This is a genomic window from Isoptericola sp. Y581, assembly GCF_059445475.1.
In genome coordinates this window covers 230,687-286,516 of record NZ_JCAIUK010000006.1, presented here as the reverse complement: position 1 = coordinate 286,516, position 55,830 = coordinate 230,687, and the positions used below count along the sequence as shown (strand labels likewise).

Sequence of the window (55,830 nt, the reverse complement as noted above, 5' to 3'; positions counted from 1 at the left end):
GGCCTCGCGCGTGTGTGCGCGCACCTGCGTGCCGCCCGGTACCCGGCGTACCTCGACGCCGACGCCCGCCTCGACGCCGTCGAGGTGTTGGCCGCGGATCGTCACCGCGACGGCGTCGCGCCGCATCGTCGGGTCCGACAGCGCCACGGACGTGCCGCCGTCGTCGTCCTCGCGCACGAGGACCGACGCGGGGCCGTCGATCGCCAGGTTCCGCACCTGGGCCCCGCGGTCTTCGAACACGTTCGCGGCCGTGAGCCCGAGGCCGGAGTGCCGCACGGCCTGCACGCGCTCGTCGTTCGCGAGCACGATGAGCGGGCCGCGGCGCCCGTAGGCCGCGAGCTGCTCCTGGGTGGCGCCGGGCACGATGGCGTAGGCGAGCTCGGCGCGGCGGCGCCCGTGCTCGACCGCGGCCGTGAACACCCGCTTCGTCGCCGCTGTGTCGGGGTTCGACGTGCGGATCACGCGGCGGCTGCGCGTCACGTCCCCGAGTGTCACGCGCACCGGCGCGGAATCGAGCAGGGCGTAACCGACGGCCACCCCCTGCCCCGGGTTGTGCCACCGCAGCCACTCGAGCCGTACCGGGCCGTCGTGCGGCGACCCCTCGTTCAGCGACCCTTCGTTCGGTGACCAGGGGCGACCGTCGCGGCGGCCGCCGGTCACGACGACGCCGTCGTCGGGCGCGGCGATGCGGGAGTCCAGCGTCGTGACGACGTCGCGGCCGTGCGGGTCCCCGATCCCGGCCGCCAGCACGACGACCTCGTCGTCGAGCAGGAACCATGACTTCACCGCGCGGGCGTTCGCGTAGACGACGAAGTCGGCGGGCAGGACGCCGGCCTGAGCGTCGACGTACGGGACGTCGTCGGACAGCACCATGCCCGCGGCGCCGAGCGTGCCGAGCGTCACGCCGCCGGAGAACGAGTTGGTGCCGCGCGGGAAGTAGACATACGTGTTCTGCGACTCGGACGACGACGTGAACCCGAGCGGGTGGCCGGGGTTCTCGTACCAGGGCTGCCCGTACATCTCGGGGACGGTGCGCCGCTCCTCGACCGGCACGGTGGTGCCGGGCAGGCGGTAGGGCGAGACGGTGGTGAAGAAGTCGACGCCGAAGGCCTGGGTGTGGTCCTGGCCGGCGAGGTAGAGGGAGAACGCCCCGTCGCCCTGGAACCACGGCATGAGGTTCTCGCCGCTCATGTACTCGTACCTGCTGATCCGGTCCGAGCTGCGCGCCAGCGCGAACGTGTACCCGGGACGGCGGTGCACGGTGCGGTCCATCGCGTTGAAGGCGACCGAGCGCTCGGGCGGGTTCAGGTCCGCCGCGGGCGCGCTTGTGTCCGCGAGGAGGTCGGCGTAGCGGACGACGCTGATCGGCGAGACGAACCGGGCGGGGTCGGGCGGCGTGGGGGACGCCGTCGCCAGGTGGCGGACGTACCCGCCCAGGGCGGTCGCGTTGGCGCCGCTCGTGTAGGCGGTGAGGTCGACGGCGGCCTCGAGGACCGTGGCGACGTCGGCGTACCCGGTGCCGGTCCGCGACACGGCGCGGCCCTTGACGATCTCCATCATCCAGCCGTCGACGATGACGGGCGCGAACCCGTCGCGGACCCAGCCGTGGACGACGTCGGGCAGCTCGGTCCCGGGGGCCGCGGCGGTGCCGTCGAGCAGCTTGACGGTCTGGACGACGCGGGTCAGCAGGGTGCGCCCGTACGAGCCGGTGTAGGCCACCGAGTCGTGCTGGATGAACGAGCCGTCGGCGTAATAGCCGTCGGTGTTGCCGTGCCGGATGTCGTACGGGTCGATCGTCGTGAACACGGTGGACTGGTCGGCGATCGCCTTGGACACGCGGGCGTCGTCGCCGGTGAGCGCGCCCTGCAGCACGCGGTTGGTCGTGATGTCGGCGAGGTTCGCGCCGGTGTGGAAGCGGGAGTCGAGGTCGACGTCGCCGTCCTTCCCGTTGCGCAGGTACGCGTCCATCGAGGCGACGTACGTCGGCACGAGGTCCGGCCGTTCCGCCGCGGCCAGGTCGGCCAGGAGCGCGAACGTCTTGCTGACGCTCGCGGGGATGCCGATCTCCCAGTGGAACCAGTTGCCGTAGTAGCCGGCGCCCTGGTCGCCGTAGTAGTTCGCGTGGAGCGACTCGAGCCCGTCGAGCACACGGCGCCGGACGGCGGCGTTCCCCACCAGGTCGGACGCGTAGCCCGGGGTGCAGGTGGCCAGGGCGATCTCGTACAGCCGGAGGAACGAGGTGGCGAGGTTCGGGTCGCTCGTGCCGAGCGGGACGCCGGCGAACAGCTCGCCGGGGCCGGCGGAGTCCAGGCCGGCCAGGTTCGTGCGCGCCGCCGCATGGATCGCGGCGAGCCTCACCGCAGCCTCCGGCCGCGCGTTCGACGCGGCCGTGCCGGCGAAGATCCCCCGGGCGTTCGCCAGCAGGCGCGCGTGGTCGGAGGGGGCGTCGGCGCGGGCGCGCAACGGCGCCGCGATCGCGACGAACGCCCCCGCGGGCACCATCGCGAGGACCTGGCGGCGGGACAGCTGCGGCATGGCGAACTCCATTGTTCGATGACACCGTTCGACGACTGGCTCGGCGGATGTCGACATCCAACCAACACGACGGTGTCGGCGGCAATAGTTTCCCTCGCCCGACGGTCGCGTCAGGACCAGGCGTCGACCCCGACCCGCGGACTCGTGACCGACGCGAAGGGCACGCGGAGCTGCCGGCCGGAGTCGAGGACGACGGCGTAGCGCGTGTCCAGCAGCTTGGCGACGCGGCCGCGGCGCCCCTCCCCGGCGTGATCGCCGACGAGCTCCACACGGGTGCCGGGCGTCAGGACGGGGATGCCCCGCCACGACCAGGTCAGCAGGAAGCGGCGGTCGAAGACCTGGGGTGCACAGAGCGCGCAGGAGACCACGGCATGCTTCGGCGCGCGGTGCCGGCTGTGGGTGTGCCCCTGGGGGCACGCGCCGGTCCAGTCGCCGTCGACCTGGGCGATCGACGAGTCGAAGCAGCGCTCGGGACGGGCGCCGATCTCGGCGGCCTTGGCCTTCCAGGTGCCGTCGTGACCGTGGCCGTGCCCGACGAGGGCGTGGGCGATCTCGTGCAGCACGGTGTCGCGCGCGTCCCCGCGCGGGAACCGGCGCATCAGCGGCACGGACAGCGAGATGGTGCGCGACTTCCACCGGGTGGCCCCGGCCCGGCGCACCGCGCGGTCCCACGCGAACGTCCAGTCGTGCAGGCCGTGCCGGTCCATCAGCGAGCGGGCGAGCGTGGCCAGCTCGTCCAGCGGCATCGGGCCGTCGTCCGGCCGGTCGTCGAGCAGGTCGAGCAGGTCGCGCTCGTACTGCCCCGACGGGTCCTGCTTCGTTCGGTTCGTTCGGTTCGCTCGCGTCATCCGGTGGCCTGCTGCTCCGTCTCGATCCGGGTTCCGGCACGTTCGCCGGGCCCGCCGACAAGGTAGCGCCGTGCACCGACAGGCCGTCGAAACGGCCGGCCCGAGCTAGGCGCCCGCCGAGTCGGGCTTGTGCCGCAGGTAGTAGCGCGCGACGCGGGCCCTGTTGCCGCAGATGCTCGGCGTGCACCAGCGGCGGTTCGGGTTGCGGGGCAGGAAGAGCATCACGCAGGCCGGGGCGTCGCAGCGGCGCACCTTGCGGATGTCCGGCTCGCTGAGCAGCTGCACCGTCGCGTCGGCGAAGGCGGCGGAGAGCCGCTCGGCGAGGGAGCCGGCCCGGCGGGTCTCGGCGGTGACCGACGAGCCGTCCCAGCGCGCCTGCGCCGTGGCCGGCGCCGCGCGCAGCGCGTCGTTGAGACCGGCCAGCGCCCGCGCCGGCGGCTTCCTGCCGTGCCGGGCGGGCTCGATGGCGGCCGCGGCCTGCTCGCGGACCGTCTTCAGCGCGTCCGCCGCGTCGTCGGGGAACGGGGTGTCGGCGTCTGTGTCGGTGCTCATGGGGCCGACGTCGAGCCGCGGTGCCAGCGCGCCCAGCCACACGCCGCGTTCCTCCTGGCTGTCGAGGAGGTCCACCCACGTCTCGGCGAGGTACATGCGGGTGTTCACCAGGTCCAGTGCCAGCGGTTCGGTGATCAGCACCCGGGCGAGCGTGGAGGGAAGCGGTGTCACGCGACTAATGCTAGCAAGGGCTCTTGACGCATTAGTTGCACGTGTGATGGCGTGGGCCCTGACACTCCGTGCTCATGTGCTCATACAGAGAGGTTTGACGATGGGGGAGACCACCGCGGTGGAGGCCGACGCCGAGTGGGGCGACTTCCAGACCGCCCAGCGGGCGGCGCTGGCCGCGCTGGTGGCGGGGGACCCGCGGCCCTACCAGGAGCTGTGGGCCCACACGCCGGAGGTCTCGCTGCTGGGCGCCTTCGGCGGCACAGCGCTCGGGTGGGACGAGGTGCGCGACCGGCTTGAGGCCGTCGCCTCCGCCTACCACGACGGCGTCTATCAGCGCCTCGACCAGCTGGTCGAGCAGGTGCACGGGGACTTCGCCTACACGATGTACCTGGAGAGCATCCGGTCGCGGGCGAACGGCGGGGAGCCGGAGATCCGGGAGCGCCGCGTCACCAAGATCTGCCGGCACGACGGCGCGGGCTGGCGCATCGTGCACATGCACGCCGACCCGCTGCTGGACACGGCCTTCCCCGAGGACGGCGACGAAGGGATCTCGCGATGATGGAGACCGAGTACGTGTTCGACACCTCGACCGACCACGGTCGGCTGCAGGTGGACTGCCTCTCCGCCATGCTCGACGCCACCACGACGGGGGTGCTCCGCAGCGTCGGGGTGCAGCCCGGGTGGCGATGCCTGGAGCTGGGCGCCGGGAACGGCTCGGTTGCCCGGTGGTTGGCGGGGCAGGTGGGACCCACGGGCGCCGTCGCGGCGGTCGACATCGACACCAGCCGTCTCGAGCCGGCGGAGGGTGTGGCCGTCCACCGGCACGACGCCAACGACGGGATCCCCGTCGACGGGCCGTTCGACCTCATCCATGCGCGCATGCTCCTGATGCATCTGTCGCGGCGTGAGGAGATCCTCGCCGAGCTCGCGGACGCGCTCGCACCCGGCGGGTGGCTGGTCGTCACGGACGTCTCCGACCGACTTCCCGTGGCGGCCACGGGCTCGGACCCCGCCGACGCGGCGCTGTTCGACCGCGTGATGGACGTCGGCATGAACCGCGTGGGTCGCTCCGCGGGCATGAACCTCGAGTGGGCCCACGAGGTCCGCGGCCACCTGCGACGCGCGGGCCTCGACGACGTGCGCTCGCTCGAGGACGCGTTCACCGCCGCAGGCGGGTCGCCGCCGATGCAGTACTACCGGAGCCTGGTGATGCAGATCGAGCAGCCCCTGCAGGGTGCCGGGCTCGCCGCCGACGAGCTGCGCCGGTTCACCGACCTGGTGCTCGACCCGCAGTTCAGCGCCTGGTCCTACCAGTTCGTGTCGACCTGGGGGCGTCGGCCGGCGACGCGCGGATAGGGCGCCGTCGGCGGGAGCGCCGGCGGGGACTGTCAGGCGTGGTCGCCGAACCAGCTGCGCTGTGCGGCGTCCAGCCCGTCCGAGGCTGCCCAGTCCTTGATCGGCTCGGAGAACTCCCACTGGTAGCCGAACGGGTCGACGCATTCGAACACGCGGTCGCCCCAGGCCTCGTCGGCCGGCTCCGAGGTGATCGTGCACCCCGCGGCCCGGCAGTAGTCGTAGCTAGCGGTCAGGTCGTCCACGCCCAGCCCGATCGCCACGCCTAGCCCCCGCGGGCCCTCCTGCGTGCGCCGCTCCCGCGTGCTGTCGGGGAACGGCATGCCCACCAGGGCGTCGACGATGAGCTGCACCTCACCCCGGCTCAGGATGGTCATGACCGGCCCGCCGTCGGGCCCGGGGATCGAGCCCACGTCGTCGAACCCAAACCCGCGGTAGAGCTCTGCCGCGGCGACCACGTCATCTACCCGCAGGCCTACTCGGAACGCTCCTGCTACCACGTCATGCCTCCTGGAGTGCGTGCGTCGATCATTCCGGTACAGCGTACGGCATCTTCTGGGTGTATACAGGTCCACCTCAGCTGTCAGCGGTGAGAAGGTGCGCGACGTGGCACAGGTGCGCGAGAGCCAGGGCCGGCCATGAGACGAGAGGCCTCCGAACGCTCCGGGGCCGGGGTGGCCCGGAACCTTCGCCTACCGCTCTGGGCCGGACTGGCCGCCACGGGCATCGTCGTCCTGGCTGTTGCTGCCGCGATCGTCGGGCCGCGCCTGTCTCCGCCCGGACGGGCCTGCCCCGCGATCGGCTACTCCAGCGTCCTCGAGGTGACGCTGACGGGGGACACCGCCGCGGTGGCTCACCTCCAGGTGCGCGACGGCGACCGATGGCAGCCGCCGCTTCCGAGCGCACCGGACGCGACGGCGCCCACGATGCCGACCTCCCGGGACGGTGACACCTGGGCCTTCACGCTCTTCTACCCGCCGAACCCGGTCGCGCTCCGCGCACTCGACGACGACGGGGACGTGATCGCTCGGACCGAGGTCGACGTCGACTGGGTGCGCGTGGGCGGGACGGCGGAGTGCGGTGGCCCGATGGAGGGCCACGTCGACTGGGCGCCAGCCTGAGGGCGTTGCCTATCCCCAGCGTCGGTCGGTGTGGCTCCAACGACAGGCTCGCCGAAACGGTGGCGCGGCCGCGCGAGGTCGACCACCGTGCGCGCGGTGTCGTAGACCGGAACGGGCTCGCCCGGGGCCGCCTCGACCGTCGTCCTACCCAGCTCGAATCGTCCGGCCTCGAAACGCAGCACCTCCGTCGGCGGGAACTCGATCCGCGGGTGTGCGCTCCGCGTCGAACCGCGACCTGTACTGCTCCGACCAGCACGTCGGTGAGGTCGAAGAGTAAAGTGGCGGAGAGGCAGCAGACGATTCCGCCAGGAACGCGAGTCGAGACGGCCAGGAGGTCTGGGTACGTCGGAGGTGGTGCGTCACCGCGGCGGAAGACCCCGCGAGAAAGCTCGGTGACCTCGCCGTCGTCCCGCCAGTCGTACAGGTCCCGGCTGTGCACAGCGAGCTCACGCGCGACCCTCGTGGTGAAGGTAGCGGGGAGGGCCGACGGCATTGCGGCCATGGATAGAAACCGATCAGGGACGGGCCGAGCGTGCGTGCTTACCCGTTGACGGCGTCGGTGTGGGTGCCGACGTTGACGACCCTGCCGTCGTGCCCGCGGTAGAAGAACCGCGTGACGGTGAGCGGGTGCACGATCTCGAGCCCTGCGGCGCGGGCACGATCCAGCGCGGTGTGGACGTCGTCGACGAAGACCGACACGTCGGGGTTCATAGGTGCTGTCGCGTCGCTGGTCATGAGGCTGAGCTGGTGACCGTCGTCGTCGCCGAGAGTGACGATCCACCCGTGGTCCATGAGCACGCGCAGGCCCAGCACCTCCTCGTGTTCCTGCACGGCCTGGCGCAGGTCCGTGACGGTCAGGATCGGCACGACTCGTTCCACCCGCATGACTCCAGGAGATCACGGCCGAGGCGCATACCGCCCGTGCGCGACGCGGGGAGAGGACGACGGCCGCCGCCCTCTCCCCGGCCCGTCAGCGGGGCGCGCGCTGCGCCGCCGGCGGCAGCGCGGGGAACCGCCCGGTCGGCTGCGACTGGTACCAGTACGCCACGGTGGCGACGTCATCGCTGCGCTCGAAGAGCCCGTGGTCCCAGACGCCGATCTGCTGCACGGTCACGCGCAGCCGGCGGCTGAAGAGGATCGGGTCGGGCACGTGCCACCTGTAGAGGCCGTGCATCGGGGGAGCGTCGTGGGCGAACGGCGCCGCCGGTGGGGTCGCGCCGCAGGTACTGCGGATACCCGCAGTACGGGGCGCTGAACGTGATCACCTCGGGCTCGGGCGTGGTGCGCAGCTCGTCCTGGAAGGCCCACGCGCCACCGGCGTAGTCCTCGAGGCCGGTCGAACACTGGGTGGGCAGGTCGGTGTCGTCGTCGATGTAGAACTTCACCTCACCCTCGGTGCAGCGACGCGAGGCCGACGAAGGTCCCGAGGTACCGCCCCGGTCCCTCGACGCCGTCCAGGATGACGTGGTCCTCGCCGAGCGCGGTCGTGCCGTTGGAGCGGCGCCACTGGGCGTGGAAGTACATCGCGTCGTCGCCGACGTCGTCGCCCACCGTGTAGTCGACCTGGTAGAAGACGTGCGGGATCGGTCCGCCGTGCTCGCTGGTCAGCGTGATCCGGGCGCGGGACCGGAACGGCATCTGGAAGTAGGCGTTCATCCCGCAGGTGGGGGCGACGACGACCCGGTCGGAGGTGACCAGCGCGCGCTCGGCGAAGCCGTTGCAGAAGAAGTCGCCGAGCGGGACCTCGACGGCCGGGCAGGTCGGAGCCGTCCCAGTAGACGCGCAACATGAGGTCGCGCAGCACGTACGGCCCCGCCGCCGTGCGGTCGGGCACGGTGATCCACAGGTGGCGGATCACGCCGGGGCCCTCGACGTCGGCCAGGGTGAGGGTCTCGCCCGGGGTGATCGGGAGGTACGCGGTGCCCTTGTGCCCCGGTCCCAGGGGTGAGGCAGTCGACGCGGCGGCTCCGGGTGCGCCGGTGGGGTTCTCGGCGTTGATGGAGCGGCTTCGGACGGCGGGCCCGGGGGCGTGCCAGAGTGCGGTCATCGGTGGGAGCGATCCTTGCGTGGTCACTTGACGGCCCCGGCGGTGACGCCGCGGCTCAGGGGTGCGCTGGAAGAAGACGAAGAACGCGAGCGTCGGCAGCAGGGAGAGCAGCGACCCGGCGTTGAGCACGGTGATGTCGATGGAGTGCTGGCCGCGCAGCGTCGACAGCGCGATGGGCACGGTCTGCGAGGCGGGGTCGGCCAGCAGTACGAGCGGGATGTAGAACTCGTTCCACGTCCAGATGAAGAAGAAGACCACGAGGACGCCCATGGTCGGCCGCAGCACGGGCGCCACGACCTGGGTGAGGATCCGCCAGCGGGACGCGCCGTCGATGCTCTGAGACCTCGACCCGGGCCTCTCATCGGGCGGGCCGCCGGCCCAAGGTCTTTGCGCCGCGACGCTGCGGGGACAGCGGGAGCGTGGTTGAGGCCCGGGAGCGAGGTTCACAGACGCTCTCAACTTCACACGATGTGAATCTAACTAAGGGGTTGCAGCCTCTATTGCGGTGGTCTACGGTTCTACCCAACGGGTTCGGACCCCCTTGGTCGGACTCACGGACTTAGGTGAGGTGAGGGCATGGAAACGAAGACGGGTGGTCGCTTCGACCTGGGCCGTGACTTCGGGGGAACTGGGCGTCGCCTCGTCCTGGTGGACGTCGAGAACTTCCTCGGCCGCCGGTACATCACTCAGGCCGGTGCAGCCTGGGCGGCGACGAAGGTCCGCGAGGTGCTCGACCTTGGCCCGACCGACCAAGTGGTCGTCGGCACAAGCCACAAGGAGAACCTCGTGGCCGCAGCGGTCGGGTGGCAGGACGCCCGTCACGTGTTCGGTGCCCTCCGACCAATTTCAGAGCGTCTCCCGCCGGATCAATCCCGGCCGGGAGCGCCCGACCATGAACCGTCACATCCAGGGAAGGGACGCCGCCTGATGGCCGCCCAGAGACTGATCCGCCCGAGCGACATCGCCAGCCTCGCCGGAGTGAGCGCCGCAGCGGTGGCCAACTGGCGGGCCCGCTCGAAGGACTTCCCTGAGCTCGCGGGCGGTACGTCCGCCCGCCCGCTTTACGACTACGACGCTGTTGCGGCCTGGCTGCGCGCGAACGGCAAGAACGTCCGCGAGACGACGGCCGCCGACCTCCTGTGGTCGTTCATGGACACCGTTCGTGGTGAACTCACGCCGGAGCAGGCAGGGCGTCTGGTGCTGTCGCTCCTTGTCGTCCGCAAGGCCGCCCTTTCATCTCCCGATGTCGCTTCCCTGTGGGCCGCGGCGGCGCAGGCTGCTTCCACCCACACCGAGGCGGCCCTGAGTGAACTCTTCCGCGGCGCCGCCGACCTCGTTCCGGGCGGCCGTGGCCTGCTGGTTGACCGTTGGCCGCGCGCGGACGGCGTTGCCAACGGCATGTCGAACCTCCTCGTTGGGCTGGAACGGATCTCCGAGGCCGATCTGCCCGACGCGGCGTCTGCCGTTGTCGACCGCATGGCCCGTTCGCAGGGTCGCATGACCGGCCTCTCCGGCGCAGTCGACTCCGCCTCGGCCCAACTGCTCGCGTCCCTGGCGACCCGAAAGAACCTCGTGAACACCAGCGCCAGCAAGACCACGAAGCTCACCGGCGAGGCGCACGCCACAGTCGCCAAGGCGATGCCCGAGATCCTCGATCTGCTGGCGGACACCGGGTCGATCCGGTCGGCGTACGATCCGGCGTGCGGCATCAGCGAGGCGCTGTTCGCCATCCACGCCGTTCGGCCCGAGGTCTCCCTGACCGGCCGCGAAATCGACGCGGACATTCTCCAGATCGCCCGCCAGAGGGCATTCCTCGACGGGATCGGCGCCGACCTTGCGGTGGCCGACACGCTGCGCGAGGACCCGTGGCCCGGCGGCCTCGCCGATGCTGTCGTCGCCGAGCCCCCTCTCGGCGCGCCCTCCCGCGAGAAGCTGCCCGACTTCGACAAGCGCTGGCAGTTCGGCACTCCGAACGGCCCGGCGATGGACCTCGCCTGGCTGCAGGACGCTGTCGCCCACCTCTCCTCCAGCGGGCGAGGGTACGTCCTTCAGCCTGGCGGATCGCTGTTCCGTACAGGGTCGGCCGGGGCCATCCGCCGCGAGTTGGTCGCCGCCGGCTGCATTGAGGCTGTCATCGCTCTGCCTGCGAACCTACTGACCTACACGGGGATCCCGATGTTCGCGGTTGTCCTGCGACCGACGACGGACCCGGCCGAGGCGGTGACTTTCGTCGACGCGTCCACCTCCGACGGCGTCAGGCACACGACCGTACCCCTTGCCGACCTTCTTGCCGACGCCGATGCCAACCTCAATCCTGCGATGCACCTCGCCGACGCGAGCGTGGCCGACGTCGACTTCGCAGCCCAAGCGAAGGCATCGTGGTCGGCCGTGGCGGAGACTGTCGAGGAACTTCGTGCCACTACGGCACCGACCATCCCGCGGGTGAACTTCGCCGGGACACGAGTCATGTCGATTGGTGAACTGGTCAAGTCCGGTACCGTGCGCGAGATGTGGCGCGGCTCGGTCCGAACCGGCAAGGGCGGATCGACACCTGAGAACGCTGTTCGCCCGCAACACGTACGCGAAGGACTGCCCGATCCTGCCGACGGTGAGCTCGCAGCAAACGAGCGCCTCACCGCTCCCGGCGACGTGCTCCTGACAACCCAGTTCACCATCCAGAGCGTGGTCGATGAGACCGGCGGTCATGCAGTCTCCAACCAGGTCACGGTGATCTCACTTGATCCCGACGCCCTGCGTTCGCGCTTCGTCGCGCTGGCGATTAAGGGTGCGTGGAATACGCACTTCCTCATGGGGTCGGCGATCAAGCGCGCAAACGTCAAGGATCTCGAAATCCCGCTCCCGAGCCTTGGGATCCAGGACGAGCTCGTCTCCTCCCTCACCGCGGCCGCCGCTCTCGCGGCCGCAGCCGATGAGGCTCGCGCCCGAACCAGCGCCTATGTCGCCGACGTCATAGCCGCCGTCCGGTTCGGCGCCAACCTGACCCCGGAAGACGCCTGATGTCTCCCCGCCGGGGCGCACTGTCAGCCCTGACCAGCACACTTACTTCCAAGACCCGTAACGACTAAGGAAACTCATGAGCCCCGCCGCCAATGTCCAGAAGATCGCCTCGTTCATCTGGGGTATCGCCGACGACGTCCTGCGCGACCTGTACGTCCGCGGCAAGTACCGCGACGTCATCCTGCCCTTCACCGTGCTGCGCCGCCTGGACGCTGTGCTCGAGCCGACCAAGCAGCAGGTCCTCGACATGAAGAAGATGCTCGACGACGCCGAGATCATCGACCAGGACCAGTCCCTGCGCGAAGCCGCCGGCCAGGCGTTCTGGAACAGCTCGCCGTTCACGCTGCGTGAGCTGCGAGGCCGGTCCTCCCAGGCCCGCCTGCAGCAGGACTTCGAGGCGTACCTCAATGGGTTCAGCCCCAATGTGCAGAACATCATCGAGAACTTCGAGGTGCGCCAGCAGATCCCCAAGCTGGCCAGGGCAGACGCCCTCGGCGCGCTGATCGAGAAGTTCCTCGACCCAGCTATCGACCTGAGCCCCGAGGGCCTGGACAACCACGCCATGGGCACGGTCTTCGAGGAACTCGTGCGCCGCTTCAACGAGGCGAACAACGAGGAGGCCGGCGAGCACTGGACCCCGCGCGACGCGGTGCGCCTGATGACCCGGCTCATCTTCGACCCCGCCGCCGACCGCCTCCCGGACGGCACGTACACCCTGTACGACGGCGCGATGGGCACCGGTGGCATGCTCACCGTCGCCGAGGAGACCCTCCAGGATCTTGCCGCCAAGCGGGGCAAGCGGGTCGTCACCAACCTGTTCGGCCAGGAGATCAACGCCGAGACCTACGCGATCGCCGTCGCCGACCTCCTCCTCAAGGGCGAGGGTTCCAACGCCGACGGCCTCGTCGGCGGCCCGGAGTACTCGACGCTGTCGAACGACGCCTATCAGGGCAAGACCTTCGACTTCATGCTCTCCAACCCGCCCTACGGCAAGAGCTGGGCCACCGACCAGCAGCGCATGGGCGGCAAGAAGGAGATCATCGACCCGCGCTTCGTCGTCGACCATGATGGCGACTCCGAGTTCAGCCTCATCACCCGGTCCAGCGACGGACAGATGCTCTTCCTGGCCAACATGGTCTCGAAGATGAAGAAGAACACCCCACTCGGCAGCCGCATCGCCGAGGTCCACAACGGTTCCTCGCTCTTCACTGGCGACGCCGGCCAGGGTGAGTCGAACATCCGCCGCTACATCATCGAGAACGACTGGGTCGAAGCGATCATCGCCCTGCCGCTCAACATGTTCTACAACACCGGCATTGCGACCTACGTCTGGGTGCTGACCAACTGCAAGCCCGAGCGCCGCAAGGGCAAGGTTCAGCTCATCGACGCGACCGAGTGGTACACGCCGCTGCGCAAGAACCTCGGCAACAAGAACCGCGAGCTCGGGGTCGACGACGTCGAGCGGATCATGCAATCGTTCAACGACTTCGAAGAGTCCGACGGCGACGGCGACCGATCCAAGATCTTCGTCAACGCCGAGTTCGGGTACTCCAAAGTCACCGTGGAGCGCCCGCTGCGGCTCACGGGCATCGACCCCGACACGATCTATTCGGCGGCCGCCGTCAAGAAGCTGATCGAGGCCGGGATCGCCAAGCTCGACGCCAGCGCAGCGCCCCTCGTCACCAAGGTCTACCCCAAGGGTGTCGAGGCTGATTCTCTTCTGGGACGGTACGAGGTGACGTTCCGCGGCAAGCCGGCCGTCGTCTCCTACCTGCCCGACACGGCGCTGCGTGACACGGAGCAGATCCCCTTGCTCGAACCCGCCGGCGATTGGCGCGACGGCGTCGAGGCGTTCATCCGCCGCGAAGTGCTCCCCTACACCCCCGACGCGTGGGTTGACGAGACGAAGACGAAGGTCGGCTACGAGATCAGCTTCACCAAGCACTTCTACAAGCCCGCGCCCCTGCGCACACTCGACGAGATCCGCGCCGACATCCGCGCCCTCGAAGCCGAGTCCGACACCCTCATCGCGGAGATCGCTCATGTTTGACGAGCTGACGACCTACAGCCGCAACTCAAGGGTGGACGCACTGGATCTGACGCTCCCATCGCACTGGCGCGTTTTCCGATTTGGTCGTATTGCACGTATGCGCAAGGTCACCGGGCACTCCGACGTGCCGCTGCTCTCTGTCTACCTGGGTCGCGGAGTCATTCCTTACAGTGAAGGGGCGAAGCGTGTTCACGCTCCCAGCGAAGATCTGTCGTCGTATCAACTGGTTGAGCCTGGCGACTTCGTCATGAACAATCAGCAGGCCTGGCGCGGATCTGTCGGCGTGTCAGGGCTGCGCGGCATTGTGAGCCCCGCGTATCTGGTTTGCGCGCTGGCGGATTCATTGACGGCCGGATACGGAGGATTCCTGCTGGATTCGACTGTGATGGTGAACCAGTATGTGAAGGCCTCAAAGGGCGTCGGCGACATTCAACGAACTGTTCACTGGCCGTCGCTCCGCCTGGCAGCGGTGCCTGTACCTCCAGCAGATGAGCAGCAGGCGATCGTCACGTACCTCGCCCACGCCCACCAGCGCATCAACAAGGCGATAGCAACCAAGCGTCAACTCATCTCGTTGTTGGATGAGCAGAAGCGTGCAGTTGTTAATCAGGTGGTCATGCGAGGTGCGGATCGGGACGTCAATCTCGTCGAGACCAATACTCGGTGGATAGGCGAGATTCCGGCTCACTGGGACCTTCTTGCCGCGCGCTACTTGCTTAAGCCAGTCACGCGTCCCGTGCTGGACCCGGAACTTCCTCAACTCTCGCTGACTCGCTCGGCGGGACTGATACGCAGTGGAGCCGAGGGGTCAGGGACCCAGGCGGCGGAGGGTGCGAAGAACCTGCAGCAGTGCCATTGGGGCGACTTCGTGCTCAACAAGTACCGCGCTCACATGGGTCTCTTCCGTTGGTGTAGAGAGCCGGGACTCGTCACTCGGAACTACACAGTTCTGGAGCCGACAGGCCTCGTCAACCGCGACTACTTCGAGTACCTGTTCCTCGACCCGGTGTTCGCAGATGGCCTTCGAGTCAATGCACGCGGTGTAGGCGAAGGTATGAGCCCGCTGTACACCACCACCTTGATGGGGATGAAAATGCCGGTCCCGCCACAGTCGGAGCAGCAGGAGATCGTTGACGTAATCTCCTCGGCCACCAAGCGGATTGACACAGGCGCTCACGTTGTCGCTCGTGAGATTGCCCTACTCGAGGAATTCCGGACTCGCCTGACGGCCGACGTCGTGACGGGCCATGTCGATGTGCGCTCGATCGCGGCCAGGCTGCCGTCGATCGACCTCGCGGACGTGTTCGCCGCGTCGGTGGGTGCTGTTGATGCAGAAGATGATGAGACGGCCGATGGGGCCGACCTGGAGGACGAATGAGCGGAGCGCTGATGAACGAGGAGAGCCTGGAAGCCCTCGTCGTCAAGCAGATGGTCGACGTCGGTTGGAGGCAGGGGATCATCGCCCCCGCGCTCGCCGTGGTCGATTCTGACCGGCAGGTCGACGTGTCGTTCGCGACCGGATATGGGCTCGACCTGCACCAGCTCACCGTCTTCCTTCAGGAGACTCAGCCGGCCGTTGCTGAGGCGGTCGGGCTTGGTGAGGACTGGGCGACGGAGTCCCCCGCGCGCACGAAGTTCCTTGCCAAGCTCCAGGGCGAGATCACCAAGAACGGTGTGGTGCAGGTGCTGCGTCGTGGCTTCGGCCACGGCGCCGTGCCGCACATCAACTTCTACTACCCGATCTCGACGCCCGGGAACGCGATGGCCGAGGCTCAGCACGCCGCGAACCGGTGGGTCGTGACTCGGCAGGTCCACTACTCGCCGGTGGACGCAGGCAAGTCACTCGACATGATCGCGTTCGTCAACGGCCTGCCCATCGCGACATTCGAGCTGAAGAACTACATCACCAAGCAGACCGTCGCAGACGCCGTCGCGCAGTACCAAGTCGACCGCAACCCGAAGGAGCTGCTGTTCCAGCCGGCTCGGTGCCTGGCGCACTTCGCGGTCGACGACAAGCGCGTGAAATTCTGCGCCGAGCTCGCCGGCCCTAAGTCCTGGTTCCTGCCCTTCGACAAGGGGTATCAGGACGGTGCGGGCAACCCGCCGAATCCCGGCGGGCTGATGACGGACTACCTGTGGCGGCAGATCCTCGCCCCGTCGTCGCTGGCCGACATCATCGAGAACTACGCCCAGGTCACCACGACCAAGGACGCCAAGACGGGCAAGAAGTCCCAGAGGACGATCTACCCGCGCTACCACCAGATCGACGTCGTGCGTCGCCTGCTCGCGGACGTCGAGGCGAACGGTGTCGGTCGCCGGTACCTGATCCAGCACTCGGCCGGGTCGGGCAAATCGAACTCCATCGCGTGGCTGGCCCACCAGCTCATCGAGGCCAAGCACGACGGGGCGAACGCCGTCGACTCGGTGCTGGTCGTGACCGACCGGCGCGTGCTGGACGGTCAGATCAAGGAGACGATCAAGTCCTTCACGCAGGTCGGGTCGACGGTCGCGCACGCCGAGCATTCCAGCGACCTGAAGAACGCGATCGAGGCCGGCAAGCGGATCATCATCACGACGGTCCAGAAGTTCCCGTACATCGTCGGGAGCCTGGGCACCGAGCATCGCGGGCGGAAGTTCGCCGTCATCATCGACGAGGCCCACTCCTCCCAGACGGGAAAGGCCGCGGCCGCGCTCTCCGGGTCCCTGTCCGCCGAGGGCGCTCAGGGGGGTGAGGAGTCGGCCGAGGACATGCTGCTGCGGATGGTCGAGCAGAAGAAACTGCCGGCCAACGCCTCCTACTTCGCGTTCACCGCGACCCCGAAGAACAAGACGCTCGAGCTCTTCGGTGAGCCGGTTCCCGGCGAGGTGGGCAAGCGTCCGTTCCACTCGTACACGATGAAGCAGGCGATCCAGGAGGGATTCATCCTCGACGTCCTGCAGGGGTACGTGCCGGTCGACAGCTACTACAAGCTTGTCAAGACCGTCGAGGACGACCCGGAGTTCGACGCGTCGAGGGCCTCGAATAAGCTGCGCGCCTACGTCGAGGGGCACGAGACCGCGATCCGCAAGAAGGCCGAGATCATGGTCGACCACTTTCACACCCAGGTGATCGGCAAGCACAAGATCGGCGGCAAGGCCCGCGCGATGGTCGTGACCAAGACGATCGCCCGTGCGATCGACTACTACGAGGCCATCCGCGACTACCTCGTCGAACGTGGCAGCCCGTACAAGGCGATCGTGGCGTTCTCCGACTTCGAGGGCGACGGCAAGAAGGTCACCGAGGCCGACTACAACGGCTTCCCCGGCAAGGAGATCCCCGACCGGATCCAGGAGGACCCGTACCGGATCCTCGTCGTAGCCGACAAGTACCAGACCGGGTACGACGAGCCGCTGCTGCACACCATGTACGTCGACAAGCCGCTGTCGAGCGTGCTCGCCGTGCAGACACTGTCGCGGCTCAACCGTGCCCGGCCCGGCAAGACCGACACCGCGGTGCTCGACTTCGCCAACACCGCCGACGAGATCCGCGCCGCGTTCGAGCCGTACTACCGCACCACGGTCCTGGCCGGTGAGACCGACCCGGACAAGCTGCACGACCTGCAGGGCGCTCTCGCTCGCGCCGGCGTCTACTCCGACGAGGACGTCGACCGGTTCGTCGCGCTCTTCCTCGATGAGACCGTCGACCGGTCTCAGCTTGACCCGATCCTCGACCACTGCGCCGCGGAGTACGTGGAGCAGCTCGACGAGGACGAGCAGATCGAGTTCAAGAGCCAGGCCAAGGCCTTCGCACGGACGTACTCGTTCCTCTCCCTCGTCCTGCCGTTCAGCAACGTCGGCTGGGAGAAGCTGTCGATCTTCCTCGGCCTGCTGATCCCCAAGCTGCCCGCTCCGGAGGAGACCGACCTGTCTGCCGGGATCCTCGAGACCATCGACATGGACTCCTACCGCATCGAAAAGCGCGAGGAGGTCTCGATCGCGCTCGCCGACGCCGAAGGGGAGCTCGAGCCGGTCCCGACCGGCGGCGGGGGGCGTGGGATCGACCCCGAGCTCGAGCGGCTGTCGGAGATTCTCAACCAGTTCAACGACCTGTTCGGCAACATCAACTGGGACGACGCCGACCGCATCCGGGATCGGATCACCACCGAGATCCCCGAGCGGGTCCTCGCCGACCAGGACTACGCCAACGCCCGCGCGAACAACGACGCCGACAACGCCAAGCTCGCCATGGCCGCTGCCCTGGCCAAGGTCATGCAGGGCATGCTCCGCGACGAGACCCAACTCTTCAAGCAGTTCGTCGACAACCCGGACTTCAAGTCCTGGCTGACCGACGCGGTGTTCCGCTCGACCTACGAGAAGAAGGCGTCGTAGAGCCTCGTCGGTGATCGTGTCACCGTGGTGCGAGGAGTCGTTCACGCAGGTCAGGCGCTCGGGACAGTTAGTCGGCTGCCGGATCGTCCTGTGGAACTGACGCGTGGTCATCACGGTGTCGGCGGCAGCGCCTATGATCAAAGTACAGCCGTGTGGTTCGCCACTCGGAGAGACGCGTCGGGCCCGGTGCGGGAACACCGGGCCCGAGCGTGACAACCGAATACCTGCCCCAGACACGGGGCGAGGGTCGTCCGAGTTCTTGCCGAACTTCGGCTCAATCCTCGCACAACATCGGGAACCCGCAGAACGGGTCCCTGGCCGTGTCGCAAACACGAATGCGAGGTGGCCACATGGCCCTCAGCAACACCTACCCGACACTCGAGCAACTGCTCGAAGAGGCGCGTCGACGCATCCAGGTCGCCCCCGAGGAGCTCGACGAGGCGAAGCGGCGGCGGAGCGCGATCCGGGCTGCACTGGTCAAGGAGTTCCCCGGCTCTCGGGTCTACTTCAACGGATCGGTCGCCCACGGCGACGCCCTGACGCCTCTGACCGACGTCGACCTGGGGGTCGTGGTCCCGGACCCGGACCATGAGTACGGTCCCGGCAAGCGAGGCCCGCGCTCGCTCCAGGACCGCGCGGCCACCGCGGTGAGGCGGGAGCTGAAGGCCGAGTTCGGCGACCTGCGGGTAGAGGTCGAGGGCCGTAAGCGCTCCATCCTGGTGCGGTTCAACGACCCGGTGCGCGACGGCTGGGACGACTTCACCGCCGACATCATCATCGCGCTCGACAACCCGTACGGCGGCGGCCTGTACATCCCCCGGTACGACTCCTGGGACCGGTCGCACCCTGAGAAGCACACCGTGCTCGTCCGCGACGCGATCAAGTCGTCGAAGGTCCGGTTCGCACGTGCCGTGCGCCTGCTCAAGCACTGGAACCGCAACTGGTCCGAGCCCGCCGTGTGCACGTGGCACATCAAGGTCCTCGCCCTCGGGTGCCTCACCGAGTCCGGCCGCATCCTCCCGGGGCTCATCGACTGGTTCGAGTACGCGGCCAGGCAGATCAACGCCGGCCCCACCCCGGACCCAGCCAACGTGGGGCCGGACATCAAGCCTGCGAACGCAAAGGGCGACGCAGTCCGGCGGCTGCGTGTCGCGGCCGACAAGCTCATTGAGGCACAGAAGCTCGAACAGGCCGGGTGGCCGGTCCTCGCCCACGCGAAGCTGGCCGACGTGTTCAACGACCCGGAGATGCTGCCCGCCCCGTCCGACGAGTCCGTCCGGCTCCAGGAAGCGGAGCGCCTCCGGCGCCGCACGCAGAGCACCCGCACGGGGCCGGCGCTCGTGGGAGCAGCGCCGCCGGTGCGGTCGTGGTCGTGGACAAGGTGACCCACGGCGTTCCCGTCCCTTACCGGGCCCCGCCTGAGTGGACCTGGTACGGGCGGGACCCCGCGTGGCGTCTGCCGCTCGAGGCGGCGGTGCGGCGGCGCCACGGTAACGATCTCCGGAGGTCCGTTGATGACGGCAGGCTGATCTACCGGCTGCAGACGCTCGAGGTCGCCGGTCGGCCCGATTCTGTTCCGGCCGAGATCGTGTTCCACGCTCGGCGCCTCGACCGGCACTTCGGTTTGCCTGCGCGCGACATGCCGATCGTCTATGCGGATCCGGGAGCCTTGTCCCCCCATCGGAACGGAGATGATTCGTTGTGTCTGTGGTTTCCCGGAGACCCGGCGGATCGCCGCTGGCGCAGCGAGCTTGGGCTGCATGTGCTTCTGGACCTTGTTGCCGAGCACCTATTCGCGGAGCTGCACTGGCGAGCGACGGGGGCCGCGACGTGCGGGGAGTGGGTGCTCGATGAGGCACCCCATGGACTCCCGAATCGCGGGGCCGCATGAGCTCCGAGACGTCAGCAACATGGTCGGCCCTCGGATGGAGCGCCAGCGATTGGGCGGTCATCATCGGGGCCGTCGCTGCGGCAGTCGTTGCCGTCCTCGTCGCCGTCGGCGGCTACTTCGTACAGCAATGGATCGCACGAAGGGAGCGCCGGCACACCGTCTATGCCGAGGCGCTCCGTGCCGTCGAGGACTACCTCGAAGCGCCGTACCTCGTCACGCGCCACGACGGTTCCGCGGCAACCCGTCATGGACTCGTGCGACACATCAGCGAGGTTCAGTCCCGTCTCAACTACTACTGCGGCCTCCTGCGCCTCCACGCACCGAGGGGTGTACACGAGGCGTACGACGCCTACGTTGCGGCCGCACGTGAGGAAGCCGGTGTTCAAATGACCGCCGCATGGCGCTCTAGGCCGATCAAGCGAGACGGTGATGTGCCGCGCGGGACCGGGTTTGCACGGACCGGTTCATCCGCGGCCCGGACTCGAGTCATCAACGTGATGAAGCACCCGATGCTTGCCCGATGGCGAGGGTGACCGAGGGTGGCGGCGACATCGCAACGTCGTTGTCTGGTCAGTTCGGGCGGTCCGATGCCACGCGAACGGTAGCTCGGCTCCGGGTCGGTGGACTTGCTGAGTCGGATGCACCGGGGAGTGCTCGTGCTGAGTCGTGGTCTTGACGGGCGCCCCGTTGGGAGGGTCAGAAAGGTGCGGCACGGGCGCTGCCGTACGCTTGACGGGACACATGTCGCAGCGTGTCCGCACACCCGTTTCGAGTGGCACGCGAGTTGCACGGCCGCTCGGATCGAGTGCAGATACCGCGGAACTTCAACGATCCTGGGACCTCGGACCACACGATCAACTTCTGATCGACACCGACGTATCGGTTGGCACTACGCCGACCGGCCAAGGGCTCGGGTCCACGGAACTCCGCGGGCTCCGGGCCTCTGCTCTTTCCGGATTTGCGTGACCTCGAATCGAAGCCCCACCCGACGCCGCGGGAGTGAGCATCCGGTAGAGACGGGGGTGATCTTGTTCCGGTTCTCCGGCCGAGGTCCTGGCCCGCCTCTACTCTCACGGCAGGTGATGCACGCGACGACGGGGGTGGAGATGGCGCCGAGCACGCGGCACGGGTCAACCGAGCAGCGACAGCTGAGCCATCGGCTCCCACCCGCCGTGCTGGAGCCGTTGCCGGAGCCCCGGGCTCCGCACGGCGACGCGTCCAGGTGGGGAGTGTGGGTGGTCCTGCTGGGGCCGGTGCTGGTGGCCAGCTACGCCACCGTCATGGTCGTGACGGTCCTGGTGCTCGAGCCTCTGGCGGCGATGCCGGGCCTGACCTACGCGGAGGTCGTCGCCGGGCTCGAGGCCGACGGCACCTCGATGACCGGCCAGCTCGTCTTTCTCCTGGTTTCAGCGCTGCTCGGAATCAGCGCGTCGGTCGCGGTGAGCGCGGCCGGGCTCCGTCACGCCGTCCTGCCCGGCACGACGCTGCAGCTGCAGCTGGCGGTGCTCGCCCTCGGCGCGCCGGCGTACTTCGGGGGATCGTTCGGCGTCGGGATGGGCCTGGCCGACGCCTTCGGGATCGTCGGCGGCGACCACTCCGCGGTCCCCGCCTACCTCTACGCACTGAGCGGGGTCGCGCTGACCGCCCTGGCCGGGATCTGCGTCCATCTCGGCGCGCGGGCGAGCCGTCGCAAGGTCCCCGAAGAGGCGTGGGTGTTCGTCGCCACCGCAGGTGCGACGCTGGTCCTCCAGGCGCTCGACGGCTCCTGGGCCGCGCTCGAGGCGGTCGTGGTGGCGCTCGTCCTCGGGTCGCTCGCGGTCGTCGCCGCCTACGGTCTGCGCGGGGCCCGAGCCACGATGGCCTGCCGTCGCTCCTCTCGCGAGCTCCGACGACCGCGTCAGCCCTGAGTGCAGGTGAGCCGGGCGTCCCCCCACGCGGCGTGGTCGTTGTTCTTGCCGTCGCCGCCGTCGCCGACCTGCAGCGACAGGGTCTCGACACCGGTGACGTCGACGGTGAGCGGCTCCGGCACGGTCTCCACGGTCACGGGCTCGGCGTCGGTGCCGACCGTCGCCAGCGGCACGCCGTCGCCGACGACGGTGAACGTCACGCTGCCCTCCTCGGGGTGGTCCCCGCCGGGCTCGAGGCCGGGGGTCGCGGTGAACGTGCTGCACTGCCCGCCCAGCCGCACGGAGACGTTGGCGGGGGCGTGTGCGACGATGCCGCGCTCGAGCTGCTGTCCGCCCACGTCGATGGGGCCGCCGTTGAGGTCGACGTTCCGGGTGACGTCGCCGTAGCCCGTCGTCGCCTCGAGGAACGGCAGGTCCGAGACCCAGGCGTCGCCCTGCGGCGCCGGCGGCAGGACGTCGAGCCGCGCGGCGTCGCCCGAGCGGATCGTCCGGCCGTCGCGCGTGGCGTAGGTGCCGACAACCGGCAGGTCGACGGCGCCGACCGGCCCGTCGCGGCCCACCTGCACCGTCCAGGTCCCGGTGACCGTCTTGCCGTCCGCGAGCCGGCCCCGCGTCACGGGTTCACCGGAGACGAGCTTCCACGACCGCGGCAGCTCGACGTCGAGCGTCAGGTCCCGCACCGGGCCGCCCTGGCGCACCGCGAAGATCCCCTGGACCGTGACGCGGTCGCCGGCTTCCACGGTGCCGTCGTCGGCGTCGACCAGCACCTGGGTCCGCGGGGTCGCGGGCACGGCCTGGTAGCACGAGTTGCGACCCGCCGTGGCCCGGCAGGCCATGAGGACGAACTCGCCCGCCTGGGCCGTCGGCACGGTCAGGACGTCGGAGGACGTGCGGGTCGTGACCTGCTCGACGAGCTCGCCGCCGTCGTCGGTGATCTGGTGCACCAGCCATGCGCCCTTGCCCAGCATCGTCAGCGGCACGTCGACGCTCGCCGGCCCGCCGGAGGTGATCCCGCCGACGAACCAGCTCCCGCCCGCCAGGCGCGCGATCACCGCGGAGGAGCCGGGCTCCCCGGCCACGAAGCGGGTCTCGTCCCACACCGTCGGCACATGCTGGAGGAAGGTCTGCGCCACCGGCTCGGCCGCGTACCCCTCGGGGCTGTCGACCACGTGCTGCAGCCCCGACTCGTAGACCACGGGCAGGGCCAGCTCGTGCGCCTTCGACGTCCTCGAGATCTTGGAGAACATGGCGGGCGTGTAGTCCATCGACCCCACGACGTTGCGGGTGAACGGCAGGATCGTGTTGTTGACCGGCCACGCCTCGTCCTTGTACTGCTCCTCGCCCCGCACCCCCTCGTACGACATGACGTGCGGCCAGGTGCGCTGCAGGCCCTTGGGGATCGTCGAGCCGTGGAAGTTCACGAGCAGGTGCCGCTCGGCGGTCTCGGCCAGGACGTCGTCGTACCACCGGAACGTGGCCTGGCTGTCGGAGTCCATGAAGTCGACCTTGATGCCCTTGACGCCCCAGTCCTGGAGCTTGTCGAACCATTCGTCGCGCTGGGCCCGCGTCTGGAGGCGGTCGGAGTGGAACCACGCGAGGATCTCGACGTCGCGGGCCTGGGCGTAGCGCACGAGCTCCGGCACCCAGGACCCCTGCCAGCCCTCGTCGATCAGGGAGTACTTCCAGCCGTTGCGCGCGGCGAGGTCGACGAACCGCTTCTGGAACGTGAGGTCGCCCTGGGCGGTCGTCGAGCCGCCGGTGATCCACGACCATGCCGCCATGCCCGGCTCGATCCACGACGTGTCGCGGACCTTGCTCGGGCCGGCCAGGTCGTCCACCAGCGTGGACTCGACCATGTCTGCGGCCGAGCCGGTGACGGCGACGCGCCACGGCGTGCGGAGCCCGCCCGCGGCCGCGACGGGGTCGCCCTCGTACAGCTCGAGGCCGTAGTCGGGCGCGCCCGCGGCCGCGTGCGTGAGGTGGGACCCGGCGTACGTCCCGGTGACGTCGGACTCCGTGAGCAGCACGTAGTCGTCGCCGTGGCGGAACGTCGCGGGGAACCCGTAGGTCCCGGGCTCGGCGTCGGCCGCCGTCGTCGTGACGTGCGCGTTCTCGTACTGCGGCGCATACGGCTGGAGCCAGGCGTCCGCCTCGGCGGGCAGCGCGAGGCGCGCCGGCTCGGAGAGCACCTGGTACTCGTCGCCGAGGGAGCGCGGGAGCTCATACCGGAACGCGACGCCGTCGTCGGCCACCCGGATCACGACGTCGAACCGTCCGTCGGCGCCCGCCACGCGCAGCCGGAGCTCGTCCTGCCGCACGGAGCGCTCCCGCTGCTTGCCTGTCGTCATCGTGTAGCTCTCCCGGACGACGTCGCGCTCGGCCGCCACGACGTCGAGCCCGGCCGACAGGTCCGCGACGTCGGTCACTACCCCGAGCGACCCTACGTACAGGACCTGCCGGCCGTCGCGGCGCACGCCCAGGTCGAGCGCCCCGTCGACGAGCGTGACCTCCGCGGCGACGGAGCCCGACGGCGAGTCGACGCGCCACCGGGTGGCGTCGGCGCCCGACCCGGCCGCGGCTCCCGGCCCGGCGGTGGCGACGCCCAGGGCGACGGCGACCGCCGTCGCCGGTGCCACCAGGGTCCGTGGCGTGCGGTGCCCCCTGCGTGCTGCCGGCCGGTCGGTCATCGCCACTCCTCGTCGTCGAGTCGCGCGGCTCGTCGTCGAACCACTGCCGAGAGCCTAGGCAGGCACCGCGAGAATGGCAATGAATATAATCGAAATGACCCGCTCGCCTGAGTCCCGACGGATCACTCCAGTGGGCGCACGAAGGTGCGGAACTCGCCGCGCTCGCCGTGCAGGCCCCACAGCCGGTCGGCGAGGACATCGGGGTCGTGGTCGGGCTCCCCGCCGCCGATGCCGAGCGGGATGATCAGCTGCGCGACGTGGATGCCCTCGGGCTTGAGCGCGTCGTGCAGCAGCTGGGCGTAGGCGCTCTCGCCGGCGAAGGCGACGGACGTGCCGGTGACCGTGCCGCGCGGGCGCACGGCGCTGCCGCCGTTGGGGAAGAGGACGGTGCCGCGGCCGAGCTCGCGCATGCCGGGCAGCACCTGCTGCACGGCGGCGACGGGGCCGAGCACGGACATCTCGAGGGGGCCGACGACGTCGTCCGCCGTGGTGTCGAGCACGGGCTTCATAAACTCGCGTGCGGGGACGGGGCTGTACTGCAGCACCTCGACGGGGCCGAGCTCGACGGCCGCCCGGTCGAGGGCGTCCGTCAGGCCCGCGCGGTCGCGCGCGTCGGCGACGAACCCGGCGGCGGTGATCCCGTCGTCGTGCAGCCGGGCGACGAGGTCGTCGAGCTTCGCGGCGTTCCGTGCGACGAGCGCGACGGAGAAGCCCTCGCGGCCGAAGCGTCGCGCGACGGACAGCCCCAGCCCGGGGCCCGCGCCGATGATGGCCAGTGTCGTCATGTCGTTGCCTTTCCACGTGCTCGCGGTCGGGGCCTGCGCGGCGCCCGGTCATGGCCCCATTCAACGCGTGCTGCGCCGTGGGCGGCGACCTCGAGGATGCGGTTCGATGTCGAGAACGCGCGGGCGGCTCCGTCCCAGGGACGGGAGCGGCGACCGGCGCCGACTCGACGGAGGAGACGAAGTCATGGATCAGCACGAGATCGACAGCGAGCTGGCCGCCGCGGGGGAGCTGCTCGACTCGCCCTCTGCCGCGCACGTCGCCTACGTCGCGCAGGACGGCACGCCCCGGGTGGTGCCGGTCGGCTTCTTCTGGACCGGCGGGCAGTTCGTGATCGCCACACACCCGACGGCGCCCAAGGTCGCCGCGCTGGCGGCTCGCCCGGAGGTCGCGCTGACCATCGACGCCAGCGACTCGGGGACGGGGGCCCGGTCGCTGTCGGTGCGCGGACGCGTCGACATCCGGGTCGTCGACGGCGTGGCCGAGGAGTACCTCGCTGCGTCCCGCAAGGGCATGGACGACGAGGCCGCCGCGCAGTTCGAGCAGGCCTGCCGGGAGATGTACGACCAGATGGCGCGCATCGCGATCACGCCGCAGTGGGCCCGCTACTACGACTTCGGCGCGGGCCGGTTCCCGAAGTTCCTGCAGGAGCTCGCCGAACAGAGTGCGGCGAGGCGTGGCTGACCCTCGGTCAGGGGCGGCGACCGAGGAACCCGAGCAGCGCGTCGGCCACCTGCTCGGGTGCTTGCTCCGCCTGGTGGTGACCGGAGTCGATCACGCGGTGCTGGATCGGGCGCTCGAGCCACGGCTCCCAGATGACGGTGGGATCGCCGTGGATGTCGAGGTCGTCGTGGGCCGACTCGAGCAGGAGCGTCGGGCAGCCGACACGGCGCCCCGCGTCGCGGTCGGCCTCGTCGTGGCGACGGTCGATCCCGAGGCCCGCGCGGTAGTCCTCGCACATGCCGTGAACCACGGCGGGGTTCCGCAGGGCTGCCCAGATGTCGGCGTGGTTCTCCGGCCCGATGTCCTCGGGCGGCGGCGTGCGGTACCAGGCGTCCGGGTCGGCGTTGATCAGACGTTCGGCCGGCTTGTCGCTCTGGGCGAGGAACCACCAGTGCCACCAGGCGAGGGCGAAGCGGGCGTCGGTGCGCTCGAGGTGCTCGACGACCGGCAGCCCGTCCATGACGACCAGGTGGGAGACCCTTCCGGGGTGGTCCATGGCGGTGCGGAAGGCAACCAGGGCGCCGCGGTCGTGACCCACCACGGCGAACCGGTCGTGGCCCAGGGTGTCCATCAGCTCGGCCACGTCCCGAGCCATGGCGCGCTTGCTGGACTGCGCGTGGTCGGGGGTGTCCGGGGGCAGCGTCGATTCCCCGTAGCCCCGCAGGTCGGGGCACACCACGGTGTGCTCCCGCGCGAGCCGAGGGGCGACGTCGTGCCACGTGGTGTGGGTCCGGGGGTGCCCGTGCAGCAGGACCACCGGCGTGCCCTCACCGCCGTGGCGCACGCGCAGAGTGACCTCGCTCAGCGTGACCTGTTCCAGTCGGAAGTCGTCGAACATGAGCCGACGCTAGCGAGTCCCACACATACCTGCGTGGCCGCGACCTCTCTCAGGCTGCGGGTTCCGGCCGATCGCTGCGCTCGAGGACGTACCGCGTCCCGGCGCGGGCGAGCATCAGGGCGACGATCAGCCCGGTCACCTGGAAGAACCCGCCGAGCTGGACGGCGTCGCCGAACGCCAGGTCGGTCAGCTCGAGCACCAGGAACTTGCTGCCGGCGGTCACGACCAACAGAGCGACTGTGCTCACGACGCGGCCGGCGGGGGTCTGGGCCGCCCGGATGCGGGCGACGGCCCTCGTCTTCGCCCGCACCACGAGCTCGAGCACGACCTTGAGCAGGATCGCGGTGAGCAGCGACATCAGGAACGACTCGGAGACGACCTGGGGGAAGAGCTGGATGAACGCGCCCAGCACCACGAGGTAGACGAGCACGTCCACGAGGTCGATCGCACGTACTCGCACCCCCCGAGGGTAGGCGATCTACTCCGCCGGAGCGCGGGGCGGTGCCAAGGAGAGCAGGCCGGCCACGACGGCGACGGCGGCGGCGAACCAGTAGCCGGTGGCGAAGGCGTCGAACCCCGGCTCCAGCAGCGCCGCGGCGGCGACGCTGGAGACGGCGGAGACGCCGGTGGCGGCGCCGAACTCGTGGAAGGTGCTGAGCGCGCCGGAGGCGACGCCGGCCTCGTGCGGCGCCACGGCGGAGAAGAGGCTGCCGGCCGCGGCGACGAACACGGCGCCGACGCCGAACCCGGCGACGCTGATGCCCACCACGAGCACCGTCATCGAGAAGATCCCGGCGGCCGCGGCGAGACCCGCCGCGGCGACGAGCAGTCCGACCACGGAGACCACGCGCACGCCCCAGCGGGGGAGCGCCCGCCCGGCGAGGGTCGAGCCCAGGATGGTGGCGACCGCGACGGGGAGGAAGGTCAGCCCCGTCTCCAGCGGGCTGTAGCCGTGCAGCTGCTGCAGGGTGAACGAGCCGAGGAAGAACACCGAGATCATCAGCGCGGTGGCGACGAAGATCAGTCCCAGGCCGCGCAGCACCGGTCGCCGCGCGAGCATCGCCGGGTCGAGGAGCGGCGCGGCGGCGGTCCGCAGGCGCACCGCGAGCAGCGCGTACCCGACGAGCCCGCCGAGGACCGCGACGAGCGTGTGCGGGCTGAGCCAGCCCTGGTCGCCGGCGGCGACCAGGCCGTACACCAGGGAGCCGGTCGCGAGGGTGGCGAGGGCGGCCCCGAGGACGTCGAGCCGGCCGCCCGCCCCGGGCGACGGCCGCACCCAGCGCAGCAGCGCGAGGAGCAGGGCGGCCCCGACGGGGACGTTGACGTAGAACACCCACGGCCAGCCTGGGCCCGACGTGAGGATGCCGCCCAGGAGGACGCCGACCGCGGCGCCGGCGCCGCCGAGACCCGACCACACGCCGAGGGCGCGGGAGAGCTCGGCGCCGCTGAACGTGCGCACGATGACCGACAGCGCCGCGGGGGACATCGCCGCGGCGCCGACGCCCTGCAGGGCGCGGGCGACCAGGAGGAGCTCGGCGCTGCCCGCCAGCCCGGCGAGCAGGGAGGCGGCGGTGAACAGCCCGAGGCCGACGAGCACGATGCGTCGCGGGCCGACGACGTCCGCCGCCTTGCCACCCAGCAGCATCAGGCCGCCGAACACGAGCGCGTAGACGCTCGCCACCCAGGTCAGCCCGGCGCGGTCGAGGCCGAGGTCGGCGCCCATGTCGGGCAGGGCGATCGCGACGACGGTGACGTCGACGATCAGCATCAGCTGGGCGACTCCGAGCAGCCCGAGGATGCGCCAGCGCCGGGGGTCGGGCGCGGCGGAGGGCTCCGATGCGGTCTTCTCTGGCGCGGTCATGATGGCGGTCCCTTCGATAACCCGAACATGGGTGTCCAAGTAACGTTAACTCGAACATCTCTGTTCGACAAGGGGTTCATGCGTCCGCCGGGGGCAGGGAGGGTGGCGTCAGGCGGAGAGGGCGCCGAGCGCCGTGTCGCGCACGAGCACCGGCGCGTCGTCGGCGCTGATCTCGCCGCGGTGCACGGCCGCGGAGGCGCCGTGCAGGATCGCCTGGACGGCGCTGAGCTGCCAGTCGAGCGGCATGTCGTCGCGGAACTCGCCGGCGGCGCGCCCGCGCTCGAGCACGCTCCGCGCGCGGGCGAAGGGTCCCTCGTGGGCGCGGTATATCTGGTCGGGCGGCAGCGCCTGGGTGGCCGCGACGACGAGGGCCCCGAACCGGTGCGTCAGGTGCCAGCTGGCCACCAGCAGGCGGCCGAGGGCGTCGCGCGGGTCGCCCTCGAGGTCCACCTGCGCCAGCGCCTCTTCGGTCTGCGCGATGGCGCGGTCGGCGACCTCGCGCACGAGGGCTGCCCGGGAGTCGAAGTGGCCGTAGAGGGTCACCCGGCCGACGCCGGCGGCCTTGGCGATCTCGTTGACGCTCGCGTCGGGATCCACGGCCAGCAACCGGATGGCGGCGTCGACGATCGCCTCGATGTTGCGGACGGCGTCGGCGCGCTTGGCGCGATCCGGGCCACCACCGGCCCGCTCGCTCGACCGGGTCTGGGGCGGGGTCTGGGCCGGGGTCGCGGCCACCGGGCACCTCCAATATCGGACAGGGGTGGCCAGGTTAACGTCAGGCCGAGGGTTCCGGGCTGACGAACCGGCGGCAGTCCACCTCGACCGCCCCGCCGGGCACGGGCGCCCGGTGCGCGAACCGGCCCTCGTCGACCCACCCCTGCCGCTCGTAGAATCGGCGTCCCGCGGCGTTGCCCGTCGCCACGGCGAGCCAGGCGCGGCGATGCCCGGACGCGCGGATCAACATGTCCGCGTGGCGCAGCAGCGCGCCGCCGAGGCCGCCGCCGCGCGCCGCGCGGTCGAGGTAGAGCTGGTCCACCTCGTCGCCGGCGACCATCACGAAGCCGGCGACGGCGCCGTCGCGCACCGCCACGGTGGTGTCCGCGACGCGGTCGCGGGCCCGTCGGTCGAACGACGCCGGGGTGCGCGCGGAGACGAGGGCCTCGGGGACGTGGCCGAGGTGCGCGTCCGCCCAGCCCTCGCGCCAGATGTGCGCGACGGCCCCGGCGTCGTGCGCGGTCGCAGGCTGGAGGTCGCCCGTCGCGGGCGTGGGTGTCGTCATCGGCCGACCTTCCACTAACTCGAACGCGAATGTACAGTTTATCGACTCGATCGTCAGCGGTTCACCACACGCGGTTCAACCACACTGTTCAGTCACTCGGGAGCGAGACGACCATGACCCAGGACCAGGCGCGCGGCCTGTCGAGGCCCGCGGACGCCCGGCGCTCAACGTTCGCCAGGGTGTGGCCCGCGGCGCTGGGCGTGCTGGTCGCGGCCGGCACGATGTACGGGCTCGCCGACGCGCGCGACGTCGCCCCGGTGCTCGCGGCCTCGGGGCTCGTCTACCTGGCGGCGGCCACCCTGGGGCGGCCCGGCGCGGGGTGGGCGGCGTTCGGGGTGACGTTCGTGCTTATCGGCCTCGCCAAGCTCACCGACCTCGACCCCACGGTCTGGATGATCGGGCTGGCCGTGGTGCTCGCGGTCCTCGGGCTCGCGCTCGGCCACGCCCGGCCGCCGTGGTCGTTGCCGCTGCAGGCCGCGGCGATGCTCGTGCTCGGGGCCGCCGCGCTGCTCGCCGTCCGCGCGGACGTGACAGTGGGCGGGCTGGTCGTCGCCCTCGGGCTGCTTGGGCACGCGGCGTGGGACGCGTACCACCACCGCACCGGGCGCGTGGTCGGCCGGTCGCTGGCGGAGTTCTGCTGCGTGCTCGACGTGCTGCTGGCGGTCGCGGTCGCCGTCGTCGCGCTGACGGCGTGAGCGGCGGCGGCCGGCCCGGCGGCTACCCGTCGAGCTCGACCTCGCGGCGGACGTCGCGGTCGGGCTCGAGCACGAAGAACCGCGACACGACGGCGTGGAAGAGCCGCAGCTCGGCGGGCGCGACGACGCGCTCGACCGGCCAGGGGCCGAGGCCCTCGGCGCGGGAGTGGCGGTCGAAGATGCCGAGGCAGCGCTCGCGGTCGGCGTCCGGCACCTCGCCGGCCTCGGCCTCCGCGTACACCGCGCGGGGCCGCCCGTCGACGGGCACGGGGGTCTCGAAGACCACGACGCCCACCGCGGCTCGCGCCCCGATGTTGGTCGAGTGGCGGGTCGCGGGCCGGGAGACCCACACGAGCTCCCGGCCCTCGCGGGCAAACCAGACGGGGGTCGGCCAGGGCGCGCCCTCGGCGTCCGCCGAGGCGAGGACCATATAGCGGCCGTCGTCGAGGACGCGTCGCGCGAGCGCGGCGTCGTCGTCCGGCGGCTGGTCAACGAGGTGTGTCGCGGGATGTGTCATCGGGGGCCTCCTTGCCTCGCGTGCGGAGCTCTCGCCTCATGCATACTCCCGTGGCCCACTCCTGTGCCCGCGCGCGTGCCCGCGCGCGTGCCCCGCACGGCGTCGTCGAGCGCCGGGGCCAGGTCGGGCCACCGGAAGGTGAACCCCGCCTCCTCGAGCCGCGCGGGCAGCACCCACCGGCTCTTGAGCAGCAGCTCGGACTCGTTGCGCAGCGCCCACAGCGCGGGCTCCAGCAGCCAGCGCGGGGCAGGCAGCCCGAGCGGCATCCCGACCGCGCGGCGCAGCTCCGCCATGAGGGTCCGGTTGTCGACGGGGTGCGGCGCCGCGAGGTTGACCGGTCCGGACAGGGACTCGTCGTCGTCGATGAAGCGCACCGCGCCCAGCACGTCGTCGACGTGGATCCACGAGAACTTCTGCCGGCCGCCGCTGCGGTGCATCGGCACCGGGCCGCCGGTGGGGGAGTCGCCGATGCCGCGGTAGCGGCGGTGCTGGAACCACTGGCCGTCGAGCTGCGGCCCGCCCACGCCGAGCCGCGCCACGCGCGCGAGCAGGTCGGACGCCGGCCCGCCCAGCACGATCGCCATGCGCAGCGCGACCCGCCGGGTGCCCGGCAGGTCGCCCGCGAAGAGCTCGTGCTCCCAGCTCCGCGCGACGTCGACGGAGAAGCCCGCGCCCAGCTCGCCGCCGTCCTCGGTCTGCGGGCGGTCGAGCGCATACCGGTAGATCGTGGCGGTGCTGGCGTTGAGCCACAGCCGGGGCGGCCGGGCCGCGCGGGAGACGGCGTCGTGCAGCGCCCGCGTGGTCGCGACGCGCGAGCGCAGGATCTCGGCCCGGTTCGCGTCGGTGTACCGGCACCCGACGCTCTTGCCGGCCAGGTTCACCAGCAGGTCGGCGCCGTCGACCAGGCGGGCCAGCGCGCCGGTGTCGGACCAGGGGGCGTCGGGGCCGTCGCGACCCACGCGGACGACGTCGTACCCGCGCCGCGCGAGGTCGTCGACGACGGCCCGGCCGATGAACCCGCTCCACCCCGCGACGACCGCTCGTCTCGGCTCGGACGGGGAGGAGTCATTCGCCATCGCACGCTCCACATCGATCATTCGGTCGGGTCGATCGATCCAAGCACGGAACAGCCATGGCGCCCCAGCGCTAGTCGCGGCGGACGGCGAAGCGCAGCGAGTAGCGGTCGGCCCGGTAGGTCGAGACCGCATGCTCGACGGGCCGCCCGTGCAGGTCGAACGACGTGCGGCTGGCGCGGAGCGCCGCGGAGAACGGCGCGACGGTGAGCAGGTCCGCCGCCGTGCCGTCGAGCACGGTCGCCTCGATCGTCTGCTCGGCGCGGCTCGCCACGATGCCGTAGTCCTGCTCGAGGATCGCGTAGAGCGAGCCGGTGAGGTCGTGCTGCTCGAGCCCCGGGACCCGGTCCGCGGGGAGCGTGCCCGTCTCGATGCACATCGGCTCGCCGTCGGCCTTGCGCAGCCGCGAGACGACCGTGACGAGGTCGCTGGGGCTCACGCGCAGGCTCCGGCCGGACGCCTCGCCGGCGGGCCGGACGCTGACGTCGAGCAGCTCCGAGCTCGGCACCCGCCCACGGGCCCGGATGTCCTCGCTGAACGACGTCAGCCGGAGCGACTTGGCGATCGACGGGCCGAGTGAGTACGTGCCGCCGCCCTGGACGCGATAGACGATGCCGTCCGACTCGAGCTCGTCGATCGCGCGCCGCACCGTCGGCCGGGTGACGTCGAAGTCCCGCGCGAGCGCGCGCTCGGGCGGCAGCGGGCTGCCCGCCGGCTTGTCGTCGATGTACGTCCGCAGCAGCGAGTCCTTGATCTCGACGTACTTCGGTCGTCGTGGCGCGCTCGGGACGGCGGCGTCGGGCGTCATGAGGCGAGGATAGGAGGTGGGGCCGCGTAGCGCGTACCGTCCTCGCCGGCCGGGCCGTCGGCGGTCCAGAGCGACGCGGCGCCCACGACGTTGCCGTGCGCCAGGCTCGTCGAGACCGTGATCGTGGCGGTGCCCGGGCCGGGGAGCGCGTGGGCGGCGACGGCGCGCTCGAGGGGGCCGGTGACCAGGTCGCCCGCGTGCAGGACGCCGCCGCCGAGCACCACGACGTCTACGTCGAGGATGTTGAGCAGGCCGGCCACGCCGAGCCCGAGCAGGGTGCCCGCCTCGGCGAGCACCGCAGCGGCCACGGGGTCGCCGGCCCGGGCGGCGGCCACGACGTCGCGCAGGTCGCGCGGATCCCCGCCGCGCTCGCGCACGCGCGCCACGATCGCCGGGCCCGAGGCGTAGGCCTCGAGGTGGTCGGCCGCGCCGCACGGGCAGGCCCGGCCCTCGCCGAGCCCGACGGGCAGGTGCCCGATGGAGCCGGCCGTGCCGGTGCGGCCCACGACCAGCTGCGCGTCGCGGACGTACGCGCCGCCGACACCGGTCCCGACAGCGACCACGAGGGCGCTCGCGGCGCCCCGCGCCGCCCCCACGCGCGCCTCGCCGAGCGCGAGGGCGTGCACGTCGTTGACGACCCGCGTCGGCAGGCCCGTCGCGTCGCGCAGGCGGTCGGCGACGGGCGTCCCGACCCAGCCGGGCAGGCTGTCCGTCGCCGAGGTCACCACCCCGCGGCGGTCGACCACGCCCGCGACGCCCGCGCCGCAGCCCACGACGTCGGCGCCCTGCTCGCCGGCCCAGGCGGCAAGGTCGCGCGCGAGGGCGCCCGCGGCGCCGACGACCGCCTCCGCACCGCGCTCCGCGGGCGTCGCGACGACCGCGGAGCGGAGCACCGTGCCCGCCGCGTCGACCACCGCGGCCGCGGTCTTGGTGCCGCCGACGTCGACGCCGATCGCCACCCGCGTCACGCGGTGTCCGTCTCGGTGCCCGTCTTAGTGCCCGTCTTGGTGCCCGTCTCGCCTCGTGGGCCCTCGGCCCGCGGCAGGCGCACGTCGAAGTCGACCTCGAACGTCCGGTGCCACGGCAGGTGGACGGACTCGAGCCGCACGCCCGGGAACGTGGCGTCGGCCATGGCCTGGAGCTCGTGGCGGACGAGGTCGACGTACCGGGCCTCGGCCTGCTCGTCCTGCTCGGGCGCGGCGACGTCGGACCGTGCGGCGAGCGCCGTCCGGACGACGGCCTGGTACCCCCAGTCCTCGAGCACCCGGTGCACCACGAGCCGCCGCGCGGCCTCGGCGTCGAACGTGCCGGCACGCTTCCCGACGACGGTCGCCCGCAGCGCGGCGACGACCGACCCGATCGTGTTCCCGGCGGTGTTCCACCCGCCGTACGCCGCGATCTCGGTGAGCAGGTCCGCCTCGCGCAGCAGCTCGAGGAGCACCGGGTCGGCGCCGTTGGCGTACCGGACGTCGGCGAGGCCGACGTCCAGGCCCGAGTCGAGGGCTGCCCGCACCGCGTCCAGGGTGGCTCGCGCGGCCCCGCCGGGCGTGTCGTGATCCGGTGCGTCGAGGTTCGGCGCGTCGAGGTCCGGGACCCGGCGGCGCCAGTCGCCCTGCGCCAGGTCGGGGGCGTGGACCACGAGCACGGCGTCCGCGCGCTGGTCGCCCGTGGCGACGTGGCTGCCCGACGCGCGGACCTGCGCGTCGGCGCCGCGGCCTACGGGTGCGTTCTCGTACAGGGGGGTGCGGGCCAGGCCGTCCGGGGCGGCGCACACGACCCGGATACCGACGGGCCGCGGGTCGAGCTCGCCCAAGGCGCGCGCGACCAGGACGGCGCCCACCTCGTCGGCGCCGGCGTACATGCGGATCGCGTCCCCGGCGCCGAGCGCGCTCGTCCACTGGCCGAGCCACACCTGTTCGAGCGAGCCCGCCGAGCGCAGGGCGGTGTCGTCCGCCGTGACGAGCAGGGGTTCGACGACGCCCTCGGCCGCGAGCCCGATCGCGGCGAGCCCGGCCGTGTGGTTGCGCAGCCGGCGCAGCAGGAAGTCCCGGCGGACGTCGTCCGGGATCGCGTCCCCGCCGCGCGCCGAGGGCGTGCCGCCCGGGGGCGTGACGTCCGGCAGGGCCTGGTCCGCGAGGAACCGGCGGTGCAGGTCGGCGCCCAGGGCGTGCAGGTCGCGGCCGTGCTGCGCCCAGTAGGCGGGCTCCTCGTCCGCGAGGTACGAGTCGCTCGCCCGCATGACGACGGTCACGGCCGACACGGGTCGGGCCGGTCGCTGCGCCCGCAGCTCGCGCAGCACGTCGAGGCGGGCCAGCGTGGCGGCGGCGCCGTCGGTGCTGGTGCGGGAGGCGATGAGCCCGCCGTACAGGAGCATCTCGAGCGAGACGGCGACCGCGTCGACGTCGGGCGACGCCCCGGCCTCGCGGAGCCACGCCGCGAGGGCGTCGACGTCGCCGGGGGCGCGCGTGCGCGGCAGCGCGCTCGCGGGCGGGACGACGACCCGGGCACCGGCGACGGCGGCGACGTCCGCCACCAGCCGGACGTTGACCGGGCGCTCGTCGAGCGGGAGCCAGGCGATCTGCATGGGGACTTCCTGTCGTTCGACGGGTCAGCGGTTCGTGCGATCGGCACCGGTCGACGGCGCGTCGCCGGTCAGCTCGAGCCACACGGTGGTGTTCGGCGCGAGGGTGCCGGTGTCGGTAGCGGCGGGGTCGCTCGAGAGCAGCACCCGCCCAGGTGGCAGCTGGGCGGGCTCGTCGCCGAAGTGGGTGAACGACGCCCAGCCGCCCGGGCGGGCGAACGCCACGACGGACTCGGGGGCGTCGAGCCACTCGAGCCGCTCCGCGGCCTGGAGCTTGCGGCGCAGCCGCAGCGCCCGGCGGTACAGGGCGAGCGTCGACGCCTCATCCTCCTCCTGGCCGGAGACGGCGTAGCCCGCGAACCAGGCGGGCTGCGGCAGGTGCGGCGCGGCGTCGCCGAACCCGAGCGAGGGACCTTCCGTGGTCCACGGCAGCGGCACGCGGCAGCCGTCGCGGCCGATCTCGGCCCCGCCCTTGCGGTGGAACACCGGGTCCTGCCGCTCGTGGTCCGCCAGGTCGCCGACCTCGGCCAGGCCGAGCTCCTCGCCCTGGTACAGGTACGACGACCCCGGCAGCGCGAGCATCAGCATCGTCGCCGCGCGGGCCCGGCGCAGTCCCAGCGTGCGGTCCTCGACCGGCGAGGTGCACCCGCTGAGCAGCCAGTCGTTCTCGTCGCCCTCGCCGACGAGGCCGTAGCGGGTGGCGTGCCGCACGACGTCGTGGTTGGACAGCACCCACGTGCTCGGCGCGCCCGTCTGGGCCGCGAGCTCGAGGTTGTCGCGGATCACGGCACGGAACTTCTCGGGGTCCCACGGGGAGCGCAGCAGGTCGAAGTTGAACGCCTGGTCGAGCCCCTTCCCGGTGGTGTACAGCGCCCGGCGCTCGGGGGCGACCCACGCCTCCGCGACGGCCATGAGCGGGGGCTCGTAGGTGTCGAAGACGGTGCGCCACTCGGCATACACGTCCTGCAGGTCGTCGCGGTCCCACAGCGGGTGCTCGCCGGCGGGGAAGGTTCCCGGCGCGTCGATCTCGGCCTGTGTGGGCAGCTCGTCCGGGAGGTGCTTGGTCAGGGCGTTCGCGACGTCCACGCGGAACCCGTCGACGCCCCGGTCGCCCCAGAACCGCAGCGTCTTCTCGAAGTCCTCGTGCACGGCGGGGTTCGCCCAGTTCCAGTCGGGCTGCTCGTGCGTGAACAGGTGCAGGTACCACTGGCCGTCGTCGACCCGGGTCCACGCGGGCTCGCCCATGAGGGACTTCCAGTCGGCCGGCGGCAGCTCGCCGTGCTCGCCCTGCCCGTCGCGGAAGAGGTACAGCTCGCGCTCGGGGGAGCCGGGCTCGGCGGCCAGGGCCGCGACGAACGCCTCGTGCCGGCTGCCCGAGTGGTTGGGCACGAGGTCCACGACGACCTTGATGCCAGCCGCGTGCAGCCGCCCGACGAGCTCGTCGAACTGCTCCAGGGTGCCGATCCGGGGGTCGATGTCCCGGTAGTCGTCGACGTCGTAGCCGCCGTCGGCCAGGGCGGACGGGTAGAACGGGCTGAGCCAGACCGCGTCGATCCCCAGCGACGTCAGGTACGGCACGCGCGACAGGATACCGGTGAGGTCGCCGATGCCGTCCCCGTTCCCGTCCGCGAAGCTGCGGGGATAGATCTGGTAGACGACGGCCTGTCGCCACCACGCGTCGATCATCAGGACTCCTTCGGGGTGCGGGTGAGGTGCAGGATGGTGAGTCGTTGGTCAGGCGGGCGCCGAGCCGCACCAGGCCGGTGGCCGCGAGCTCGAGCGTGACCGTGGCGGTGCCTCATCGCATGTGCCTCCGCTGCGCGTACTGCAGGTAGCTCCCGGCGTCGCCGAGGCCCTCGGTGAGGCGCGCGGCGACCCCGGAGTCCATCCGGCCCGCGTCCGCCTGGCGCGCGACGTCCTCCGTGAGGGTCGCGAGGAGGGCGCCGGCGCCGCGCAGCTCGCCGTCGGTGACCTTGCCGCCCGCGAGCAGCTTCTCGGCCGCCGCGATGCGGGCCCGCAGCGAGACCGCCTGGGCCCGCCGGACGCCGCCACGGTCGACGTACGTGGTGGCGAGCTTCTGCCGCGCGTCGGCGAGCACGGCCCGGGCCGCGTCCACGGGGTGCTCTCCCGGCGACACGGCTTCGCCGCGCCACGGCCCGGCGGACAGCGCCGCGACGTGCGACCAGCCGGCCTGGCCCCACGAGAAGATCACGGTGCCCGCGTCGAGGTCGGCCGCGGCCTGGGTCTGGTCCACCGTCGCGTCGGCGCCGAACCGCGAGATCATCGAGCTGAGCCCGGTGTAGACGAGCTGGTCGCCGGTCATGACGGTCGTCACCCGGTCGACGTCGGCACGGATCGCGTCGAGGCTGGTCGTGTAGTAGGCCTGCGGGATCACGACGTCGAGGTCGTCGCTCCACTGGTCGATCTTCGCGGCCTCGCTGCCCATCTCCGGGGCGTCGGAGACGACGGCGCCCGCGTCGACGGACTTCACCCGGTCGTAGACGTCAGCCACCATGGCGTTCTCGAGCTCCTCGACGAACGTCGTCCACGTGTCCCAGAGCTCGCTGTCCGGCGTGAGCGTGACGGGGTCGACGCCGTGCTCGGCCTCAAACGCTGCCCGCGACTCGTCGGAGTAGCCGAACGTGTCGGTCCACTCCTCGGCCTCCTGGTAGCGCATGTAGTCGAGGTCGATGCCGGCGAGGTCGTAGCGCTCGACCATCTCCGCCAGCACGTCGAGCAGGTACGTGCGCGCCTCGTCGTCGGCGACGTCGAGCCAGTAGAACCCGTTGGCCGACGGCGTCGGCTCGTCGGAGTCCGCCGCGTCCTGCGGCTGGGCCAGCCAGTCGGGGTGCGCGGTGCCGATCGCGCCGACACCGGCGTCGCCGTCGTTGCCCACCCCGAGCCCGGTGATCCAACCGTGCAGGGAGATCCCGGCGTCGTCGGCGGCGGCCTTCCACGCGGCGAGCGGGTCGAAGCCCTCGAACTGCGGGCGCTGGGCCGGCAGCCCGGCGGCGACGGCGACGTCGCTCGGGTAGATGGTGTAGCCGTCGTAGAAGACCTCGAGGTACAACTCGTTGACGCCGGCCTCGGTCATGTCCGCGATCGTGGCCCGGATCTGCTCGGGGGTCGTCTCGGACGCCTGGTACCAGACGCCGCGCGCCTGGGCGACGCGGCTCGGCATCGAGCTGGTCGTCGCGGCGCGGGCCGCCTCGGCGGCCTCGTCGGCGTAGAAGAGGGCGACCTGGTCGTCGCTGGCCTGCGCCTCGCGGGCTTGGTCGAGGAGGTCGGAGGCCTGGTCCAGGCTCGCCCGGGCGGAGTCGAAGTCGCCGTCGACGTACTCGTCGTAGCGGGACTCCACCGTCTCCTGCGCGGCCTCGACGCCCGCGGCGACGCCGTCCAGGACGACCCCGACGTCGCTGCGGATGCGCACGGTCGAGCCGGTGATCTCGACGCGGGCGCCGAGGATCGAGTTGGCCGTGAGGAAGTCGGCGGCCAGGCCGTTGCCGCTCAGCACGTACCCGTCGGCGGGGATCGTGGAGTTCTGTGAGCCGAGCGCGGTGACGACGCCGTCCTGCACGGTCAGCTCGTCGCCGTAGGCGTTGGTGCCGGTCTGCGCGCCGAACGCCGGGGTGTACCGGACGAGCTGCTCGGCGCCCCGGTAGCCGGGGAACTCCGCGCCCTCGGGGTTCGTCTCGGGGGTGGGGTCGACCACGCTGAGCTCGCTGCTCGCGTCGGTCGCCGTCGGGCGCGTGACCGTCAGCTCGTCGCCGACGGCGACGTGCTCGGTGAGGAACTCGACGGGATCGGGCTCCGCGTCGTCCTCGTCGGCGGGGCCGGCGCTGAGCACGAACCCGTCGGCCGGGACGTCGTGGTCGCCGCCCGTGCCCGTGTCGGCGGAGCCCACCTCGGTCACGCGGTAGGTGTTCGGGGTCGAGGTCTCGACGACGACAGCCTCCGCGCCCCACGCGTTCGTGAAGGTCGAGAAGCCGTAGTCGGGCGTGTACCGCACGAGCATCCCCGCGCCGCGGGCGACGTCGTCGCCGTCGATCGCCCACTGCGCCCCGTCAGGGGCCGTGACGACGGTGCTGGTGGAGGCGTCCGGCGTGTCGGCGGACGTGTCGGCGGACGTGGTGCCGGTCGTGGCGCCGGACGCGAGCGGGGCGACGAGGCCGGCGCCGGTGACGGCGAGGCCGAGGGCGAGGACGGTCCGCAGCATCGCGGAGGCCGGCCTGCGGGAGAACGGGGGTGCGCTCCGAGCTGGGTGCATGGATACCTCTCCTTGGGTGGGGGGCAGGCTGGACCACCCCGCCGCGCGCCGTCGTCGGCACGCGGCGAGGACGGCAGGCGTCAGCCCTTGATGGCACCAGCGGCGACGCCTCGGAAGAAGTGCCGCTGGAGCAGGAGGAAGAACAGGACGACCGGGAAAAAGGCGATCATCGTCCCGGCGGAGATCACGCGCTGGTTGGAGGAGAAGGCGCCGGCGAGGTACTGCAGGCCGACGGTGAGCGTGAGGTTCTCGGGGGTCGAGAGCACGAGCAGGGGCCACAGGAAGTCGTCCCACGCGGCGACGAACGCGAAGATCACGATGACGGCGATCATGCCCTTGACGTTCGGCAGCGCGATCCGCCAGAAGCGCTGCCAGACGTTCGCGCCGTCGACGAGCGCCGCCTCGTCGAGCTCCTTCGGGACGGACAGGAACGCGGTCCGCATGAGGAGGATGTTGATCATCCCGACCATGCCGGGCAGCGCGGCGCCGAGGAGCGTGTCGGCCAGCCCCATGTCGCGCACGGTGAGGTACTGGGCGACGATCGTCGCCTCCGCGGGCAGCAGCATCGTGCCGAAGATGACGCCCACGACGAGGCCGCGGCCCCGGAACTTCAGGCGTGCGAGCGCGTAGCCCGCCATCGTGGCGCCGACGACGTTCCCGAGCACGACGAGTGCGGCGACGATCACCGAGTTGAGCGCGAACCGCAGGATCGGCACGGTCTGGGCGGCCTCGACGTAGTTGGCGAGCGTCGGGTCGGAGGGGATGAGATCCGGCGTCCGGCTGTAGACGTCGTCCGCGGGGCCCTTGAGCGAGGTGGAGAGCTGCCACAGAAAGGGGCCGACCGTGATGACGAGCACGACCAGCAGCAGGGCGTACCGCACGATCAGCTCGCGGGTGCCCACGGAGTCCGGGGCGAAGCCGCCGCGGGCGCGCCGCCGCCGGGGCGCCGGGGCCGGTGCGTTCGGGGTCTCGAGCGTCGTTGCCATCAGTCGGCCTTCTTCTGCAGGCGTGCGGTCACGATCAGGGGGATCAGGGTGATGAAGAACAGCAGCACCGACAGGGACGACGCGTAGCCGAGGTTCCCGTTGAAGCCGCGCGTGTACATCTGGATCAGCATCACGACGGACACGTCCTCGCCGCCGGGGCCGCCGCCCGACCCGCCGAGCACGTAGAGCTCCGAGAACACCCGCAGCGCGCCGATCGTGATGAGGACGCCGATGAGGAACATCGTGTTGCGGATGCTGGGCACGGTCACCGCCCAGAACCGGCGCCGCGTGCCCGCGCCGTCCATGGCCGCCGCCTCGTGCAGCTCCCGCGGGACGCTCCCGAGCGCCGAGACGTAGATGATCATGTAGTAGCCGAGGCCCTTCCAGACCGTCAGGCTGATGGCGCTGAAGAGCAGCAGCCAGCGATCGGTGAGGAACGGGATCGCCTCGGTGATGAAGCCCAGGTTCTGGGCGATGCCGTTGATCGCGCCGCGCTCGTCGAGCAGCCAGCTCCAGATGAGGCCGACCACGACCGCCGAGGCGACGACCGGCGTGTAGAACATGGTGCGGAAGAAGCCGATCCCGGGGATCTTCTTCTCCACGAGGAGCGCGATCAGCAGCGGGAGGAACAGCAGCAGCGGCAGGCACACGACGAGGTAGACCGCGATGTTGATCAGCGCGACGCCCAGCTGGTCGTCCTGCAGCATCTGCCCGTAGTTGTCGAGCCCGGTGAACGTGCCGCCGGAGAGCATCTTGGCGTTCGTGAACGACAGCATGACGATGTTGGCCGCCGGCGCGACGTTGAAGACGCACAGGAAGAAGAGCGCGGGGAGCAGGAAGAGCCACGGCGTGAACCAGCGGTGGCTCCGGGTCTGCCCGTGCGTTCCGGGAGCCCGGCCGCGGCGTCGTCCTGCGGGAGCGGGGGCGGCGTCCGCGCCGGGGGACGGGACGCGCGAGGGCGCCGGGGTCCCGGTGGTGGTGCTCATGGGGTCTCCTCGATCGGGGCCCGGGCGCCGCGTCCAGGACGCGGCGCCCGGGGTTGATCACTCCTGGGGAAGCATCGCGTTGCACTTCTCGACGGCGTGGTCGAGGGCCTCGCGCGACGTCTTCTGCCCTGTGACGGCGGCGGAGATCTGCTGGTCGATGATCGTCGACATGGCCGCGTCGCGCTGCGGCGGCTCGAGCACCTGGGCGGTCTCGAGGCCGGCGAACGCGAGCTCCGTGGCGTCGCCGAGGTCCGTGCCGTCGGACGCGTCGAAGGAGCCCTGGGACGAGGCCGTCGACGGGAAGATCCCGGGGACGAGGTCGGCGAAGGCTTCCTGGTTCTCGGCGTTGGTCAGGAATCGGGCGAGCGCGATGGCGGTCGGCAGGTTCTTCGACGTCGTCGGCACGGAGACGCCCTGGACGTCGAGGGGCGCGGTGCCGAAGTGCGGGGTGGCCGCGATCTTGCCGTCGAGCGACGGGTTGTTCTCGACCGCGCCGGCGATGAAGTTGCCGCCGCCGGAGGTCCAGGCCGCCGTGCCCTTGGTGAAGATCTCGTTGCTGTTGCCGAGCTTGTCGGTGAGGACGGCCTCGGGGAGCAGGCCGTCGGCGTACGCCGCGCGGTACCGGTCGAGGAGCTCGACCGCCTCGTCCGTGTTGAAGACGAACTCGGTGCCCTCGTCGTTCATGATCGGCACACCCTGGGACGCGAGGTCCTTGGTGGTGGGCTTCATGCTCAGCAGGTAGGTGTCGCCGCCGTTCGCCTTCTTGAGCTCGCGGGCGGCGTCGAAGAGCCCGTCGAGGTCGGTGGGCAGGTCGGCGGCGTCGACGCCGGCCTCGGCCAGGGCGTCGGTGTTCCAGTAGTTGACCTCGGTGGTGAGGTACCACGGGTAGGCGAAGGTGCCGTCGACCCCCGGGAACTCGAACCCTGCCACGGCGCCGTCCACGTAGGTGGAGCCCAGCTCCTCGTCCGCGGCCGACACGTCCTGCAGGAGCCCGAGGCTCGCAAGCTGGTAGGCGAACGTGGGCGTCGTGTTGGTGACGTCCGGCAGCTCGCCCGCGCTGGCCTGGGCGAGGAGCTTGTCCTCGTAGCCCTCGCCGGGCTGGTCGATCCACTTCACCGACGTGCCGGGATACTCCGCCTCGAAGTCTGCGATCACGCCCTCGAGGTAGTCGGAGAAGCCCGACTTGAGGCTCCAGGTCTGCAGCGTCACCTCGCCGGTGATCTCGCCGTCGGTGCTGGCCGTGTCGTCGTCGGCCCCGGCGGTGCCCGAGAGCCCGCACCCGGTGAGCGACAGCAGCGCCGCCCCCGCTACTACGGCCGCGACGTGTCGCCTTCGTCCACGCATCTGGTCCTCCGCTTCATCGTCCCGAGGAGTTCGTGATCGAACTCGGTTGAACATTAGCGGTATAGACCAATCTGTCAACTACGGCCCGGAACCGCCCTTGGAGCGCGATTCGATTGGTGGGGGGCCCCCAGGTTGGTATATACCAACCTGATGACTTCCATCCCCCCTACCTCGATCGCCGACACCGTCGGACCCGCGCGGCCGGACGCGGTACGCGCGCTGGCGGGCGGCCTGGTGGTCTCGGCGCAGACGCACCGCGCCGGGGGCCCGCTCGACGACGCCGCCACGCTGGTCCGGCTCGCGCGTGCCGCCGAGCTCGGCGGCGCGCGCGGCTTCCGGGTCGCCTCCCCGCAGGTCGTCGCCTTGCTGCGCCGGCAGACCGCCCTGCCGATGGTGGGGATCACCAAGCGCCACACCCCCGGCAGCGAGGTCTACATCACCCCGTCCGTGGCCGAGGCCGTGGCGCTCGCCGAGGCGGGGGCCGACATCGTCGCCGTGCAGTCCGCGCGGACGTCCCGGCCCGCGGAGCCCTTCGACGAGATCGTCGCCGCCTGCCACGCGCGGGGGGCGGTGGTGCTCGCGGACTGTGCCACCTACGACGAGGCCGTCGAGGCCGTCGAGGACGGCGCCGACCTCGTCGCGACCACCCTGGCCGGCTACACCACGCAGACCCGGCACGTGGTGCCGCCCGACCTCGACCTCGCCGCCCGGCTCGCGCGGACGATACCCGTCCCCGTGATCGTCGAGGGCGGGGTCTGGGACCCCGCGACCGTGGCCGCCGCGTTCGAGGCCGGAGCGCACGCCGTCGTCGTCGGGTCGGCTGTGACCGACCCGGAGCGCATCACCCGCCGGATGGTCGCGGCTGCCGCCACGGCCCGTCGGCCCCGCAACGACTGAGGAGACTTCCATGCCCACCACCGTCGGACTCGTCGGGGCCGGAGGGATCGCGGTCGAGCACGCCGCGGCCTGGTCCGCGCTCGGCGTCCGGATGATCGTCCACAGCGCGGACGGCGCCGAGCGGCTCGCCGCCGCGCACGGCGCCGGCGTCGCCGCCTCGTTCGACCACCTGCTCGACCAGGTCGACACGGTCGACGTCCTGGTGCCGACACCGTCGCACCACGGGTACGCCCTGCGCGCGCTCGAGGCCGGCAAGGACGTCGTGTGCGAGAAGCCGATGGCCCGTACCGGCGAGCAGGCGGCGGAGCTCGTGCGGGCCGCCGCGCGCGCCGGCCGGCACCTGTACCCCGCGCACGTGGTGCGGTTCTTCCCCCAGTACGCCGCACTGCACCGCGCGGTCCGCGCCGGGCGTGTGGGCAGGCTCGCCGTCCTGCGCCTGACCCGCAGCGGAGTCTTCCCGTCGTGGTCGCCGTGGTTCGCGGACTTCGGTCAGTCGGGCGGCATCGTGATGGACCAGATGATCCACGACCTCGACGTCGCGCGCTGGCTCGCGGGCGAGGTGGTCGAGGTCTACGCGACGCAGCGCACCATCGGCGATGGCCCCGACACACGGCAGACCGCCCATGTGACGCTGACCCACGAGGATGGGGCGATCAGCCACGTCGCGGGCGTCTGGGGCCCGCCGCACCTGTCGTTCCGGACGACGTTCGACATCGCGGGCGACGACGGCGTGCTGCGGTTCGATTCCGCGGAGCAGCCCGCGGTGCGCCTCGACCTCGGCCAGGGGGTAGGGGGCGAGATGCGCCCGCCCACGGACGGGCCGGAGAGCCCGTACCTCACGCAGATCCGTGAACTGGCAGCGGCGATCGACGGCGGGCCGCCGCCACGGGTGAGCGCGGTCGACGGCGCGATCGCGGTCGAGATCGCGTCGGCCGGCCTCGCCTCGCTCGCCTCGAGCGAGCCGGTGACGCTCGACACCGCCGCGCGCGTGCGCGAGCTTTCCGGCGACGCGGCGACACAGGGGGGTGCGGCATGAGCGCGGCCCCGGCCGGAGGTGACCTCAAGGTCGCGGTGCTGTCGTTCGCGCACACTCATGCCGAGGGCTACCTCTCGCTGCTGGCCGCGTGGCCGGGCGTGGAGCTCGTCACCAGCGACCCGGACGGCGCGCCCGAGGACGGCGACCGCGGCCGCCCGCTCGCCGAGCGGTACGGGGTGCGCTACCTCGACAGCTACGAGGAGGTATTCGCCTGGGGCCCCGACGCGGTCGTGGTCTGCTCGGAGAACGCCCGCCACCGCCCGCTCGTCGAGCAGGCGGCGCGTGCCGGCGCGCACGTGCTGTGCGAGAAGCCGCTCGCGACCACGATGGCCGACGGGCGGGCGATGGTCGACGCATGCGATGTCGCCGGCGTCTCGCTCATGGTCGCCTACCCGGTCCGGTTCAGTCCCGAGTTCGCGACCCTCCGCGAGCTCGTGCGCGCCGGCGCGCTCGGCGAGGTCCTGGGCATCGCGGGCGCCAACAACGGCAAGCGGCCGTCCGGTCGGCCATGGTTCGTCGACCCGGAGCTCGCGGGCGGCGGAGCCCTCGTCGACCACGTCGTCCACGTCGCGGACCTGGTCGACGTCCTGCTCGGGGAGCCTGCGCTCACCGTTCGTGCGGCGACCAACCGGATCCTGCACGCGGACAGCGAGGAGGTGCGTGCGGAGACCGGGGGCGTTGTCGACGTGACCTACCCGTCGGGCGTCGTCGTGGCGGTGGACTGTTCGTGGAGCCAACCTGACGGGGCGCCGACCTGGGGCGGGCTCAAGCTCCGGGTCACGGGCACCGACGGGGCGGGGGAGATCGAGCCGTTCGGGGCGCACCTGGGCGGGACGACCCGGCAGGGCGCGGCGTGGGTCGGCTTCGGGAGCGACGTCGACAGCGCGATGCTGGGGCACTTCCTCGATGCCGTGCGCTCGGGGACGACGCCCCAACCGGACGGCGCGTCCGGGCTGCGGACCCTGCAGATCGTCGTTGCCGCACAGGAGTCGGTGCGCACCGGCCGGACGGTCCGGGTCCCGTCGGCTCAGCCGCGCGAGGAGAGCACTTCGTCGTAGTGCGCGTTCTCCATCACGCCGAGCACGTTGCCGAACGGGTCGACGACGGACGCGGTGACGAACCCGGGGCCGCGCTCCACCGGCGGCATGTGCTCGGCGGCGCCGAGCGCGAGCAGCCGGTCGTGGGCCGCCCGGACGTCGTCGACCGCCCAGTACGCGATCGCGCCCGCCGCGCCGTCGGGCTGGGGCGGGGCGAACCGTAGGTCCATGAGGCCGAGCTCGTGCTGGTAGTCGCCGATGCGGAACTCGGCGTAGGCGAGGGCGCCGTCGGCCTCGCGGGCGAAGTAGGCGTCGGTGCCCAGCACCTCGGCATACCAGTCGCGGGCGGCCGCGACGTCGTCGGCGAGGTAGGTGATGGTGGTGAGTCCGCGCAGCATGGTGGTCCCTCTCGTTCGTGGCGCCGGCGGCGCCTGCTGAAACCCATCGTGGCCGCCAAAGTGCTCACCTACTGACTACTTTTCGTGCCAGGCTTCGAACATGCGTGCCGACCGGCTCATCCAGGTCCTGCTCCACCTGCAGTCCCGCCCCCGCGTGACGGCGGCCGAGCTGGCCGACGCCCTCGAGGTCTCGGTCGCCACCGCGCGTCGCGACCTCGAGGCGCTGTCCGCCGCGGGCGTGCCCGTCTACCCCCAGCCGGGGCGCGGCGGGGGCTGGTCGCTGGTGGGCGGGTCGCGGACGGACCTGAGCGGGCTCACGGCTCCCGAGGCCCGCGCGCTGTTCCTGCTGGCCGGGCCGGGGGCGTCGTCGTCCGACGACGCGCGGGCGGCGCTGCGCAAGCTCGTGCGCGCCCTGCCCGCGACCTTCCGCGCCGAGGCCGAGGCGGCCGCCTCCGCCGTCGTGGTCGACCGGGAGCGCTGGAGCACGACCGGGCGCGAGCGCCCGCCGGCGGTGGACGTGCTGCAGCGCGCCGTCGTCGAGCGCCGGCGCGCGCGGATCGACTACACGGGCGCGACCGGGCGCCCGTCCCGGCGCGACGTCGACCCCTGGGGTCTCGTCGACAAGGACGGCGTCTGGTACCTCGTCGCCGGGACGGACCGAGGGCCGCGCACCTACCGCGTGGACCGCGTCGACAACCTGGAGGTGACCGACGAGCCGTCGTCCGTCCCCGACGACCTCGACCTGACCGCCCAGTGGGAGCGGGTGGTCGGCGAGGTCGAGGAGCGGCGTTCCGCCACGTGGGCGACCGTGCTCGTGGCCGCGGAGCACGTCGGCGTGCTGCGCGCGCAGTTCGGGCGGCACACGCACGTCGAGGAGTCCGGGTCCGTCGAGGAGTCCGGGTCCGTTGAGGAGTCCGGGCACAGGGCGGACGGCAGCCGCGCGCGGGTGCGCGTCGGTGCGCCCACCCCGCTCGACGTCGCCCGCCACCTGGCGGGCTGGGGCGCCCAGGCCGAGGTCCTCGGCCCGCCCGAGGTGCGCGCCGAGCTCGCCCGGATCGGGGCGGAGCTGGTCGCGGGCAACGGCAGCTAGGGAACGACGGGGCCCGCTCGGGACTCCGCGAGCGCCTCCGTCAGCCGGCAGGCGCGACGAGCGCACGCAGCTCGTCATGGGGGAGGTTCGCGCCGAAGGCCGGCGTGCCCGGCTGCAGGCGCGCCCCGCTGGACAGCGGGCCGGCGACGACGGGGTCGAAGCCGATCCGGTCGACGAGGTCGGCGACCTGCCGCACGTCGTCGGGGTCGTCCGCGGCGACGGCGATCGCCTTGCGGCCCGGGGCCCCGGCCGGCCGCGCCCCGGCGTCCAGGTCGTGGTAGCCCATGTGGTTGAACGCCTTGACCACGCGCGACGCCGGGAGGAACCCCTGCACGAGCTCGCTCGTCGAGGCGGCCGGGTCGCTCAGGTCCGTCCGGTGCCCGTCGACCTCCCACCAGTAGTTCATGGCGTCGACGACGAGCTTGCCGGCCAGGGCGTCCGCGGGCACGGTGCGGTACCGGCCGAGCGGGAGCGCGAGCACGACGACGTCGGCCTTGGCCGCGGCCTCCTGGGCCGTGACGGCCTGCGCGCCGGGGGCGAGGACCTCGACCGTGAGCGCGATCTTCGCCGGGTGGCCGGAGCCCGCGACGAGCACGCGGTACCCCGCGGCGACGGCCAGCCGGGCGAGCACGGTCCCGACCTTCCCCGCCCCGAGGACGCCGAGCGTGGCGGCCCCGTCGGGGGACGACGGCGCGGTCATGCCGCGTCACCGCCCGCGGCGGCGCCGACGGCGGCGGCCTTGCCGGACGCGGCGCTCTCCGCGACCAGCTCGCGGACCCGCGGGATCACGCGGGTGCCGAACAGCTCGACGTTGCGCAGCCGGGCCTCGGCGGGCTGCGCGCCGGTGGTGTAGATCATGTCGAAGCGGCCGACGCCGAGCTGGCCGACGGCGGCCGCGATCTTGCGCGCCACGGTCTCGGGCGAGCCGACGTACAGCGAGCCGTGCGCCACCTCGGCGTCGAACTCCTCGCGGCGGATCGGCGGCCAGCCTCGCAGGGCGCCGATGCGGTCGCGCTGCGTGCGGTAGTGCGGCCAGAAGACCTCGACAGCCTCCTCGTCGGTGTCGGCGACGAACCCGGGGGAGTGCATGCCGACCGGGTGTGCCGTCGTCTCGAGCTGGTCCGTAGCGCGCCGGTACAGGTCGATGTACGGGGCGAACCGCGCCGGCTCCCCGCCGATGATCGCGAGCATGAGGGGCAGGCCGTAGTGCGCCGCGCGGACCACGGACTGCGGGGAGCCGCCCACGCCGACCCACGTCGGCAGGCGGCCGGACTCCGTCTTGGGGAAGACATCCGCGTCCTTCAGCGCGGGCCGGGTGGTCCCGTTCCACGTGACGGGCTTCTCGGTGAGCAGCTCGGAGAAGAGGTGGATCTTCTCCTCGAAGAGCAGGTCGTAGTCGGCCAGGTCGTAGCCGAACAGCGGGAAGGACTCGGTGAACGAGCCGCGCCCCAGGATGACCTCCGCCCGCCCGCTCGACAGCGCGTCGAGCGTCGCGAAGCGCTGGAACACCCGGACGGGGTCGTCGGAGGAGAGCACCGTGACGCCCGAGGCGAGCCGGATCCGCTCGGTCCGGGACGCGATCGCGGCGAGCACCGTCTCCGGTGTCGAGACGGCGTACTCCGGCCGATGGTGCTCGCCGAGGGCGAGGACGTCGACGCCGACCTGGTCGGCGAGCGTCGCCTCCTCGACGACCTGGCGGATCGCGGCGGCGTGCGAGATGAGCTCGCCGTCGGCGCCGATCGGGCGGTCGCCGAACGAGTCGAGTCCGAGCTGGAGCGTGGTCATGGTGGCCCTCCTGTGTGGCAGGCCGGTCCCGGCCTGCTCGAGTGACGTCTCGTGGACGCTGGGGTAACGTCGGAATTGACGTGTCAATTCCCGGAGGGGGTACGAGGTGGACCAGATCGGTCCCGGCCCGAAGCAGACGACGACGAGCGAGCAGCTGCGCATCTGGCGCGACTTCGTCGAGACCACCGAGGCGCTGCGGTCGCGGCTGTCGTCCCGGCTGCAGGCGGAGTCGTCTCTGTCGTCCGCCGACTACGCCGTCCTGCTCGCGCTGCACGACGCGGAGGGCCACTGCCTGCGCTCGTCGGCGCTCGCCGAGGCCGTCGGCTGGGAGCGCAGCCGCCTCTCGCACCAGGTCGGTCGGATGGAGCGGCGCGGCCTGGTCGCGCGGAAGGGGGGCCGGTCGGCCGGCGTCGCGCTCACGGACGACGGCGCGGCGACGTTCCGCCGCGCGTCGGTCGCGCACCTGCGCGTCGTCCGGCAGCTGTTCGTCGACGCGCTCACCGACGACCAGCTCGCCGCGGCCGGCGAGATCGCCGCCGCGCTGCGGGCCGCGCTGGACCGCCCGGAGGGCTGAACCGGGCGCTCGGCCCGGCCCGGCACGGGGCGCGCGCGTCGGTAGCCCGTGCCACGCTCGTCGCATGTCCACCACCTCCGGGCGCGCCCCGGTGACCCCGCTCGTCGACCTGCACGGACGGTCGGCGTGGAGCGTGCTGCCGCCGCTCATCCTCGGCTTCTTCATGATCATGGTCGACACCACGATCGTGAACATCGCGATCCCCACGCTCACCGACCAGTTCTCCGCCTCGCTCATCGAGGTCGGCTGGGTGAACAGCGCCTACCTGCTGTCGTACGCGGTGCTCATGCTCCTCGCGGGGCGGCTCGGCGACAGGTACGGGCAGAAGGCGGTGTTCATCGGGGGGCTCGTCGTGTTCACGGTCTTCTCGTTCCTCTGCGGGTTCTCCGGCAACATCGGCTCGGAGTCGGAGATCGGCTGGCTGATCGCCTTCCGCGTGGCGCAGGGCGTGGGCGCCGCGATGATGACGCCGCAGACGATGTCGATGATCACGCGCGTCTTCCCCGCCACGCAGCGCGGGGCGGCGATGGGGCTGTGGGGCGCGACGGCGGGAGTCGCGACGATCGCCGGGCCGCTGCTCGGCGGGATCTTCGTGGAGACGATCGGCTGGGAGTGGATCTTCTACGTCAACATCCCGGTGGGGGTGGCGGCGCTGTGGTTGGCGGTCGCCCGGCTGCCGCACCTGCCGTCGCACGGCACCACCATGGACCCGCTCGGCGTGGTGCTGTCCGTGGTAGGCCTCGCCGCGCTGGTCTTCGGCCTGCAGGAGGGGGAGAACTACGACTGGGGCCACATCTGGGGACCGTTCTCCGTCTGGTCGGTGGTGGGCCTCGGCGTCCTCGTGCTGGCCGCCTTCGTGTGGTGGCAGCACCACCTGGGCGCGCGCGCCCTGCTGCCGCTGCGGCTCTTCCGGTCGCGTAACTTCTCGCTCGCGAACGTGGACGGCATGGTCGTCACGTTCGCGATGATCGGCATCTTCTTCCCGCTGACGATCTTCCTGCAGTCGATCCTGGGGCTGTCGCCGATCCAGGCGGCGCTCGTGATGGTGCCGGGGTCGCTCGTGTCCGGCGTCGTGGCGCCGTTCGCGGGCCGGCTCTCCGACCGGATCCCGGCCAAGTGGGTGGTGACCGCCGGTTTCGCGGCGATCGCCGGGTCCGTCGTGTGGATCTCGGGGGTGCTCGACCCGGACCTCTCGCCCTGGGCGCTGCTGTGGCCGATGGCCCTGTTCGGCCTCGGGACCGGCCTGACGTTCTCCCCGCTGTCGAACCTCGCGACGTCCGGGCTGGACGCGCGCACCGCCGGCGCCGGGGCGGGGGCGTTCAACACCAACCGCCAGGTGGGCGGCGTCATCGGGTCCGCGGTCGTGGTCGCCATGCTCTCCGCGCGGCTGAGCGTCACGGTGCCCGCGGCCGCGCAGGACCTCGCCGCCGGGCTCCCCGAGCAGTACCGGCAGACGTTCGTGGACGGCATCGCGCAGGCGAGCGGCTCCCTGGGGACGTCGTCCGCCGGCGCGGTGCAGCTGCCCGACTCGGTGCCCGCCGCGGTGGCCGAGCAGGTCGGCGCGGCCGCCCAGCAGGCCTTCCTCACCGGGTTCGCCGATGCCGCCGCGCAGACGCTGCTGGTGGTGGGCGCGGTCCTCGTGGTGGGCGTGGTGTGCGCGGCGTTCATGTCGCCGGTCCAGCACCACGAGGACGTCGCCGCCGCTGGTTGAGCCTGTCGAAACCAGCCTGTCGAACCCAGTACGGGGTTTCGACAGGCTCAACCGGCGTGGCGGGTTTCGACAGGCTCAACCGGCGGCGGCGGGTTCCGACAGGCTCAGCCGGCGGAGGTGTCGTCGTCGAAGTCGACGTCCTTGGTCTCGCGCTCGAGGAAGAGCGCGACCAGGGTGATCCCGGCCATGACGGACAGGTAGACGCCCACGAGGACGGGCGAGTCGGTCGTGCCCCACAGCCACACGGCGACGAACGGCGCCACCGCCGCCCCGAGGATCGACGACACGTTGTAGGCGATGGCCGAGCCGGTGTACCGCACGTTGGCCGGGAAGAGCTCCGGCAGCACCGCCGCCATCGGGCCGAAGGTGAGACCCATCAGCGTGAACCCGAGGATGAGCAGCGTCATCACGCCGACGGTGCCGGCTGCGAACAGCGGAACGAAGAGCAGGCCGAACACGGCGATGGCGCACGTGACGACGATCAGGTGCGCGCGGCGGCCGAACCGTTCCGCCAGCGGGCCGGAGACCAGGGTGAAGATGCCGAAGAACACCACGCCGACGATGAGCATCCAGAGGAAGTCGACCTTCTCGTACCCGAGGCCGGCGGGGGAGTCGGCCGTGGCCGTGGCGGACGCCGTCCCGAACGTGAGGGTGAACGTCGTCATCAGGTAGAACAGCACGTACGTGGCGAGCATGATGAACGTGCCGGAGACGAGCTTGCGCCACGAGCTGCGGAACACCAGTGCCACCGGCACCTTCGCGACGGCGTCTTCCTCGACCACCTTCTGGAACGCCGGGGTCTCGATGAGCTTGAGGCGCACCCACAGGCCGACGATCACGAGGATCGAGCTGGCCAGGAACGGCACCCGCCAGCCCCAGGCCTGGAACTGCTCGGCGCTCAGGTTGCTCGAGAGCCCGATGAACACCAGGTTCGCGAGGATGAAGCCGATGGGCGCGCCCATCTGCGGGAACGTGCCCCAGATAGCGCGCTTGCCCGCGGGGGCGTTCTCGGTGGCGAGGAGGGCCGCGCCGCTCCACTCGCCGCCGAGGCCGAGGCCCTGGCAGAACCGGCACAGCACGAGGACGGCGGGCGCCAGGACGGCCCAGCCGGGCGTGCTTGCCGCCGGGATGAGGCCGATGACCACGGTGGCGATGCCCATCGTGAGCAGCGACGCGACGAGCGTCGTCTTGCGTCCGATGCGGTCGCCGAAGTGCCCGAAGAGCACCGAGCCGACCGGGCGCGCGACGAACGCGACGCCGAAGGCGGCGAAGGACGCGAGGAGCGCCGTCGTCCCGTCCTGCCCCGGGAAGAAGAGGGCGGGGAAGACGAGGGTGGCGGCGGTCGCATAGGCGTAGAAGTCGTAGAACTCGATCGAGGTGCCGATGAGCGAGGCGACGACGACGCGGCCGCGCGAGTTGACGGCCGGCGCCGGCGTGCTCGGGGCGCCGGTCGTGACAGGGGTGGACATGGTCGACGACGGTACGACGCCATTTCGCGTCATGAACTGCGATCTCACGATCTGGCCGCGCGCCCTGCTGCGAGCGGGTGCCCGGCGCGTGAAGGTGTGGTGAACGTGAATAAGGTGACCGTGGCGCGTGTTGGCACCACCGGGCCGGGCGAGGCAGGATCGACGGCGCCGCGACGGTCACGGGGGAGCCTCCCGAGCGAGACATCTGGGGCGCCGACCCGCGACAAGGCCGCCAACCCGGCGGCACCACTGTGACTGCATCCGTAACGACGGGACGACGACGACGATATGAACGATCTGCTGCGCGTGAACGGCGGGACTCCGCTCGAGGGCACCATCACGGTGCGTGGGGCGAAGAATTTCGTCTCCAAGGCGATGGTGGCCTCCCTGTTGGGTGAGTCGGCGAGTGTGTTGCGGAATGTGCCGCAGATTCGTGATGTGGCGGTGGTGACGGGTCTGTTGGAGCTGCACGGGGTGACGGTGAAGTCGGACCCGGACGGCGGGATCCTGGATCTTGATCCGTCGAACGTGGAGTCGGCGCATGTGGCGGACATCGACACGCACGCGGGGTCGTCTCGGATCCCGATCCTGTTCTGTGGCCCGTTGCTGCACCGGTTGGGGGAGGCGTTCATCCCGGATCTGGGTGGGTGCCGGATCGGGGATCGTCCGATCAACTACCACCTGGACATCTTGCGGCAGTTCGGTGCGGTGGTGGACAAGCTGCCGAACGGGATCCAGTTGCGTGCCCCGCGCCGGTTGCAGGGTACGAGGATCTCGTTGCCGTACCCGTCGGTGGGTGCCACGGAGCAGACGTTGCTGACGGCGGTGCGCGCGGAGGGCATCACCGAGCTCACGGGTGCGGCGATCGAGCCGGAGATCATGGATCTGATCGCGGTGCTGCAGAAGATGGGCGCGATCATCTCGGTGGACACCGATCGGGTGATCCGGATCGAGGGCGTGGACCGGCTGGAGGGTTACTCCCACACCGCGTTGGGCGACCGGATCGAGACGGCGTCGTGGGCGGCGGCGGCCCTGGCCACGGGCGGGGACGTGACCGTCAAGGGTGCGACGCAGCCGGAGATGATGACGTTCTTGAACACCTTCCGGAAGGTGGGTGGCCGGTTCGACGTACAGGAGGACGGGATCCGGTTCTGGCACCCGGGTGGGGATCTGGACCCGATCGTGCTGGAGACGGACGTGCACCCGGGCTTCATGACGGACTGGCAGCAGCCGCTGGTGGTGGCGTTGACGCAGGCGAAGGGCCTGTCGATCGTGCACGAGACGGTGTATGAGAACCGGTTCGGGTTCACGGACGCGCTGCGCAAGATGGGTGCGACGATCCAGGTGTACAAGGAGTGCTTGGGTGGGCGTGACTGCCGGTTCGGGCAGCGTAATTTCCATCACTCGGCGGTGATCTCGGGTCCGACGCCGTTGAGCGCGGCGGACATTGTGGTGCCGGATCTGCGGGGTGGGTTCTCGCATCTGATCGCGGCGTTGGCGGCTCAGGGGACGTCCACGGTGCGGGGGATCAGCTTGATCGATCGTGGGTACGAGGCGTTCCAGGAGAAGCTCGTCGCCCTCGGCGCCGACGTCTCCCGGGGCTGACGCTTCTCGCTGGCGCAGGCTCGACCGACGAGAAGCGGGAGGTAGGCTCTGGGCCCGTGCCGACCGCCCGTCCTGACTCCCTCGGATTCCGCATCGTCGCGCGCCTCGTGCGGCCCCTGATGTTCGTGATCGTCCGCTACGACTGGGACGGCGGCGCGGAGCACCTGCCCCGCGAGGGCGGGTTCATCGCCGCCGCCAACCACGTCACCGAGCTGGACGCGGTCACGCTGGCGCACTACCTGTTCGACCATGGGTTCGAGCCGCGGATCCTCGCGAAGCGCGGCCTGTTCACCGCGCCCGTCGTGGGGTCGATGCTCCGCGCCACCCGCATGATCCCCGTCGACCGCGGGACGGCCGCCGCGGCGAGGTCCCTCGAGGAGGCCGGCAGCCAGCTCGGCGACGGCGCCTGCGTGGCGATCCTGCCCGAGGGCACGCTCACGCGGGACCCCGACCTGTGGCCGATGGACGGCAAGACGGGGCTGGCGCGGCTGGCTCTCGCGAGCCGCCTCCCGGTGGTGCCGGTGGCCCAGTGGGGCGCGCACCGGATCCTGCCCCGGTACAGCCGGCTGCTGCGCCCGTTCCCGCGCAAGACGGTGACGCTTGTGGCCGGCCCGCCCGTCGACCTGTCCGACCTGTACGACCGGCCGGTGGACACCAAGACGCTGCGCGAGGTCACGAACCGAGTCATGGACGCGATCACCGCGCAGCTCGCCGAGATCCGCGGCGAGATCCCGCCTGCCGCCCGCTTCGATCTGCGCAGACACCCCGAGTACGAACGCAAGCAGACCGACTACCCGCCCGTGGAGCGCCCGTGACGACACCGACCCCGAAGACGACCAGCACCGCGCCCCGCGGCGGTGCCCCGATCCGCGTCGCCGTCCTCGGCTCCGGCTCGTGGGGCACGACGTTCGCGATGGTCCTGGCCGACGCCGGGTGCGA

At 71.6% G+C, this 55,830-nt stretch carries 50 protein-coding genes and 2 pseudogenes (2 of these 52 only partly in view); 22 read left to right on the top strand and 30 right to left on the bottom strand.

All coding sequences use genetic code 11. From position 1 onward, the window contains the following. From AC1C2W_RS13500 to AC1C2W_RS13490, 3 genes are all read right to left on the bottom strand, one after another. A protein-coding gene (locus tag AC1C2W_RS13500; protein WP_495413361.1) for a polysaccharide lyase family 8 super-sandwich domain-containing protein crosses the window boundary here: on the bottom strand, positions 1-2,535 show its 5' portion. 39 nt of this gene lie to the left of the window's left edge; only the first 2,535 of its 2,574 coding nucleotides appear in the window; it begins with the start codon at positions 2,533-2,535; the stop codon falls past the left edge of the window. 110 nt (positions 2,536-2,645) lie between these two features. Beyond that, positions 2,646-3,383 carry a SprT-like domain-containing protein gene (locus AC1C2W_RS13495; protein WP_495413360.1) on the bottom strand — a complete coding sequence of 246 codons (738 nt, stop codon included), beginning with the start codon at positions 3,381-3,383 and terminating at the stop codon, positions 2,646-2,648. A gap of 105 nt (positions 3,384-3,488) precedes the next feature. Then, positions 3,489-4,106, bottom strand: coding sequence for a CGNR zinc finger domain-containing protein (locus tag AC1C2W_RS13490; protein ID WP_495413359.1), 618 nt, complete (start codon positions 4,104-4,106; stop codon positions 3,489-3,491). Between the two features lie 100 nt (positions 4,107-4,206). On the opposite strand from AC1C2W_RS13490, the gene AC1C2W_RS13485 reads away from it, so the two are divergent. Then, positions 4,207-4,665 carry a YybH family protein gene (locus AC1C2W_RS13485; protein WP_495413358.1) on the top strand — a complete coding sequence of 153 codons (459 nt, stop codon included), beginning with the start codon at positions 4,207-4,209 and terminating at the stop codon, positions 4,663-4,665. After that, on the top strand, positions 4,662-5,462 hold the full coding sequence (locus tag AC1C2W_RS13480) for a class I SAM-dependent methyltransferase (RefSeq protein ID WP_495413357.1): 801 nt from the start codon (positions 4,662-4,664) through the stop codon (positions 5,460-5,462). The genes AC1C2W_RS13485 and AC1C2W_RS13480 overlap by 4 nt, the downstream gene beginning before the upstream one ends. A gap of 32 nt (positions 5,463-5,494) precedes the next feature. Here the strand turns inward: AC1C2W_RS13480 and AC1C2W_RS13475 are convergent, their stop codons facing one another. Next, complete coding sequence (locus tag AC1C2W_RS13475) at positions 5,495-5,959, bottom strand: VOC family protein (RefSeq protein WP_495413356.1); 465 nt, start codon at positions 5,957-5,959, stop codon at positions 5,495-5,497. 138 nt (positions 5,960-6,097) lie between these two features. Here AC1C2W_RS13475 and AC1C2W_RS13470 point away from each other — a divergent pair, with 138 nt between their 5' ends. After that, entirely contained in the window at positions 6,098-6,580 is a 483-nt protein-coding gene (locus tag AC1C2W_RS13470; protein WP_495413355.1) for a hypothetical protein, read from the top strand. Between the two features lie 540 nt (positions 6,581-7,120). On the opposite strand, the gene AC1C2W_RS13465 is transcribed toward AC1C2W_RS13470, so the two are convergent. From AC1C2W_RS13465 to AC1C2W_RS13445, 5 genes and pseudogenes are all read right to left on the bottom strand, one after another. Further along, entirely contained in the window at positions 7,121-7,465 is a 345-nt protein-coding gene (locus tag AC1C2W_RS13465) for a VOC family protein (protein WP_495413354.1), read from the bottom strand. Positions 7,466-7,550: 85 nt separating this feature from the next. Then, positions 7,551-7,754, bottom strand: coding sequence for a DUF2961 domain-containing protein (locus tag AC1C2W_RS13460; RefSeq protein ID WP_495413353.1), 204 nt, complete (start codon positions 7,752-7,754; stop codon positions 7,551-7,553). A 97-nt stretch (positions 7,755-7,851) separates the two neighbouring features. After that, a pseudogene (locus AC1C2W_RS13455) lies at positions 7,852-7,965 on the bottom strand (DUF2961 domain-containing protein); the annotation flags it as partial. 1 nt (position 7,966) lies between these two features. After that, on the bottom strand, positions 7,967-8,236 hold the full coding sequence (locus tag AC1C2W_RS13450) for a DUF2961 domain-containing protein (RefSeq protein ID WP_495413352.1): 270 nt from the start codon (positions 8,234-8,236) through the stop codon (positions 7,967-7,969). A gap of 414 nt (positions 8,237-8,650) precedes the next feature. Continuing rightward, positions 8,651-8,963: pseudogene (locus AC1C2W_RS13445) on the bottom strand (carbohydrate ABC transporter permease); the annotation flags it as partial. Positions 8,964-9,203: 240 nt separating this feature from the next. On the opposite strand from AC1C2W_RS13445, the gene AC1C2W_RS13440 reads away from it, so the two are divergent. The 8 genes from AC1C2W_RS13440 to AC1C2W_RS13405 all read left to right on the top strand — a co-directional run bounded on the left by AC1C2W_RS13440 (position 9,204) and on the right by AC1C2W_RS13405 (position 21,861). After that, complete coding sequence (locus AC1C2W_RS13440; RefSeq protein WP_495413351.1) at positions 9,204-11,645, top strand: N-6 DNA methylase; 2,442 nt, start codon at positions 9,204-9,206, stop codon at positions 11,643-11,645. A gap of 76 nt (positions 11,646-11,721) precedes the next feature. Further along, positions 11,722-13,695: a type I restriction-modification system subunit M gene (locus AC1C2W_RS13435; RefSeq protein WP_495413350.1), complete on the top strand. Its 1,974-nt coding sequence runs from the start codon at positions 11,722-11,724 to the stop codon at positions 13,693-13,695. Then, positions 13,688-15,073, top strand: a complete 1,386-nt coding sequence (locus AC1C2W_RS13430; RefSeq protein WP_495413349.1) for a restriction endonuclease subunit S — start codon at positions 13,688-13,690, stop codon at positions 15,071-15,073. Before AC1C2W_RS13435 ends, AC1C2W_RS13430 begins: the two co-directional genes overlap by 8 nt. Next, complete coding sequence (locus AC1C2W_RS13425; RefSeq protein ID WP_495413348.1) at positions 15,070-18,063, top strand: type I restriction endonuclease subunit R; 2,994 nt, start codon at positions 15,070-15,072, stop codon at positions 18,061-18,063. The genes AC1C2W_RS13430 and AC1C2W_RS13425 overlap by 4 nt, the downstream gene beginning before the upstream one ends. Positions 18,064-18,413: 350 nt before the next feature. Next, entirely contained in the window at positions 18,414-19,448 is a 1,035-nt protein-coding gene (locus tag AC1C2W_RS13420) for a nucleotidyltransferase domain-containing protein (RefSeq protein WP_495413347.1), read from the top strand. Continuing rightward, entirely contained in the window at positions 19,436-19,954 is a 519-nt protein-coding gene (locus tag AC1C2W_RS13415) for a hypothetical protein (RefSeq protein ID WP_495413346.1), read from the top strand. The genes AC1C2W_RS13420 and AC1C2W_RS13415 overlap by 13 nt, the downstream gene beginning before the upstream one ends. After that, positions 19,951-20,487, top strand: coding sequence for a hypothetical protein (locus AC1C2W_RS13410; RefSeq protein WP_495413345.1), 537 nt, complete (start codon positions 19,951-19,953; stop codon positions 20,485-20,487). Before AC1C2W_RS13415 ends, AC1C2W_RS13410 begins: the two co-directional genes overlap by 4 nt. Positions 20,488-21,033: 546 nt before the next feature. Beyond that, complete coding sequence (locus AC1C2W_RS13405; protein WP_495413344.1) at positions 21,034-21,861, top strand: hypothetical protein; 828 nt, start codon at positions 21,034-21,036, stop codon at positions 21,859-21,861. On the opposite strand, the gene AC1C2W_RS13400 is transcribed toward AC1C2W_RS13405, so the two are convergent. Beyond that, on the bottom strand, positions 21,852-24,548 hold the full coding sequence (locus AC1C2W_RS13400; protein WP_495413343.1) for a glycoside hydrolase family 97 N-terminal domain-containing protein: 2,697 nt from the start codon (positions 24,546-24,548) through the stop codon (positions 21,852-21,854). The two genes, AC1C2W_RS13405 and AC1C2W_RS13400, sit on opposite strands and share 10 nt — an antisense overlap. 122 nt (positions 24,549-24,670) lie before the next feature. Further along, a complete protein-coding gene (locus AC1C2W_RS13395; protein WP_495413342.1) occupies positions 24,671-25,333 on the bottom strand; it encodes an SDR family NAD(P)-dependent oxidoreductase in 663 nt (220 codons plus the stop codon). Positions 25,334-25,517: 184 nt separating this feature from the next. Here AC1C2W_RS13395 and AC1C2W_RS13390 point away from each other — a divergent pair, with 184 nt between their 5' ends. After that, the gene (locus tag AC1C2W_RS13390) at positions 25,518-26,015 is read left to right on the top strand and encodes a pyridoxamine 5'-phosphate oxidase family protein (RefSeq protein ID WP_495413341.1); all 498 of its coding nucleotides are present in this window, start codon (positions 25,518-25,520) and stop codon (positions 26,013-26,015) included. 7 nt (positions 26,016-26,022) lie between these two features. Here the strand turns inward: AC1C2W_RS13390 and AC1C2W_RS13385 are convergent, their stop codons facing one another. The 5 genes from AC1C2W_RS13385 to AC1C2W_RS13365 all read right to left on the bottom strand — a co-directional run bounded on the left by AC1C2W_RS13385 (position 26,023) and on the right by AC1C2W_RS13365 (position 30,032). Next, a complete protein-coding gene (locus AC1C2W_RS13385) occupies positions 26,023-26,892 on the bottom strand; it encodes an alpha/beta fold hydrolase (RefSeq protein WP_495413340.1) in 870 nt (289 codons plus the stop codon). A 49-nt stretch (positions 26,893-26,941) separates the two neighbouring features. Beyond that, the gene (locus AC1C2W_RS13380; RefSeq protein ID WP_495413339.1) at positions 26,942-27,352 is read right to left on the bottom strand and encodes a hypothetical protein; all 411 of its coding nucleotides are present in this window, start codon (positions 27,350-27,352) and stop codon (positions 26,942-26,944) included. Between the two features lie 18 nt (positions 27,353-27,370). Next, positions 27,371-28,753, bottom strand: a complete 1,383-nt coding sequence (locus AC1C2W_RS13375; protein WP_495413338.1) for an MFS transporter — start codon at positions 28,751-28,753, stop codon at positions 27,371-27,373. Positions 28,754-28,861: 108 nt separating this feature from the next. Further along, positions 28,862-29,488 (bottom strand): TetR/AcrR family transcriptional regulator, encoded by a 627-nt coding sequence (locus tag AC1C2W_RS13370; RefSeq protein WP_495413337.1) that lies wholly within the window; start codon positions 29,486-29,488, stop codon positions 28,862-28,864. A gap of 40 nt (positions 29,489-29,528) precedes the next feature. Beyond that, positions 29,529-30,032, bottom strand: a complete 504-nt coding sequence (locus AC1C2W_RS13365) for a GNAT family N-acetyltransferase (protein ID WP_495413336.1) — start codon at positions 30,030-30,032, stop codon at positions 29,529-29,531. A gap of 113 nt (positions 30,033-30,145) precedes the next feature. On the opposite strand from AC1C2W_RS13365, the gene AC1C2W_RS13360 reads away from it, so the two are divergent. Then, positions 30,146-30,727, top strand: a complete 582-nt coding sequence (locus tag AC1C2W_RS13360) for a hypothetical protein (protein ID WP_495413335.1) — start codon at positions 30,146-30,148, stop codon at positions 30,725-30,727. A 22-nt stretch (positions 30,728-30,749) separates the two neighbouring features. Here the strand turns inward: AC1C2W_RS13360 and AC1C2W_RS13355 are convergent, their stop codons facing one another. From AC1C2W_RS13355 to AC1C2W_RS13310, 10 genes are all read right to left on the bottom strand, one after another. Continuing rightward, positions 30,750-31,244 carry a pyridoxamine 5'-phosphate oxidase family protein gene (locus AC1C2W_RS13355; protein ID WP_495413334.1) on the bottom strand — a complete coding sequence of 165 codons (495 nt, stop codon included), beginning with the start codon at positions 31,242-31,244 and terminating at the stop codon, positions 30,750-30,752. Beyond that, positions 31,241-32,320, bottom strand: a complete 1,080-nt coding sequence (locus AC1C2W_RS13350; protein ID WP_495413333.1) for an epimerase — start codon at positions 32,318-32,320, stop codon at positions 31,241-31,243. The genes AC1C2W_RS13355 and AC1C2W_RS13350 overlap by 4 nt, the downstream gene beginning before the upstream one ends. 70 nt (positions 32,321-32,390) lie before the next feature. Then, positions 32,391-33,125: a GntR family transcriptional regulator gene (locus AC1C2W_RS13345; protein ID WP_495389709.1), complete on the bottom strand. Its 735-nt coding sequence runs from the start codon at positions 33,123-33,125 to the stop codon at positions 32,391-32,393. After that, positions 33,122-34,093, bottom strand: a complete 972-nt coding sequence (locus AC1C2W_RS13340; RefSeq protein WP_495413332.1) for an ROK family protein — start codon at positions 34,091-34,093, stop codon at positions 33,122-33,124. Before AC1C2W_RS13340 ends, AC1C2W_RS13345 begins: the two co-directional genes overlap by 4 nt. Then, a complete protein-coding gene (locus AC1C2W_RS13335; RefSeq protein ID WP_495413331.1) occupies positions 34,090-35,709 on the bottom strand; it encodes a DUF4127 family protein in 1,620 nt (539 codons plus the stop codon). The genes AC1C2W_RS13340 and AC1C2W_RS13335 overlap by 4 nt, the downstream gene beginning before the upstream one ends. A gap of 24 nt (positions 35,710-35,733) precedes the next feature. Further along, positions 35,734-37,392, bottom strand: a complete 1,659-nt coding sequence (locus AC1C2W_RS13330; RefSeq protein WP_495389706.1) for a glycoside hydrolase family 13 protein — start codon at positions 37,390-37,392, stop codon at positions 35,734-35,736. A gap of 112 nt (positions 37,393-37,504) precedes the next feature. Then, positions 37,505-39,973 carry a glycoside hydrolase family 10-like protein gene (locus tag AC1C2W_RS13325; RefSeq protein ID WP_495413330.1) on the bottom strand — a complete coding sequence of 823 codons (2,469 nt, stop codon included), beginning with the start codon at positions 39,971-39,973 and terminating at the stop codon, positions 37,505-37,507. An 80-nt stretch (positions 39,974-40,053) separates the two neighbouring features. Continuing rightward, positions 40,054-40,959: a carbohydrate ABC transporter permease gene (locus tag AC1C2W_RS13320; RefSeq protein ID WP_495389704.1), complete on the bottom strand. Its 906-nt coding sequence runs from the start codon at positions 40,957-40,959 to the stop codon at positions 40,054-40,056. Then, positions 40,959-41,945 carry a carbohydrate ABC transporter permease gene (locus AC1C2W_RS13315; RefSeq protein ID WP_495389703.1) on the bottom strand — a complete coding sequence of 329 codons (987 nt, stop codon included), beginning with the start codon at positions 41,943-41,945 and terminating at the stop codon, positions 40,959-40,961. Before AC1C2W_RS13315 ends, AC1C2W_RS13320 begins: the two co-directional genes overlap by 1 nt. A gap of 57 nt (positions 41,946-42,002) precedes the next feature. Next, positions 42,003-43,289, bottom strand: coding sequence for an ABC transporter substrate-binding protein (locus AC1C2W_RS13310; RefSeq protein WP_495389702.1), 1,287 nt, complete (start codon positions 43,287-43,289; stop codon positions 42,003-42,005). Positions 43,290-43,439: 150 nt separating this feature from the next. Between AC1C2W_RS13310 and AC1C2W_RS13305 the strand changes: the two genes are divergently transcribed. The 3 genes from AC1C2W_RS13305 to AC1C2W_RS13295 are packed head-to-tail and all read left to right on the top strand — an operon-like array spanning position 43,440 to position 46,280. Continuing rightward, complete coding sequence (locus AC1C2W_RS13305; protein ID WP_495413329.1) at positions 43,440-44,186, top strand: N-acetylmannosamine-6-phosphate 2-epimerase; 747 nt, start codon at positions 43,440-43,442, stop codon at positions 44,184-44,186. Positions 44,187-44,196: 10 nt separating this feature from the next. Next, the gene (locus AC1C2W_RS13300) at positions 44,197-45,222 is read left to right on the top strand and encodes a Gfo/Idh/MocA family protein (protein ID WP_495389700.1); all 1,026 of its coding nucleotides are present in this window, start codon (positions 44,197-44,199) and stop codon (positions 45,220-45,222) included. Then, positions 45,219-46,280 carry a Gfo/Idh/MocA family protein gene (locus AC1C2W_RS13295; protein WP_495413328.1) on the top strand — a complete coding sequence of 354 codons (1,062 nt, stop codon included), beginning with the start codon at positions 45,219-45,221 and terminating at the stop codon, positions 46,278-46,280. Before AC1C2W_RS13300 ends, AC1C2W_RS13295 begins: the two co-directional genes overlap by 4 nt. Here AC1C2W_RS13295 and AC1C2W_RS13290 read toward each other — a convergent pair. Next, positions 46,250-46,657 carry a VOC family protein gene (locus tag AC1C2W_RS13290; RefSeq protein WP_495413327.1) on the bottom strand — a complete coding sequence of 136 codons (408 nt, stop codon included), beginning with the start codon at positions 46,655-46,657 and terminating at the stop codon, positions 46,250-46,252. The genes AC1C2W_RS13295 and AC1C2W_RS13290 overlap by 31 nt on opposite strands. Positions 46,658-46,757: 100 nt before the next feature. On the opposite strand from AC1C2W_RS13290, the gene AC1C2W_RS13285 reads away from it, so the two are divergent. Continuing rightward, entirely contained in the window at positions 46,758-47,747 is a 990-nt protein-coding gene (locus AC1C2W_RS13285; RefSeq protein WP_495413326.1) for a helix-turn-helix transcriptional regulator, read from the top strand. Positions 47,748-47,787: 40 nt separating this feature from the next. Here the strand turns inward: AC1C2W_RS13285 and AC1C2W_RS13280 are convergent, their stop codons facing one another. After that, a complete protein-coding gene (locus tag AC1C2W_RS13280; protein WP_495413325.1) occupies positions 47,788-48,447 on the bottom strand; it encodes an NADPH-dependent F420 reductase in 660 nt (219 codons plus the stop codon). After that, positions 48,444-49,532 (bottom strand): LLM class flavin-dependent oxidoreductase, encoded by a 1,089-nt coding sequence (locus AC1C2W_RS13275; protein ID WP_495413324.1) that lies wholly within the window; start codon positions 49,530-49,532, stop codon positions 48,444-48,446. The genes AC1C2W_RS13280 and AC1C2W_RS13275 overlap by 4 nt, the downstream gene beginning before the upstream one ends. Positions 49,533-49,638: 106 nt before the next feature. Between AC1C2W_RS13275 and AC1C2W_RS13270 the strand changes: the two genes are divergently transcribed. Further along, on the top strand, positions 49,639-50,106 hold the full coding sequence (locus AC1C2W_RS13270) for a MarR family winged helix-turn-helix transcriptional regulator (protein WP_495389693.1): 468 nt from the start codon (positions 49,639-49,641) through the stop codon (positions 50,104-50,106). Between the two features lie 64 nt (positions 50,107-50,170). Next, complete coding sequence (locus AC1C2W_RS13265) at positions 50,171-51,817, top strand: DHA2 family efflux MFS transporter permease subunit (protein ID WP_495413323.1); 1,647 nt, start codon at positions 50,171-50,173, stop codon at positions 51,815-51,817. 104 nt (positions 51,818-51,921) lie between these two features. Here the strand turns inward: AC1C2W_RS13265 and AC1C2W_RS13260 are convergent, their stop codons facing one another. Next, entirely contained in the window at positions 51,922-53,286 is a 1,365-nt protein-coding gene (locus AC1C2W_RS13260; RefSeq protein ID WP_495413322.1) for an MFS transporter, read from the bottom strand. Between the two features lie 288 nt (positions 53,287-53,574). Here AC1C2W_RS13260 and murA point away from each other — a divergent pair, with 288 nt between their 5' ends. The 3 genes from murA to AC1C2W_RS13245 form a co-directional block, all read left to right on the top strand. Next, complete coding sequence (gene murA, locus AC1C2W_RS13255; RefSeq protein WP_495389689.1) at positions 53,575-54,891, top strand: UDP-N-acetylglucosamine 1-carboxyvinyltransferase; 1,317 nt, start codon at positions 53,575-53,577, stop codon at positions 54,889-54,891. A 56-nt stretch (positions 54,892-54,947) separates the two neighbouring features. Continuing rightward, entirely contained in the window at positions 54,948-55,706 is a 759-nt protein-coding gene (locus AC1C2W_RS13250) for a lysophospholipid acyltransferase family protein (protein ID WP_495389688.1), read from the top strand. A 98-nt stretch (positions 55,707-55,804) separates the two neighbouring features. Continuing rightward, positions 55,805-55,830, top strand: the beginning of a protein-coding gene (locus AC1C2W_RS13245) for an NAD(P)H-dependent glycerol-3-phosphate dehydrogenase (RefSeq protein ID WP_495413403.1). 928 nt of this gene lie beyond the right edge of the window; the window shows 26 of its 954 coding nt (coding positions 1-26); the start codon lies at positions 55,805-55,807; its stop codon lies beyond the right edge, outside the window.

Coding starts and splice junctions, on each gene's coding strand:
- AC1C2W_RS13265 (WP_495413323.1), top strand. CDS start 50,171: ATGTCCACCACCTCCGGGCGCGCCCCGGTGACCCCGCTCGTCGACCTG.
- AC1C2W_RS13290 (WP_495413327.1), bottom strand. CDS start 46,657: ATGCTGCGCGGACTCACCACCATCACCTACCTCGCCGACGACGTCGCG.
- AC1C2W_RS13420 (WP_495413347.1), top strand. CDS start 18,414: ATGGCCCTCAGCAACACCTACCCGACACTCGAGCAACTGCTCGAAGAG.
- AC1C2W_RS13450 (WP_495413352.1), bottom strand. CDS start 8,236: ATGAACGCCTACTTCCAGATGCCGTTCCGGTCCCGCGCCCGGATCACG.
- AC1C2W_RS13365 (WP_495413336.1), bottom strand. CDS start 30,032: ATGACGACACCCACGCCCGCGACGGGCGACCTCCAGCCTGCGACCGCG.
- AC1C2W_RS13350 (WP_495413333.1), bottom strand. CDS start 32,320: ATGGCGAATGACTCCTCCCCGTCCGAGCCGAGACGAGCGGTCGTCGCG.
- AC1C2W_RS13495 (WP_495413360.1), bottom strand. CDS start 3,383: ATGACGCGAGCGAACCGAACGAACCGAACGAAGCAGGACCCGTCGGGG.
- AC1C2W_RS13410 (WP_495413345.1), top strand. CDS start 19,951: ATGAGCTCCGAGACGTCAGCAACATGGTCGGCCCTCGGATGGAGCGCC.
- AC1C2W_RS13360 (WP_495413335.1), top strand. CDS start 30,146: ATGACCCAGGACCAGGCGCGCGGCCTGTCGAGGCCCGCGGACGCCCGG.
- AC1C2W_RS13385 (WP_495413340.1), bottom strand. CDS start 26,892: ATGTTCGACGACTTCCGACTGGAACAGGTCACGCTGAGCGAGGTCACT.
- AC1C2W_RS13335 (WP_495413331.1), bottom strand. CDS start 35,709: ATGCAGATCGCCTGGCTCCCGCTCGACGAGCGCCCGGTCAACGTCCGG.
- murA (WP_495389689.1), top strand. CDS start 53,575: ATGAACGATCTGCTGCGCGTGAACGGCGGGACTCCGCTCGAGGGCACC.
- AC1C2W_RS13480 (WP_495413357.1), top strand. CDS start 4,662: ATGATGGAGACCGAGTACGTGTTCGACACCTCGACCGACCACGGTCGG.
- AC1C2W_RS13485 (WP_495413358.1), top strand. CDS start 4,207: ATGGGGGAGACCACCGCGGTGGAGGCCGACGCCGAGTGGGGCGACTTC.
- AC1C2W_RS13285 (WP_495413326.1), top strand. CDS start 46,758: ATGCGTGCCGACCGGCTCATCCAGGTCCTGCTCCACCTGCAGTCCCGC.
- AC1C2W_RS13275 (WP_495413324.1), bottom strand. CDS start 49,532: ATGACCACGCTCCAGCTCGGACTCGACTCGTTCGGCGACCGCCCGATC.
- AC1C2W_RS13400 (WP_495413343.1), bottom strand. CDS start 24,548: ATGACCGACCGGCCGGCAGCACGCAGGGGGCACCGCACGCCACGGACC.
- AC1C2W_RS13280 (WP_495413325.1), bottom strand. CDS start 48,447: ATGACCGCGCCGTCGTCCCCCGACGGGGCCGCCACGCTCGGCGTCCTC.
- AC1C2W_RS13355 (WP_495413334.1), bottom strand. CDS start 31,244: ATGACACATCCCGCGACACACCTCGTTGACCAGCCGCCGGACGACGAC.
- AC1C2W_RS13390 (WP_495413341.1), top strand. CDS start 25,518: ATGGATCAGCACGAGATCGACAGCGAGCTGGCCGCCGCGGGGGAGCTG.
- AC1C2W_RS13440 (WP_495413351.1), top strand. CDS start 9,204: ATGGAAACGAAGACGGGTGGTCGCTTCGACCTGGGCCGTGACTTCGGG.
- AC1C2W_RS13425 (WP_495413348.1), top strand. CDS start 15,070: ATGAGCGGAGCGCTGATGAACGAGGAGAGCCTGGAAGCCCTCGTCGTC.
- AC1C2W_RS13300 (WP_495389700.1), top strand. CDS start 44,197: ATGCCCACCACCGTCGGACTCGTCGGGGCCGGAGGGATCGCGGTCGAG.
- AC1C2W_RS13345 (WP_495389709.1), bottom strand. CDS start 33,125: ATGACGCCCGACGCCGCCGTCCCGAGCGCGCCACGACGACCGAAGTAC.
- AC1C2W_RS13470 (WP_495413355.1), top strand. CDS start 6,098: ATGAGACGAGAGGCCTCCGAACGCTCCGGGGCCGGGGTGGCCCGGAAC.
- AC1C2W_RS13330 (WP_495389706.1), bottom strand. CDS start 37,392: ATGATCGACGCGTGGTGGCGACAGGCCGTCGTCTACCAGATCTATCCC.
- AC1C2W_RS13320 (WP_495389704.1), bottom strand. CDS start 40,959: ATGGCAACGACGCTCGAGACCCCGAACGCACCGGCCCCGGCGCCCCGG.
- AC1C2W_RS13395 (WP_495413342.1), bottom strand. CDS start 25,333: ATGACGACACTGGCCATCATCGGCGCGGGCCCCGGGCTGGGGCTGTCC.
- AC1C2W_RS13325 (WP_495413330.1), bottom strand. CDS start 39,973: ATGCACCCAGCTCGGAGCGCACCCCCGTTCTCCCGCAGGCCGGCCTCC.
- AC1C2W_RS13430 (WP_495413349.1), top strand. CDS start 13,688: ATGTTTGACGAGCTGACGACCTACAGCCGCAACTCAAGGGTGGACGCA.
- AC1C2W_RS13315 (WP_495389703.1), bottom strand. CDS start 41,945: ATGAGCACCACCACCGGGACCCCGGCGCCCTCGCGCGTCCCGTCCCCC.
- AC1C2W_RS13465 (WP_495413354.1), bottom strand. CDS start 7,465: ATGCGGGTGGAACGAGTCGTGCCGATCCTGACCGTCACGGACCTGCGC.
- AC1C2W_RS13260 (WP_495413322.1), bottom strand. CDS start 53,286: ATGTCCACCCCTGTCACGACCGGCGCCCCGAGCACGCCGGCGCCGGCC.
- AC1C2W_RS13295 (WP_495413328.1), top strand. CDS start 45,219: ATGAGCGCGGCCCCGGCCGGAGGTGACCTCAAGGTCGCGGTGCTGTCG.
- AC1C2W_RS13305 (WP_495413329.1), top strand. CDS start 43,440: ATGACTTCCATCCCCCCTACCTCGATCGCCGACACCGTCGGACCCGCG.
- AC1C2W_RS13435 (WP_495413350.1), top strand. CDS start 11,722: ATGAGCCCCGCCGCCAATGTCCAGAAGATCGCCTCGTTCATCTGGGGT.
- AC1C2W_RS13310 (WP_495389702.1), bottom strand. CDS start 43,289: ATGCGTGGACGAAGGCGACACGTCGCGGCCGTAGTAGCGGGGGCGGCG.
- AC1C2W_RS13460 (WP_495413353.1), bottom strand. CDS start 7,754: ATGCACGGCCTCTACAGGTGGCACGTGCCCGACCCGATCCTCTTCAGC.
- AC1C2W_RS13375 (WP_495413338.1), bottom strand. CDS start 28,753: ATGACCGCGCCAGAGAAGACCGCATCGGAGCCCTCCGCCGCGCCCGAC.